This window comes from Soehngenia saccharolytica DSM 12858 (genome assembly GCF_059568515.1).
The window spans coordinates 1-57,671 of record NZ_JCANTN010000003.1 but is presented as its reverse complement, the minus strand read 5'-3'; the positions used below and the strand labels follow the sequence as shown (position 1 = coordinate 57,671).

At 34.9% G+C, this 57,671-nt stretch carries 55 protein-coding genes, 2 tRNA genes and 1 pseudogene (1 of these 58 running past the window's edge); 43 read left to right on the top strand and 15 right to left on the bottom strand.

Annotation, left to right across the window (positions count from 1 at the left end; all coding sequences use genetic code 11):
- Positions 1-885: the 5' portion of a peptide ABC transporter substrate-binding protein gene (locus BO51_RS01615; RefSeq protein ID WP_496483323.1), read on the bottom strand. 780 nt of this gene lie to the left of the window's left edge; 885 of the gene's 1,665 nt are visible here — the first part of the coding sequence; its start codon is at positions 883-885; the stop codon falls past the left edge of the window.
- A gap of 322 nt (positions 886-1,207) precedes the next feature.
- On the opposite strand from BO51_RS01615, the gene BO51_RS01610 reads away from it, so the two are divergent.
- The 5 genes from BO51_RS01610 to BO51_RS01590 all read left to right on the top strand — a co-directional run bounded on the left by BO51_RS01610 (position 1,208) and on the right by BO51_RS01590 (position 5,057).
- Positions 1,208-2,449, top strand: coding sequence for a glutamate-5-semialdehyde dehydrogenase (locus BO51_RS01610; protein ID WP_496483321.1), 1,242 nt, complete (start codon positions 1,208-1,210; stop codon positions 2,447-2,449).
- A gap of 7 nt (positions 2,450-2,456) precedes the next feature.
- Complete coding sequence (gene proB, locus BO51_RS01605; protein ID WP_496483319.1) at positions 2,457-3,254, top strand: glutamate 5-kinase; 798 nt, start codon at positions 2,457-2,459, stop codon at positions 3,252-3,254.
- Between the two features lie 77 nt (positions 3,255-3,331).
- Complete coding sequence (locus BO51_RS01600; RefSeq protein WP_496483317.1) at positions 3,332-3,913, top strand: hypothetical protein; 582 nt, start codon at positions 3,332-3,334, stop codon at positions 3,911-3,913.
- Between the two features lie 117 nt (positions 3,914-4,030).
- Complete coding sequence (locus BO51_RS01595; protein ID WP_496483315.1) at positions 4,031-4,609, top strand: sigma-70 family RNA polymerase sigma factor; 579 nt, start codon at positions 4,031-4,033, stop codon at positions 4,607-4,609.
- Complete coding sequence (locus BO51_RS01590) at positions 4,587-5,057, top strand: peptidoglycan recognition protein family protein (RefSeq protein WP_496483313.1); 471 nt, start codon at positions 4,587-4,589, stop codon at positions 5,055-5,057. Before BO51_RS01595 ends, BO51_RS01590 begins: the two co-directional genes overlap by 23 nt.
- Position 5,058: 1 nt before the next feature.
- On the opposite strand, the gene BO51_RS01585 is transcribed toward BO51_RS01590, so the two are convergent.
- The 3 genes from BO51_RS01585 to BO51_RS01575 all read right to left on the bottom strand — a co-directional run bounded on the left by BO51_RS01585 (position 5,059) and on the right by BO51_RS01575 (position 7,762).
- Complete coding sequence (locus BO51_RS01585) at positions 5,059-5,703, bottom strand: hypothetical protein (protein WP_496483311.1); 645 nt, start codon at positions 5,701-5,703, stop codon at positions 5,059-5,061.
- A gap of 79 nt (positions 5,704-5,782) precedes the next feature.
- A complete protein-coding gene (nhaC, locus tag BO51_RS01580; protein ID WP_496483309.1) occupies positions 5,783-7,186 on the bottom strand; it encodes a Na+/H+ antiporter NhaC in 1,404 nt (467 codons plus the stop codon).
- A gap of 156 nt (positions 7,187-7,342) precedes the next feature.
- The gene (locus tag BO51_RS01575; protein WP_496483307.1) at positions 7,343-7,762 is read right to left on the bottom strand and encodes a universal stress protein; all 420 of its coding nucleotides are present in this window, start codon (positions 7,760-7,762) and stop codon (positions 7,343-7,345) included.
- A gap of 204 nt (positions 7,763-7,966) precedes the next feature.
- On the opposite strand from BO51_RS01575, the gene BO51_RS01570 reads away from it, so the two are divergent.
- Together BO51_RS01570 and BO51_RS01565 are read left to right on the top strand one after the other, a co-directional pair.
- Positions 7,967-9,799, top strand: a complete 1,833-nt coding sequence (locus BO51_RS01570; protein WP_496483305.1) for an NAD(P)-binding protein — start codon at positions 7,967-7,969, stop codon at positions 9,797-9,799.
- Entirely contained in the window at positions 9,793-11,538 is a 1,746-nt protein-coding gene (locus tag BO51_RS01565) for an NADH-dependent [FeFe] hydrogenase, group A6 (RefSeq protein ID WP_496483303.1), read from the top strand. Before BO51_RS01570 ends, BO51_RS01565 begins: the two co-directional genes overlap by 7 nt.
- Positions 11,539-11,572: 34 nt before the next feature.
- Here the strand turns inward: BO51_RS01565 and BO51_RS01560 are convergent, their stop codons facing one another.
- Positions 11,573-11,986, bottom strand: coding sequence for a universal stress protein (locus BO51_RS01560; RefSeq protein WP_496483301.1), 414 nt, complete (start codon positions 11,984-11,986; stop codon positions 11,573-11,575).
- Positions 11,987-12,145: 159 nt separating this feature from the next.
- Between BO51_RS01560 and deoD the strand changes: the two genes are divergently transcribed.
- The 6 genes from deoD (at position 12,146) to BO51_RS01530 (ending at position 20,768) form a co-directional block, all read left to right on the top strand.
- The gene (gene deoD / locus BO51_RS01555; RefSeq protein ID WP_496483299.1) at positions 12,146-12,847 is read left to right on the top strand and encodes a purine-nucleoside phosphorylase; all 702 of its coding nucleotides are present in this window, start codon (positions 12,146-12,148) and stop codon (positions 12,845-12,847) included.
- A 49-nt stretch (positions 12,848-12,896) separates the two neighbouring features.
- Positions 12,897-13,844 (top strand): nucleoside hydrolase, encoded by a 948-nt coding sequence (locus BO51_RS01550; RefSeq protein WP_496483297.1) that lies wholly within the window; start codon positions 12,897-12,899, stop codon positions 13,842-13,844.
- Between the two features lie 295 nt (positions 13,845-14,139).
- Positions 14,140-16,272, top strand: coding sequence for an adenosylcobalamin-dependent ribonucleoside-diphosphate reductase (locus BO51_RS01545; protein WP_496483295.1), 2,133 nt, complete (start codon positions 14,140-14,142; stop codon positions 16,270-16,272).
- A gap of 227 nt (positions 16,273-16,499) precedes the next feature.
- Positions 16,500-17,669 carry an MFS transporter gene (locus tag BO51_RS01540; protein WP_496483293.1) on the top strand — a complete coding sequence of 390 codons (1,170 nt, stop codon included), beginning with the start codon at positions 16,500-16,502 and terminating at the stop codon, positions 17,667-17,669.
- Positions 17,670-18,251, top strand: a complete 582-nt coding sequence (locus BO51_RS01535) for an SOS response-associated peptidase (protein ID WP_496483291.1) — start codon at positions 17,670-17,672, stop codon at positions 18,249-18,251. It abuts the gene before it with no gap.
- Between the two features lie 159 nt (positions 18,252-18,410).
- On the top strand, positions 18,411-20,768 hold the full coding sequence (locus BO51_RS01530; RefSeq protein WP_496483289.1) for a Lon protease family protein: 2,358 nt from the start codon (positions 18,411-18,413) through the stop codon (positions 20,766-20,768).
- Positions 20,769-20,793: 25 nt separating this feature from the next.
- Here the strand turns inward: BO51_RS01530 and BO51_RS01525 are convergent, their stop codons facing one another.
- Positions 20,794-21,387, bottom strand: a complete 594-nt coding sequence (locus BO51_RS01525; protein ID WP_496483287.1) for an S-layer homology domain-containing protein — start codon at positions 21,385-21,387, stop codon at positions 20,794-20,796.
- A 137-nt stretch (positions 21,388-21,524) separates the two neighbouring features.
- On the opposite strand from BO51_RS01525, the gene pyrG reads away from it, so the two are divergent.
- Positions 21,525-23,147, top strand: coding sequence for a CTP synthase (gene pyrG, locus BO51_RS01520; protein ID WP_496483285.1), 1,623 nt, complete (start codon positions 21,525-21,527; stop codon positions 23,145-23,147).
- 7 nt (positions 23,148-23,154) lie between these two features.
- Here the strand turns inward: pyrG and BO51_RS01515 are convergent, their stop codons facing one another.
- From BO51_RS01515 to BO51_RS01505, 3 genes are read right to left on the bottom strand one after another with little or no spacing between them, the layout of a single operon-like run.
- Positions 23,155-24,462, bottom strand: a complete 1,308-nt coding sequence (locus BO51_RS01515; protein WP_496483284.1) for an ABC transporter permease — start codon at positions 24,460-24,462, stop codon at positions 23,155-23,157.
- Positions 24,455-26,509: a COG1361 S-layer family protein gene (locus BO51_RS01510; protein WP_496483282.1), complete on the bottom strand. Its 2,055-nt coding sequence runs from the start codon at positions 26,507-26,509 to the stop codon at positions 24,455-24,457. The genes BO51_RS01515 and BO51_RS01510 overlap by 8 nt, the downstream gene beginning before the upstream one ends.
- Positions 26,506-27,171, bottom strand: coding sequence for an ABC transporter ATP-binding protein (locus tag BO51_RS01505; RefSeq protein ID WP_496483280.1), 666 nt, complete (start codon positions 27,169-27,171; stop codon positions 26,506-26,508). The genes BO51_RS01510 and BO51_RS01505 overlap by 4 nt, the downstream gene beginning before the upstream one ends.
- Before the next feature lie 210 nt (positions 27,172-27,381).
- On the opposite strand from BO51_RS01505, the gene kal reads away from it, so the two are divergent.
- The 19 genes from kal (at position 27,382) to BO51_RS01410 (ending at position 43,439) form a co-directional block, all read left to right on the top strand.
- The gene (gene kal / locus BO51_RS01500) at positions 27,382-27,765 is read left to right on the top strand and encodes a 3-aminobutyryl-CoA ammonia lyase (RefSeq protein ID WP_496483278.1); all 384 of its coding nucleotides are present in this window, start codon (positions 27,382-27,384) and stop codon (positions 27,763-27,765) included.
- A gap of 12 nt (positions 27,766-27,777) precedes the next feature.
- On the top strand, positions 27,778-28,602 hold the full coding sequence (kce, locus tag BO51_RS01495) for a 3-keto-5-aminohexanoate cleavage enzyme (RefSeq protein WP_496483277.1): 825 nt from the start codon (positions 27,778-27,780) through the stop codon (positions 28,600-28,602).
- A 168-nt stretch (positions 28,603-28,770) separates the two neighbouring features.
- Positions 28,771-29,418: a fructose-6-phosphate aldolase gene (gene fsa, locus BO51_RS01490; protein ID WP_496483276.1), complete on the top strand. Its 648-nt coding sequence runs from the start codon at positions 28,771-28,773 to the stop codon at positions 29,416-29,418.
- A gap of 11 nt (positions 29,419-29,429) precedes the next feature.
- Positions 29,430-30,398 carry a class II fructose-bisphosphatase gene (glpX, locus tag BO51_RS01485; protein WP_496483274.1) on the top strand — a complete coding sequence of 323 codons (969 nt, stop codon included), beginning with the start codon at positions 29,430-29,432 and terminating at the stop codon, positions 30,396-30,398.
- Positions 30,399-30,416: 18 nt separating this feature from the next.
- Positions 30,417-31,817, top strand: coding sequence for a transcription termination factor Rho (rho, locus tag BO51_RS01480; RefSeq protein WP_496483272.1), 1,401 nt, complete (start codon positions 30,417-30,419; stop codon positions 31,815-31,817).
- A gap of 86 nt (positions 31,818-31,903) precedes the next feature.
- Positions 31,904-32,104: a 50S ribosomal protein L31 gene (gene rpmE / locus BO51_RS01475; RefSeq protein ID WP_496483270.1), complete on the top strand. Its 201-nt coding sequence runs from the start codon at positions 31,904-31,906 to the stop codon at positions 32,102-32,104.
- A gap of 64 nt (positions 32,105-32,168) precedes the next feature.
- Complete coding sequence (locus BO51_RS01470) at positions 32,169-33,134, top strand: DUF1385 domain-containing protein (RefSeq protein WP_496483268.1); 966 nt, start codon at positions 32,169-32,171, stop codon at positions 33,132-33,134.
- Positions 33,125-33,982 (top strand): peptide chain release factor N(5)-glutamine methyltransferase, encoded by an 858-nt coding sequence (gene prmC / locus BO51_RS01465; protein WP_496483266.1) that lies wholly within the window; start codon positions 33,125-33,127, stop codon positions 33,980-33,982. The genes BO51_RS01470 and prmC overlap by 10 nt, the downstream gene beginning before the upstream one ends.
- Positions 33,983-33,992: 10 nt before the next feature.
- Positions 33,993-34,514, top strand: coding sequence for a chromate transporter (locus tag BO51_RS01460; RefSeq protein ID WP_496483264.1), 522 nt, complete (start codon positions 33,993-33,995; stop codon positions 34,512-34,514).
- Positions 34,515-34,526: 12 nt separating this feature from the next.
- The gene (locus BO51_RS01455; protein WP_496483262.1) at positions 34,527-35,063 is read left to right on the top strand and encodes a chromate transporter; all 537 of its coding nucleotides are present in this window, start codon (positions 34,527-34,529) and stop codon (positions 35,061-35,063) included.
- A 92-nt stretch (positions 35,064-35,155) separates the two neighbouring features.
- Positions 35,156-36,226 carry a peptide chain release factor 1 gene (gene prfA / locus BO51_RS01450; RefSeq protein WP_496483260.1) on the top strand — a complete coding sequence of 357 codons (1,071 nt, stop codon included), beginning with the start codon at positions 35,156-35,158 and terminating at the stop codon, positions 36,224-36,226.
- Between the two features lie 43 nt (positions 36,227-36,269).
- Positions 36,270-37,310 (top strand): L-threonylcarbamoyladenylate synthase, encoded by a 1,041-nt coding sequence (locus BO51_RS01445; RefSeq protein ID WP_496483258.1) that lies wholly within the window; start codon positions 36,270-36,272, stop codon positions 37,308-37,310.
- Between the two features lie 16 nt (positions 37,311-37,326).
- Positions 37,327-37,779: a low molecular weight protein arginine phosphatase gene (locus BO51_RS01440; protein WP_496483256.1), complete on the top strand. Its 453-nt coding sequence runs from the start codon at positions 37,327-37,329 to the stop codon at positions 37,777-37,779.
- Positions 37,776-38,222, top strand: coding sequence for a ribose 5-phosphate isomerase B (rpiB, locus tag BO51_RS01435; protein WP_496483254.1), 447 nt, complete (start codon positions 37,776-37,778; stop codon positions 38,220-38,222). The genes BO51_RS01440 and rpiB overlap by 4 nt, the downstream gene beginning before the upstream one ends.
- A gap of 31 nt (positions 38,223-38,253) precedes the next feature.
- On the top strand, positions 38,254-38,883 hold the full coding sequence (gene upp / locus BO51_RS01430; RefSeq protein WP_496483253.1) for a uracil phosphoribosyltransferase: 630 nt from the start codon (positions 38,254-38,256) through the stop codon (positions 38,881-38,883).
- 21 nt (positions 38,884-38,904) lie between these two features.
- Positions 38,905-39,951: a glycosyltransferase family 4 protein gene (locus BO51_RS01425; protein ID WP_496483251.1), complete on the top strand. Its 1,047-nt coding sequence runs from the start codon at positions 38,905-38,907 to the stop codon at positions 39,949-39,951.
- Entirely contained in the window at positions 39,948-41,057 is a 1,110-nt protein-coding gene (wecB, locus tag BO51_RS01420) for a non-hydrolyzing UDP-N-acetylglucosamine 2-epimerase (protein ID WP_496483249.1), read from the top strand. Before BO51_RS01425 ends, wecB begins: the two co-directional genes overlap by 4 nt.
- 80 nt (positions 41,058-41,137) lie before the next feature.
- Positions 41,138-42,394 carry a UDP-N-acetylglucosamine 1-carboxyvinyltransferase gene (murA, locus tag BO51_RS01415; RefSeq protein WP_496483247.1) on the top strand — a complete coding sequence of 419 codons (1,257 nt, stop codon included), beginning with the start codon at positions 41,138-41,140 and terminating at the stop codon, positions 42,392-42,394.
- A 19-nt stretch (positions 42,395-42,413) separates the two neighbouring features.
- Complete coding sequence (locus BO51_RS01410; RefSeq protein ID WP_496483245.1) at positions 42,414-43,439, top strand: rod shape-determining protein; 1,026 nt, start codon at positions 42,414-42,416, stop codon at positions 43,437-43,439.
- Between the two features lie 25 nt (positions 43,440-43,464).
- Here the strand turns inward: BO51_RS01410 and BO51_RS01405 are convergent, their stop codons facing one another.
- The 4 genes from BO51_RS01405 to BO51_RS01390 all read right to left on the bottom strand — a co-directional run bounded on the left by BO51_RS01405 (position 43,465) and on the right by BO51_RS01390 (position 47,163).
- Positions 43,465-46,293, bottom strand: coding sequence for a phosphodiester glycosidase family protein (locus BO51_RS01405; protein ID WP_496483243.1), 2,829 nt, complete (start codon positions 46,291-46,293; stop codon positions 43,465-43,467).
- Between the two features lie 133 nt (positions 46,294-46,426).
- Positions 46,427-46,503 (bottom strand) — tRNA-Pro (locus BO51_RS01400).
- Between the two features lie 62 nt (positions 46,504-46,565).
- Complete coding sequence (locus tag BO51_RS01395; RefSeq protein WP_496483241.1) at positions 46,566-47,054, bottom strand: pyridoxamine 5'-phosphate oxidase family protein; 489 nt, start codon at positions 47,052-47,054, stop codon at positions 46,566-46,568.
- 22 nt (positions 47,055-47,076) lie between these two features.
- Positions 47,077-47,163 (bottom strand) — tRNA-Leu (locus tag BO51_RS01390).
- Positions 47,164-47,275: 112 nt separating this feature from the next.
- On the opposite strand from BO51_RS01390, the gene BO51_RS01385 reads away from it, so the two are divergent.
- The 7 genes from BO51_RS01385 (at position 47,276) to BO51_RS01355 (ending at position 54,695) form a co-directional block, all read left to right on the top strand.
- Positions 47,276-47,776 carry a type 1 glutamine amidotransferase domain-containing protein gene (locus tag BO51_RS01385; protein ID WP_496483239.1) on the top strand — a complete coding sequence of 167 codons (501 nt, stop codon included), beginning with the start codon at positions 47,276-47,278 and terminating at the stop codon, positions 47,774-47,776.
- A gap of 285 nt (positions 47,777-48,061) precedes the next feature.
- A complete protein-coding gene (locus BO51_RS01380) occupies positions 48,062-49,375 on the top strand; it encodes an aspartate kinase (RefSeq protein WP_496483379.1) in 1,314 nt (437 codons plus the stop codon).
- Positions 49,376-49,388: 13 nt separating this feature from the next.
- Entirely contained in the window at positions 49,389-50,372 is a 984-nt protein-coding gene (locus BO51_RS01375) for an aspartate-semialdehyde dehydrogenase (RefSeq protein ID WP_496483237.1), read from the top strand.
- Complete coding sequence (locus BO51_RS01370) at positions 50,369-51,565, top strand: homoserine dehydrogenase (RefSeq protein WP_496483235.1); 1,197 nt, start codon at positions 50,369-50,371, stop codon at positions 51,563-51,565. The genes BO51_RS01375 and BO51_RS01370 overlap by 4 nt, the downstream gene beginning before the upstream one ends.
- A 10-nt stretch (positions 51,566-51,575) precedes the next feature.
- Complete coding sequence (thrC, locus tag BO51_RS01365) at positions 51,576-53,024, top strand: threonine synthase (RefSeq protein ID WP_496483233.1); 1,449 nt, start codon at positions 51,576-51,578, stop codon at positions 53,022-53,024.
- Positions 53,025-53,033: 9 nt separating this feature from the next.
- The gene (thrB, locus tag BO51_RS01360) at positions 53,034-53,888 is read left to right on the top strand and encodes a homoserine kinase (RefSeq protein WP_496483231.1); all 855 of its coding nucleotides are present in this window, start codon (positions 53,034-53,036) and stop codon (positions 53,886-53,888) included.
- Positions 53,889-53,945: 57 nt separating this feature from the next.
- Positions 53,946-54,695: a VOC family protein gene (locus tag BO51_RS01355; RefSeq protein ID WP_496483229.1), complete on the top strand. Its 750-nt coding sequence runs from the start codon at positions 53,946-53,948 to the stop codon at positions 54,693-54,695.
- 121 nt (positions 54,696-54,816) lie between these two features.
- Here BO51_RS01355 and BO51_RS01350 read toward each other — a convergent pair whose 3' ends face one another.
- The gene (locus BO51_RS01350; protein ID WP_496483227.1) at positions 54,817-55,401 is read right to left on the bottom strand and encodes a GerMN domain-containing protein; all 585 of its coding nucleotides are present in this window, start codon (positions 55,399-55,401) and stop codon (positions 54,817-54,819) included.
- Between the two features lie 201 nt (positions 55,402-55,602).
- Between BO51_RS01350 and BO51_RS01345 the strand changes: the two genes are divergently transcribed.
- The 3 genes from BO51_RS01345 to BO51_RS01335 all read left to right on the top strand — a co-directional run bounded on the left by BO51_RS01345 (position 55,603) and on the right by BO51_RS01335 (position 57,218).
- Positions 55,603-56,109 carry a dihydrofolate reductase gene (locus BO51_RS01345; protein WP_496483225.1) on the top strand — a complete coding sequence of 169 codons (507 nt, stop codon included), beginning with the start codon at positions 55,603-55,605 and terminating at the stop codon, positions 56,107-56,109.
- Position 56,110: 1 nt separating this feature from the next.
- A complete protein-coding gene (locus BO51_RS01340) occupies positions 56,111-56,455 on the top strand; it encodes a tRNA-binding protein (protein WP_496483223.1) in 345 nt (114 codons plus the stop codon).
- Positions 56,456-56,516: 61 nt separating this feature from the next.
- On the top strand, positions 56,517-57,218 hold the full coding sequence (locus tag BO51_RS01335) for an FAD-dependent oxidoreductase (protein WP_496483221.1): 702 nt from the start codon (positions 56,517-56,519) through the stop codon (positions 57,216-57,218).
- Between the two features lie 305 nt (positions 57,219-57,523).
- On the opposite strand, the pseudogene BO51_RS01330 reads toward BO51_RS01335, so the two are convergent.
- Positions 57,524-57,671: pseudogene (locus tag BO51_RS01330) on the bottom strand (IS110 family transposase); the annotation flags it as partial.

The following is a 57,671-nucleotide window of genomic DNA, read 5'->3' as shown; positions in this document are numbered from 1 at the left end:
TTCTGGGTTGTTTTCAGCTTTAAGCTGAGCTACAACTGCTTGTGGAAGAGGTAGCAATATGTCATACTCTCCACCTTCATATTTTTGCCATGCTGTATTTTCATCTTCAATTATATCAAAATCAATACCGTCTAATTTTATACTGTCTTTGTCGTAGTAGTTTTCGTTTTTAGCTAATGTGATTTTTGCATTATGTTCCCATGTTTTTAATGTGAATGGTCCATTTGAAACATAAGTTGATGGGTCTTTTGCCCAATCTGGATTAGCTTCTGCTACTGCTTTATTTACTGGGTAGTATGTGTAGAATGCACATAGGTCTAGGAAATATGCAGTAGGTGACTCAAGAGTTACTTCAAGAGTCTTGTCGTCAAGAGCCTTTACAGCTACATCATCTACTGTACCTTCTCCGGAGTTGTATGCTTCTGCTCCTTTGATGTAGTACAACTGATATGCATAGTCTGCTGCCAATTCAGGATCAAGAGCTCTTTTCCATGCAAATTCGAAATCTTGTGCAGTTACAGGATCGCCGTTTGACCATTTAATGTCATCTCTAAGAGTGAATGTGTAAGTCAAATTGTCCTCTGACAAAGTGTATTCTTTTGCCATTCCCGGTATAATTTGTCCTGTTGAATCGTGCTTCATGAGACCTTCGAACAGATTGTTAAGTATCCATGATTCATGGGTACCTTGTGCAAGTGCTGGGTCTAATGAACCGGGTTCACTTGAGTTGTTTGTACGAAGTATTTTTTCACCTGTTTGCTCTTCGCCTGTTGTAGGTTCTTCTGGTTCGGTTGTTGGAGTTTCCTCCTTTGGACTACAAGCTGATACGAACACAGAAACAACTAAAAGCAAACTTAGTAAAATCAATAGTTTTTTGCTCTTCATAAGTTTTCCCCCTTTATTTAAATTGCTCTACGACAACTTTAGTTTAACATTATTTTAATATTTTGACAAGAGATAATATAGCCCATAATTTTGCCAATTTCTTATCAATAAAAATATTGAGATAATTTAAAAAAATCGCAATATCATTAAACTGTAATGTTAATAATTTGCGATAATGCTATAACATATGAAACTAATATACATAAATGCAGAAATAAAAAATAATACTATCAAAATATGAAAAATTCAGTATTATCACATAATTATTCACAAAATGTTCTAATTCTGCTATAATATACGAAAACATTTAGGTGGGGAGATTATGGTAGATATAAAAACTATGGCGCTTGAATTGAAGAAAGCACAAAGAGACCTTGAAATGTCTAGCTTGGAGGAGAGAAATGAAGCATTATTAAAAGTTTCGGATAAGTTATGGGATAAAAGGCAGGAAATTTTAAATATGAATGAGTTGGATGTATTGAATGCAAATAGCAAAGGGATGAAAAAAGGGCTAATTGATAGACTTTATTTAGACGAAGAAAGACTAGCTGGCATAGTCGACAATATTCATTCGATAGTTAAACTTGACGATCCTATTTGGAATTCAGATAAAGTCTGGACTAGGCCAAATGGAATGACAATTGCGAGAATGAGTGTTCCTATAGGAGTAATTGGAATAATATATGAATCAAGGCCAAATGTTACGGTAGATGCATTTAGTCTGGCAATAAAATCTGGAAATTCAATTCTATTAAAGGGGAGCTCATCCTCATTAAATACCAATATTGCTATCATAAAAGCTATTAAAGAGGGGCTTAGAAGCTCAAATATATCAGAGAATGTAGTTTTCTTCATAGAGGACGAAAGAAGAGAAGTAGCTGATGAGATGATGAATTTAACAGGGGAATTAGATCTTTTAATTCCTAGGGGAGGGAAAGATTTAATCAACTATGTAGTTGAAAACTCAAAAGTTCCCACTTTAAAAACAGGAGAAGGGAATTGCCACATATTTGTTGATGAATCTGCTGACTTTAAAATGGCAATCGATATAATTAAGAATGCAAAACTTCAAAGAGTAGGGGTTTGCAACGCGTGTGAAACTGTTCTGATTCACAAAGATATAAAAGACATTTTTTTGCCATTACTATATGAAGAGATTCACGATAAAGTAGAACTAAGAGGGTGCGAGAAAACTAAAGAAATAATTGATGTGTATCCAGCGGATGAAAGCGACTGGTATGAGGAATACTTGGATTATATACTGGCGGTGAAAGTTGTAGATGATTTAAATGATGCAATAGATCATATAAATAAATATGGGACCAAGCATTCTGAGGCAATAATTACTAATGACTTAAAGAACGCATGTATTTTCGAAAAAAGGGTCGATTCTTCTTGCGTTTATGTAAATGCCTCTACTCGATTCTCTGATGGCACAGAATTCGGTTTTGGATCGGAAATGGGGATAAGTACTCAAAAGCTCCACGCTAGAGGGCCGGTAGGACTTGAGCAATTGGTAACATATAAATATGTTGTTATTGGCAATGGTCAGATAAGAAAGTAGGTGTAAAATGGATAGAGAAGCTTTACAATCTGCAAAAAAGATAGTCATTAAGATAGGATCTAGCACACTGACTGATGAGTCGGGAAAGATCGACAAAGAATTTATTAAAGAACTCTCAAATGAAATCAAAGAAATTGTAGACAGCGGAAAGAAAGTGGTAATTGTTTCTTCTGGAGCGAGGATTGCAGGGGTATCTACAATCGGCAAATGGTCTAGGAAAGAAGATATTCATTATAAGCAAGCACTGTGTGCAATCGGGCAAGTAGAACTCATGGATTCATATAGGAAAATATTCTGGGAGAAAAATTTACATGTAGCTCAAATACTCTTGACGAAAGACGATTTTGAATCTAAGAGCCGAACATTGAATATTAGAAACACGCTGTTTACATTGATTGACGAGGGTGTAATACCCATAATCAACGAAAATGATACTGTGAGTGTCGATGAGATTAAAATAGGTGATAACGACATGCTTGCAGCATATTCAAGCGTGCTGTGGGGAGCTGATTTGCTTATTTTGATGAGCGATATAGAAGGCATATACGATAAGAACCCAAAAGATTACGACGATGCAGAAATCATTCATGAGATAAACGATGTGGAGAGCATCAAAAAAGATATAGATATTGGTGAAAAAAGTTCTTTTGGCACAGGCGGAGTAAGCACAAAACTAAAGGCTGCTGAATATGTGAATAAATTTAAAATACCTTTGGTTGTAGTAAATGGCAAAACTGAAGGCATTGTTCTAAGGATTTTAAAAGGAGAAACAGTAGGCACTTTGATCTATGGAGGAGATAAATAGTTATTGACATCGAACACATGTTCTGATATATTCATCTCATAATCTATCGTGAGAATGAATGTTGAGGAGGTGGAACGATGCGAAATGATGATGGGATTTATAGCGATAAGCTTTTAGCGTTAATTCCTTGCTATGACGAAAAAATAGGAAATGCTACAAAGCTTGTTTATGAAGATAGAGAAGTCCTGTTAGGAAAAACCATAAAAACTGTGATAAAAAATTTATGCATGCATTATCAATTCGACTTAAAAGCATCAAACAACTATTATCGTCAGATATTGACCAGCAAAGCGGCTATTCCTGTCGCAATATCTACAAGTCTTATTTATATACAGCTAAAGGTGAGAGAACCTATTGGCAAAGACGATGGAGCCATGGGGTATTTTAAATTGAATTGTGTGGAGAAAATATATACAACTGGAGGAGATACATATATTCGGTTAAAAAATACGGCCGAGTTTAGACTTTTATGTAATTTAAATACTGGTTTAAAACAACTTAAGAACGGAGAATTGGTTGAAAAATTACATAAAGAAGTTGAAAAAGACAAAGTAAAGGAGGCACTTATTTACTATCAAAATGAGGATTCTCCAGCTATGAAGTCTGACATAGCGAGGCTTTTTATGAAAATTGACGACATTTTAGAAAAAATTAAGTAGACTTTAAAAAAGTAGAGTTCTTTATATTCGAACTCTACTTTTTATTTTTTTGCAGATCTATATTAAGCTTATCTCACCTAGGAATAAAAAAAGAGCGCTCTTTGAATGGAGCAAATGATGGAGGAGATTGAAAGGTTATATGAAGATTCAATTAGAGGAGATGATAATGCTAAATATGAATTAGTAGAGAGATTTTACCCATTGATCATTTCTTCAATAAAGAAATACTATAATAGTTATTTTGAATTTGAAGATTTAGTAGAAGACGGCAAAGTTATAGTTTTAGAATGCATAAGAGATTTTGACAAAGGAAAAAATGTGCACTTTAGCGGATTTGTAAAAACAAGGCTAAAGTTTTTCTATTTGAATAAGCTTAATTCAAAAAAAGAGATGCTGTCATTGAATCAGAAAAATGAGGAGGATACTGAATTGATAGATTTATTGGAAAGCGAAGTGAATTTGGAAGAAGAAGTGATAAACAGAGATTTTTCTAATCAAATACAAGAACTATTTAAAAGTCTTTCATTAAAAGAAAGGGAGACAATAATTGAGTTTTACTATCTTGGACTGGACATTAATGAAATAAGTAAATTGCATAATATAAGCTATAGGACTGTGCTCGAGCTAAAGAGGAGAGCACACAAGAAATTAAAAGAAAAAATGGAGGTATTTTATGATAGAAAAAATGTTGATTAAAAATAATTTTGGATCTAGAAAGGGCGTAAAAATAAGCTATATAGTCATACATGATACTGGAAACACAAATAAAACCGCAAATGCGATAAACCATTTCAAGTACTTTAACAAGCCAAATATCAATGCATCAAGTCATTATGTGATTGACGAAGATCACGTAATTCAGTTGGTGGAAGATAAAAATTCAAGTTATCATTGTGGCGACGGCAAGGGGAGATTTGGGATAACAAATAGCAACTCAATCGGCATTGAACTATGCGTAAACGAAGGGAATGACTGGTATAAGACCAAAGAAAAAGCAATACTCTTAATAAGAACATTGCTTTATCAATACAATCTAGAAAAGAAAAATGTGGTTAGGCACTTTGATGCGTCTCTAAAAATTTGCCCTAAGAGTATGAGTGGATTTGGCTGGAGAGAGTGGGTTTATTTCTTCGATTCAATATAGATTAATTGCCATTTACTAAAGCCATTCCCTTATTGATTAAATTATTCTTTTTCGTTGATTTGACGCTCTCGTAGTATTTAGCTATTTCATCTTTTAGAGAAAGATCTATGGAGTTTTCCTTTAGTTCTTTCTCTAATTCTTTTAAAAGGGAATAGAATTTTGCATCAGACTCTTTTTCTATTTTGTAGCCTTTATCCAAATAAAATCTTGCCAATTGATATTTTGTGTAATTGCCTGAATTGTAATCTGACAATGCATCTGAAATCAATTTATCAAGGGATGAGTTGAATTCATCCTCTAAAGCTTTAAATTTTGGATTATAAATATTTATGATTTCATCAAAAGATTTATTATTTGGTGTAGTGATTGTTTGAGGATTTTTATTTTGCACATTATTTTTTCCTATGCTGCCATTACTTTGTGTATCGCTGGGCTCTATATTGTTTGCATCGGTATTTTGTGTTGAATTTGATTCTACTTCTATGTATTTATCGAGTGGATTTATCGGTGTTTCTTCACTATCGTTTTTAGGAGAGGTTAATTTAGATGTAGCAATAGAACTTAAGAACTTTATCTCATTTCTAAAGTACAACAAAGGCAATGCCAATATAGCTAATATGATGATAAATATGTACCTTTTTTTCATTCACACACCCTCTTTCAAGAAGAGCATACTATATAATAGCTTTTTAATCAATATAAAAAGGCAGCCTTGGCTGCCTTTTTTATTTAACCTTATTCTTTTTTGGTTTTTTAGGATCGTTTATAGTTATTCCAGTAAATCCATAGAAGATTGCAACTAGTGGGTTAATCAAGTTTAAGAATGCATATGGAAGATATGCAAGAGGACTTACTAATAGAACACTATACATATACGCTCCGCATGTGTTCCAAGGGACAAGAGGCGATGTAAGCGTACCGGCATCTTCAAGTGTTCTAGACAATAGTCTTGGTTCAAGACCCATCTCGTCATAAGCATCTTTGTACATTCTACCAGGTATAACTATTGACAGATATTGATCTGCTGCTAGTATGTTTATTGCTATTGAAGAGAGTATTGTAGCCAAAACAAGTGATCCAGTAGAATTTGCAACAGAAAGTATCTTCTGAGCTAATGCGCCCAACATTCCGCTCTTTTCCATAATTCCTCCAAATGTCATGGCCAAGAGTATCAAAGATATGGTCCACATCATGGAATCTAGACCGCCTCTGTTTAGCAATTCATTGATTATTTGAGTGTCGCTTTCAATTGAAAAGCCATAGTGTATAGTATCTACGATTTGACCTAAACTAGATTTTTGGAATATTGCTGCAAATAATGCACCTAAACCAGTTCCTGCTAACAAACCTGGTAGAGCAGGGGCTTTAAATGCAACCATTAATATTACTACTAATGGTGGTATCAACAAAACAGGTGATATATAGAAGTTTGCTGATAAACCATTTAATATTAAATCTATGTTTGAAGTATCTAATGTTTGACCTGCATATCTAGATCCTATTATAGCGTACAGTATTAAAGCGATAATTAAACTAGGTACAGTTGTGTAAAGCATGTATCTAATATGTTCGAATAAAGTTGATCCGGCCATAGCAGGTGCTAAATTGGTAGTATCGGAAAGAGGAGATATTTTATCTCCGAAATATGCACCTGAAACAATTGCTCCTGCAACTATTTCAACTGGGATCCCTAATCCTCTACCTACTCCAATAAGAGCCACACCTACAGTACCTGCAGTGGTCCATGAACTACCAGTTGCTAGTGAAACTACGCAACATATCAATGTTGTAGCTACAAGGAAGATTCCTGGAGAAAGTATTTTAAGACCATAATAAATCATTGCTGGAACTGTACCGCTTAATATCCAAGAACCTACTACAGTACCAATTACCATTAAAATAAGTATTGCTTGCATAGACATTTGAATTGTCTCTATGGCACCTTTCTCAATTTCTGCCCAAGAGAAGTTCAACATAAGAACAGACACCAACGAAGCTACTACAATTGCTACTAGTAGTGGTATGTGAGGGTCTGCGCCGAGTACTATTATTCCGTAAGAAAGGCAAATAATAAGAACGACTATAGGAATAAGAGCATGAAAAATTGTAGCCTGTTTCTTTTCCTTCATAAATAAACACCTCCAATTATTGAGTTGCTATAAGCAACTATTTATATTAGCTTACAACATAAATAAAAATATTTCAATATATTCTAAAAATTAAAGTAATTGAAACATAAAAGAATATCAGAGGCAATAAGGAAATATCAATATCTGATTTAGTTATTAAGGTTTTTTAACAATTAATACATTAGTTTTAGCCACTTGGGACACTTTTTGGCTTACACTGCCGAGAATTGCTCTAGAGAATCTTCCCATACCTCGAGAACCGATAACTATCAAGTCAAAATCGCCTTCCTCTGAAAAATTGACTATTTCTTCAGCGACATCGCCTGTTTTGTAGAGTGTGTTTATGTCTTTTCCTAGATCCTCAAAGAATTTTTCTGCAAATTTTAGAAGCTCTTTTGCATACTCTATGTCTTTCTGAACTGCATTGTACCTGTACTCCATATCAAGGTATTTTATACTGTCCACAACTGTAATCACAGTGATGGAGCTATCAAATGCAATTGCAAGATCTTTTGCTTTTTGCATGGCAAGTTGAGAACACTTCGAGCCATCAATTGGCACCAATATTTTGTTCATAATAACACCCTCCTTTTGTAATAGTTATACCCAGTATAATAAAAAGATAGCAAAGAAGTATAATATTCTCTGAATTGTATGACAAATAATTGTCAATGATAACCATTACATTCAATATTGCAAACATTTAGAAAAATTTTCTTTATTTTATTGACATAATGCTATATAATTTTGTTAGATTAATAACAAAAGGGGGAAATTTTGATGAGTAGGCTTAGTATTATTACAAAAGACAAAGCTCAAGCCACTGTCGAAGAGATGTATAAAGATCTCGAAAGACGTATTATAGCTTCACCTCCTGGCTTGTGTCCAATTGACTTAACATTGTCCTTTGTCAAGATGGCTCATGCCCAGACTTGTGGAAAATGCGTACCATGCAGAGTTGGATTGGGGCAGCTGGAAGCATTGCTAGGAGATGTTCTCGATGGAAGAGCTACACTTAATACAATTGATTTAATTGAAAAGACAGCAAGGAGCATTTATTTATCTGCTGACTGTGCAATTGGGTATGAGGCTGCAAATATGGTATTAAAGGGTATAGAAGGTTTTAGAGATGATTTTGAAGAACATATATTAAGGGATAGATGCAATTTTGGCATATATCAATCAGTGCCTTGCGTATCTTTATGCCCTGCAGGGGTAGATATACCTGGTTACATAGCGCTAATATCAGAAGGAAGATATGATGATGCAATAAAATTAATCAAAAAAGACAATCCGATGCCTGCCACATGTGCATACGTTTGCGAACATCCTTGTGAAACCAGGTGCAGGAGAAATATGATTGATAGCTCAATAAATATCAGAGGATTAAAGAGATTTGCTGTTGACAATGCAAGTGAGGTTGAAAATCCTGAAAGGATGCCTTTAACCGGCAAAAGGGTTGCTGTAATAGGCGCGGGACCTAGTGGACTAACATGTGCGTATTTCTTATCTATGATGGGACATCAGGTTGATATCTACGAGAGAAGGAATAAACTCGGCGGCATGCTAAGATATGGGATTCCAAGCTATAGATTGCCAAGGGAGATATTGGACAAAGAGATAGATACATTGCTTTCGTATGATGTAAATGTATTTACCAATGTCACTATAGGCAAAGATATTTCAGTGGTCGATTTAAAAGACAAGTACGACAGCGTATATATAGCAATCGGCGCTCAAATCCACAAGAGCATGGGTATAGAAGGGGAGGATGCAAAGGGAGTATATTCAGCTGTTGATATATTAAAGGACATTGGAGATGGAATATATCCTGATTTTAAAGACAAAAAAGTTGCTATAATTGGCGGTGGCAATGTTGCGATTGATGTCGCAAGATCTGCTATTAGATTAGGTGCTAAAAATGCAAATATAATTTATAGAAGAAGAAAAGATGATATGCCTGCGCTCAAAGAAGAGGTTGAAGCAGCGATTGCTGAAGGATGCGAAGTATATGAACTTTCGAACCCTATAAAGATAGAAGCAAATGAAGATGGAGAAGTAAAGGCGTTAATAGTACAGCCACAGATTGTTGGAAAGATGGAAAACGGAAGGCCAAAGACTCAAGATGCTAAAGAGAGACCTATAGAGATTGAATGCGATGTCGTTGTCATAGCTATAGGGCAAGGTATTGAATCTAAAGACTTTGAAAAAGATGGGATACCTGTAAGACGAGGCGTAATAGATGCACTTAGTTCAGCTGGTGTAAAGGACATACCTGGAGTATTTGCGGGAGGGGACTGCATATCAGGGCCTGCTACAGTTATTCAAGCTATTGCCGCTGGGAAAGTTGCTGCTGCAAATATAGACAACTACTTAGGATATCATCATGTGATTGAATCAGATGTTAATATTCCTCAACCTAGATTAGCAGATAGAGTTCCTTGTGGGAGAGTTAACATGAAAGAAAGACCTGTTGAAGATAGAATAGACGACTTCTTATTGGCTGAATGTCCAATGAGTTTAGAAGAGGCAAATCAAGAGTCAAAGAGATGCTTAAGATGCGACCACTTCGGATTTGGAGTATTTAAAGGAGGGAGGACTGAAAAGTGGTAAACTTAACTATAAACAATAAAAAAGTCACTGTCCCAGAGGGAACTACAATTCTTAAAGCCGCAGAACTGAATCATATTAAGATACCAAATTTATGTTATCTAGAAGGATTAAATGAAATCGGTGCATGTAGAGTATGCGTTGTAGAAATAGAAGGAATAAATAGACTTATACCTGCTTGCAACAATGTAGTAGAAGAAGGAATGGAAATTCACACTAATAGTCCAAAGGTAAGAGAAGTTAGAAGGACAAATGTTGAACTCATTCTTTCTCAACACGATGCTAGATGTGCTACTTGCGTAAGAAGCGGGAATTGCAGTTTACAAGAAATAGCTAATGATTTGGGAATATTGGATATACCTTATGAGTTGCAATTGCCTCATGCAAAATGGACTGAAGGATTTCCTTTAGTCAGAAATTATGAGAAATGTATAAAGTGCATGAGATGTATTGAAGTATGTGATAAGATACAAGGCTTAAACATTTGGGATATTGCAAATACTGGTTCGAGGACAAGAGTTGATGTATCTAAAAATAGGAGAATAGAAGAAGCTGACTGCGCCCTTTGCGGGCAATGCATCACCCACTGCCCGGTAGGAGCATTGAGGGAAAGAGACGATACAGAAAAAGTTTTTGAAGCGTTGTCTGATGAAGAAAAAATCACAGTGGTCCAGATTGCTCCTGCAGTAAGAGCCGCATGGGGAGAGTCCCTTGGACTTAAAAGAGAAGAGGCTACAGTGAATAGACTAGCCAGCGCTCTTAAAATGATGGGATTCGACTATGTATTCGACACAAACTTTGCTGCAGATTTGACTATAATGGAAGAAGGCAGTGAGTTTGTTGAAAAACTAAAAAACAGGGAAAATGAAAAATTCCCTATGTTCACCTCTTGCTGTCCTGGTTGGGTTAGGTTTATGAAGACTCAATATCCAGATATGGTTGATCAATTATCTTCTGCAAAATCGCCACAACAGATGTTTGGAGCTATTGCAAAGAGCTACTATGCCGAGATATTGGATGTCGACCCATCAAAGATATTTGTTGTATCCATAATGCCTTGCACAGCCAAGAAGTATGAAGCGGGAGTGAGCGTCTTAAACGACGCAGGCGCTGGGCAGGATGTAGATGTTGTTTTAACTACAAGAGAAGTGGATAGAATGATAAGGTCTGAACACATCGATGTGAGATTCTTAGAAGAGATTGAATTAGACAAACCTCTTGGAATAAGCACTGGTGCTGCAGTCATCTTTGGAGCAACAGGCGGAGTTATGGAAGCAGCTCTTAGAAGTGCATATTATTTAGTTGAAGGCAAAAATCCAGACCCTGATGCTTTTAAAGACGTCAGAGGAAATAGAGAGGGATGGAAAGAAGCAAAATTTACTATAGATGGAATAGAATTAAAAGTTGCAGTTGCTAGTGGACTGGGCAATACTAGAAGGCTTATTGAAGCTATCAGAAATGGCAAAGTTTCCTATGATTTTGTAGAAATCATGGCATGTCCAGGTGGTTGTGCTGGAGGCGGAGGCCAACCTATTTGGGACGGTAAGGAACTAGCTGAAGAAAGGGCAGAAGTTTTATACGGACTAGATAAAATAAATGATTTGAGATTTTCACATGAAAATCCCGCTGTGATAGAATGCTATGAAAAATATTTGCAAAAACCATTATCTCATACATCACATAAATTACTGCACACCAATCAAGAAGAATGGGAACTAAATCTTTTAAAAGACAATAAATAATAAAAATGGCATATCCACTGATATGCCATTTTTATTATTTAACTACTAAAACCGATCTATCTGCATGTGTGACTACTTTATGTGAGACACCGCCAAGGACTGCTCTTGAGAAAGCTCCTAAACCTCTAGTACCAATTACTATTAAATCGACATCTTCCTCATCAGCTACATTTATTATCTCATCTGGCACATCTCCAAACTTGTACATCGTTTTTACGCCAAATTGATAATCTTTGAGTTCATTTTCTACACTTTGCAGTAATTCTTTAGCATTTTGTTCTAAAATTCTAATGAGCTCGTCTTTATATTCAATGCTGAAAAATCTTCCATTGTCAATTACAGTCAGAATTATTAATTGTGCGTGATACAATTCGCCAAGTTCTCTAGCTCTTTTTAGAGCTCTTTTTGAGTTTTCTGATCCGTCGATAGGTACTAAGATTCTTTTCATTGCAACCTCCCCTTTTCTCAAGATATTATATAAATATCTGTATTAACATAATACCCAAATTTATAAAATTAAATAACATTTAGTAATTTTTTCTAATGCTTTTTATATATGGTTTGTGGTATTATAATAATTAATCAAAAAATACAAAGGAGTGATTAAATGCCTACACCTCATAACAGTGCAAAAAAAGGTGACATTGCTGAAACTGTTTTGCTTCCAGGAGATCCTCTTAGAGCAAAATTTATTGCTGATAATTTCTTAGAAAATCCTATACAATTTAATACAGTAAGAAATATGTTTGGATATACTGGAACTTACAAGGGAAAGAAAATTTCTGTAATGGGAACAGGTATGGGAATTCCGTCAATTGGAATATACTCATATGAACTAATACACTTTTATGGTGTAAAAAATTTAATAAGGATTGGTTCCTGCGGAGCAATACAAGACGATTTGAATTTATATGATGTAATCATAGGAATGGGAGCTTGTACAAACTCAAACTACGCACATCAATACAATCTTCCTGGAACATATTCAGCCATAGCGTCTTTTGAGCTGTTAGAAAAGGCAGTAAATATTGCTAAGGAGAAGAATATACCAGTTAGAGTAGGAAACATTCTATCAAGCGATACTTTCTATTCTGCAGATGAAACTGAAGTGGAAAGATGGCAAAGAATGAATATACTAGGCATTGAAATGGAAGCTTATGCACTCTACTGCAATGCAAACTTCGCAAAAGTAAATGCACTTACAATTTTGACTGTGAGCGATTCGATAGTAAAAAAAGAGGAAACCACAGCAGAAGAAAGAGAAAAAAGCTTCACAAAAATGATGGAAATAGCTTTAGAATTAGCTTAAACAGAGGATGCTACGCATCCTCTTAATTTTGTAGATGGAGGTAAGAACAATGAAAAAGACAAATGTATTGATAGACTGCGATCCGGGACATGATGATGTAATGGCTATACTTTTGGCTTTAGCAAATAGAGATAGATTAAATATACTAGGTGTAAGCACTGTCGCAGGCAATCAAACTTTAGACAAAGTTACATTAAATTTAAGAAAGCTCTATACATATCTTGGTATAAAGACGCCCATAGCAGTTGGTTCGGATCGTCCTATTATAAGAGAGCTGAAAACAGGGGATTTTGTGCATGGGGAAAGTGGTCTTGACGGTTTTGATTTTCCTAACCCAACAGTGGAAGTTGATTCAACAAATGCATTGCTCTTCATGAGAGACGCGCTGTTAAATTGCGATGAAAAGAGTGTTTTGATTGCGACGGGACCTTTGACAAATATAGGCTTGTTGCTGAGAGCTTTTCCTGAAGTAAAAGAAAAAATTGATTACATTTCTTTAATGGGAGGTTCCATATATAAAGGAAATGTAACTCCGTTTGCTGAATACAACATATACGCTGATCCAGAAGCAGCCCATATAGTGTTTAACAGTGGCATCCCAATAGTAATGAGTGGATTGGACGTGACTCATAAGGCATATATAACCAACGAAGATATAATGGAGTTGGAGAGATTCAATGGCAAAGTGACAGGAATGTGCGCTAAATTATTAAAATTTTTTACTAAGTTCCATACAAGCGAAGGATATAAGAACTTCCCACTGCATGATGTGTGTGCTGTGATGTATGTTTTGAATAAAGATATCTTTACAGGTCAAAATTTATTGGTTCAAATAGATACTTCAGACACATTGCACAGAGGAAGGACAGCGGCTGATTTAAGGGAATGGATAACCCATGATACTACAAATACTTTAGCGCTTTTGGATGTCGACAGGGATAAATTCATAGAGATTTTATTTGATGCATTTAAAAAATTAGATGCAGAACTCGCATAAACCTTGAATTTAAAGCTTTTATATCGGGATTTACTAAAATTATACCTATTCATAAATTTATGAATGATAAGAGTATGCTATTTATACAGTGGAAATAAAAACAGATTATTTCCACTTTGGTACTTTCCCACAAACTTTATCTATTTCAATGAAACAAATGAAAAAACATTAATAATTATCCTCTTGTTAAAGTTGTCTTTGAGTGCTATATTATACATATAGTATACAAATACAAACAATATACAATATATAGTATATAGTATATGATGATATTGAGGATAGAGGAGGATTTTGAATGGTTAGGGTCGAGAAGAGGAATGGCAAGATAGTTGATTTTGAAGGCGAAAAGATTGAAATAGCTGTAAAAAAAGCTATGGAGGAAACCGAAAAGGGCATAGACGAAGCTCTGGCAAAGGAGATCAGCCAAAAGGCATATGAAACTTTCAAAGACTTGGATGTGGTAAATATTGAACAAATACAAGACTTTGTAGAAGTTGAGCTTATGAAATCAAGACCAGAGGTTGCTAGGAAGTATATAATTTACCGTGAAGAAAGGGCAAAGCTAAGAGAACAAGGTTGGAGCATGTCTGATCTTCAAAGAGATATATACGAAAAAAAATACAGATATGATGCTGAATCCTTTGAAGATTTTCTTGAAAGAGTAAGCGGTGGAAACGGCCCTATAAAAAAAGCAATCAAAGACAAAAAATTCATGCCAGCTGGGAGAATTTTAGCAGGTAGAGGCTTGAACAAATTAGGCAGAAAAGTAACTTTGAGCAATTGCTATGTAATGCCAAAAGTCGAGGACAATATTGAATCTATATTTGACACTGCAAAATACATGGCTAAGACATATTCTTACGGTGGCGGAGTTGGACTTAGCATATCAAAACTAAGACCAAAAGGTGCTAAAGTCAACAATGCTGCCAGCACAACTACTGGGGCAGTTAGCTTTATGGATCTGTTCTCAATGGTAACCGGCCTTATTGGTATGAGAGGCAGACGTGGAGCTCTTATGCTTAATATGGATATAAACCATCCTGACATTGAAGATTTTATAGATGTTAAAAATGACTTATCCAAAGTGACTTACGCGAATATTTCAGTAAATATCACAGATGAATTCATGAAAGCTGTGAAAGAGGATAAGGATTTTAAATTGTATTTTAAAGTGGATGCGACGGGCGAAGAGATAGAGAAAATAGTGAGAGCTAGGGATATATTTAGAAAAATTGCATATAACAATTGGAACATGGCAGAGCCGGGGGTTTTATTTGTAGATAGAATTAATTCATGGCATTTATTGAGCGAAGATGATGAATTTGAATTTGCTGGTGTAAACCCTTGCGCAGAAGAAACATTACCAGCTTTTGGAAGCTGCAACCTATCTTCTATAAATTTGAGTGAGTTTGTAAAACACCCATTTACTAAGTATGCAAGATTTGAATTTGAGAGATTTGGCGAAATGGTAAGAAATGGAGTAATCTATCTCAATGAAGTATTAGATGAGAACATGAACTTGCATGCTCTCAAAGAACAAAGGGAAATGTCTAAAGCGTATAGACAAATAGGATTGGGAATAATGGGGCTTGCCGACATGTTTATAAAGATGGGTATAAGATACGGCAGCAGCGAATCTATATCACTCATTCACCAAATAGGTAGGATAATGATAAATGAAGCGCTAAGACAATCGGCTCTGCTTGCTTCTAAATATGGACCTTATCCAAAATATAGAAGAGACGCGGTGTTAGCTTCGCCATTTTTAATTTCCAATGCTGATGACGATGTACTAGAACTCATTAAAGAACATGGTTTAAGAAATAGCCAACTTTTAACTATACCTCCAACTGGAAGCATATCTACTCTTATAGGCTGCAGCAATGGTGTAGAGCCGATATTTCAGGTAGCGTATACAAGAAAATCTGAATCGCTTCACTCTGAAGACACTTATTACAAAGTATTCACACCAATTGTCAAGGAATATATGGATAAAAACAATATTTCCTATGAGGAGGAATTGCCAGATTTCATAGTTACTACATCCAATTTGAATTACAGAGAGAGGATTGAAGTACAAGCTGCATGGCAGCAATACATTGATGCAAGCATTTCTTCCACTGTAAATGTTCCAAATGAATTTAGTGTTGAAGAAGTTGAAGATCTGTATATGTATGCTTGGGAAAGAGGACTTAAGGGAGCAACTATATACAGAGATGGTTGCGCAAGAAGCGGAATTTTGATAACAGATAAAAAGAAAAAGACAAATTTGGAAAAGATAGATGAATTAAAAGAAGAGATAAATAAATTAGCTGAAGAAGAACTAAAGAAAGACCCTGACACATGTCCAATGTGCGGTGGGAAAATGAACCACTCTGGTGGTTGTGAAGAATGTCAAGACTGTGGATATAGCCCTTGTGCTGTATGATAAATAATTAAGTTAAAATAGCCTCTGTCGAATAAAAAGACAGAGGTTGTTTTTTTCAGACTATTGAGGGACTACAAGAGCAGATATTTAAAAATTGGAGAAATAGATCCAAATGCAAAGATTTTCTATGAAGAGGATTAATAAAAAATAGAGGGAAACCTCTATTTTTTTATACAACTATTTTTTATATATGATATAATTTATAAAAACATTTATGGGAGAATCATATGAGTTTTAAAAAGTTGATGATATTTGCAGGGTTTATGTGGGCATTGATGAATTTTCATCATCCAGTAAATCCAGCTTTTTTTGAGGAATTAGATTTGCCAAGCCATGTGTTTGGTACATCGTATGCGATGATGGTGTTTTTTTCGTTTTTATCATCTCCATTTTGGGGAGCGATAGGAGATAAATACAGCAGGAAGAAGACTTTAGTAGTCTCTACTTTTTTTTATGGACTAGCGCAATTCCTATATGGATTTTCAAATAATCTTTGGCAAATACTGGCACTCAGAGCTATGGCAGGGTGGTTTACCGGTGGAATGGTTGTTGGACTTATGGCAATGATAGTAGAGATAGATAGTTCTGATAATCTATCAAAGAATATGGCGACATATTCAGCAGTACTTAGTATTTTTACTTCGATTGGTTTTTTGATTGGTGGACTTTTAGGGTATCTTCCTATTAGATATGTTTTTTATATACAAGGTTTAGGAATGATTTTAGTCAGCATATCTTTTATGATTTTCACAGAAGATATCCCTAAAAAGAGTTTACTAGATGGAGCAAACGTAAGTTATAAATTGGTAGATACGAAAAAAATTAAAAGCATAAAATCACCTTGGACGATCATTTTTTTGATTGTAACATTTCTGATTTTTTTAGCTTTTTCTTCGACCAACAATGCCTTCAACTACTATTTGAGAGACGAACTTAAGTTTATGCCAATTATAAATGGAGTTTTTAAAGCTTTGACAGGGATATTGGGACTGGTCAGCAACTTAACTATAAACGTGTATTTGATAAAACATTTTGATTTAAAGAAGGCTCTTAGATATTCGATTTTTATTTCAACAGTCATTTCAATGCTCATATATATAGAAAGCAACAATATAATATTTTTACTGTCAAGCTTGATTTACTTTACTTTAAATACAATTCAATTACCTATATTGCAGAGCTTTGCAGTTGAGAAAAATAAAGACAATCCCGGTCTATTATCAGGGATATTCAATGCTTCAAAATCTTTAGGAGAAATGCTTGGAGCGCTAGTTGCAGGTTTTATTTATGCTATTAACAACAGATTTCCATTTTTAGTATCTATATTCGCATTGGGTTTGTCTTATATAATTTTAGCAGGATATATGGCATATCAAAAAAGGCTAGGGGAGATTTAAATGTGTGGAAGATATTCTCTTGACAAAGATATGGAAGATTTGATTATAAGGTATAAAGCTGTGAACAAAGCAGGTGAGTATAGCCCTAAAAGCGAAATATTTCCCGCTGAAAAAGCTTTAGCTGTTTTGGAATTTAATGAAAGGGAGATAAGAGGTCTAAAATGGGGATTTCCAACTAATTTTTCAAAAAGACCTCTGATCAATGCAAGAAGTGAAACGATAGATAAAAAAGACACATTCAAAGATGCTTTTTTTAACAGAAGGTGTATAATACCAGTAGATAGTTATTATGAATGGCAAGAGGTGAATGGAAAGAAAATCAAAAGAAGAATTAGCCTAGGGGACACCTCTATATTTTCATTAGCTGGTATATACAATATTTACACTTTAGGCCAAGAAAAATACCTGTCATTTGTAATTATAACTACAGCTTCAAATGAGAAAATTGCAAATATACACGATAGAATGCCTTCAATTTTAGAGAAAGAAGCAGAGGATATTTGGCTTAACCCAAAAGAGGAAAATATAAATATATTAAAGGATATTTTAAAATCTTTCAATGGTGATTTTATAGTAAGTTAGGGGTGAGTAAATGTTAAACAACAAATTAATATCTCGTATTTTAGTGGTGATTTTAGCTTTGGCTATGATACTACCTATATTTATAAATGCACTTATGTATTAAGTGCATTTATAATTTATTTGGGTATATAATACATATTCATAGGGGGTGGGTTATAAATGGTTAAAGAATATAGGCTGAATCCTGAAGACTTAAAGAGCAATTGTTCTTTAGATAAGTTTGATTTTATAACTACAAAAGACTTAGAACCTCTAAGAGGGATAATAGGTCAAGAAAGAGGAACAAAAGCTCTACAATTTGGTCTTATGATGGAGAAAAAAGGTTACAACATATATGTTTCTGGCATGAGTGGAACTGGAAGGAGCAGCTTTGCATACTCTATTGCAGAAGAGTTTGCGAACAAAAGACCTGTCCCAAAGGATTGGGTTTATGTGTTTAATTTCTCAAATCCAGATAGTCCTCAAGCTCTGTCATTTGAAGCAGGCATGGGCAAAGAATTTAAAAAAGATTTAGAGGGAGCAGTTAATGATTTAAGAAAAGAGATTCCTGAAAAATTTCAAGGCATTGAATATGAAACTAGAATGAATGATATTTTCAAAGTTATAAACCAAAAGAAAGCGGATATTGTCAAAAAATTAAATGAGAAGTCAATGAAATATGGCTTTGTGTATACGCCAAGCGAAACAGGACTAGTCTCTATTCCTGTTAGAAATGGAAGGCCAATGAGTGAAGAAGAATATGCGAACCTTTCCATTGAAGAGAGAGAAAAGTTGATAACCTCTTATGAGGAGCTAAGAAGTGCCACAGTTGAAGAGTTTGATGCTTTAAGATTGTTAGATGAAGAATTAGAAAAAAGCCTTATACAGCTTGATAAGACTTTAGCTAGTGAAGTGGTTACTTTTCAAATCAATAAATTGATAAATAAATACGATGGTTCTGATAAAACTAAAAATTTCTTTGAAAGACTTGAAGCAGATATCATGGAGAACATCAATAGATTTAAAAAGAAACTCACGCCCATGAATTATGGATTTCCATTTTATGAAAACATGGAGGAAAGTTTTTTCACAAGATACACAGTCAATTTGTTTGTCGATAATTCTGATTTAGAGCATGCACCTATCATAAATGAGACAAACCCAGTGTATATAAATCTAATGGGAAATGTAGAATACAAGAGCTTAATGGGAGTTTTGACGACGGATTTCACTCAAATAAAGCCTGGCTCATTACACCAAGCAAATGGCGGATATATTATTTTTCAGATGAGAGAGATATTAAACAATCCTATATCTTGGGAAATGCTAAAGAGAGCATTAAAGACTGAGGAAATAAATATTGAAAACTACAATAGACTTATTGGGCTTGCGATCACAGATTCATTAAAGCCTGAGCCAATACCGCTAGATGTCAAAGTCATAATAATTGGAGATATATACACATATGATTTACTGTACACATATGATGATGATTTTAGGAAATTATTTAAAGTAATGGCTGATTTTGACGTGGAAATGAACAAGGATTCACAAAACTTAGCAAACATGGGATACTTTATTGCAAATCAGTGTAAGACAAATGGGCTTAGACATTTAGATAAAAAAGCAGTAGAGAGAATTATTGAATATAGTTCAAGAATTGCTGAGCATAAAGATAAATTAAGCACAAATTTTAATCAAATAATTGAAATCCTATATGAAGCTGATTTTTGGGCAAATGAAGAAAAAGCTGATTTAGTAAATGAGAGCCATGTATTACGTGCCATTGATGAGAAAATCTCCAGAGTAAATAAATATGAAGAAAAGATAAACGAGATGTTTAAAGAAGGCACTTTAATACTTGACATAGACGGAGTGAGAGTTGGAGAAATAAATGGACTTGCTGTAATTGGCACAGGTGAATATTCTTTTGGAAAGCCAAATAAGATAACCGCAACTGTTTACAGTGGAAGAGATGGGATACTAAATATAGAGAGAGAGACAAAACAAAGTGGGCCAATCCACACTAAAGGAGTATTGACATTAAACGGTTATATTGGTGAGAGATATGCTAAAGAAAAACCTCTTGGAGTTACCATAGGTCTAGGTTTTGAACAAAGCTATTCCTATATAGAAGGAGACAGTGCTTCCTGTGCTGAGCTTTACGCTATTCTTTCAGCTTTATCAGGGTATCCTATAAAACAGTCCATTGCCATAACCGGGTCTATGAATCAAAAAGGCAGGGTACAGCCAATTGGGGGAGTTAACGAAAAAATTGAAGGGTTTTTTAGATTGTGCAAAGAAATAGGTTTTACAGGGGAACAAGGCGTTATAATTCCAAAGAGCAATGTGAAAAATTTAATTTTGAAAGATGAAGTTGTAGAAAAAGTGAGAGAAGGGAAATTTAATATTTACGCTATCGAAGATGTAAAAGATGGTGTAAAGATAATGTTTGATAAAACAATGGAAGAATTAGATGAAGCAATTTTTGCAAATTTAAAAAAGATAAATGAAGACAAGAATAAAGAAGAAAAATAATATAAAGTGGAGATTAATCTCCACTTTATAAATCTACTTTCAATATCTCGGATAATTTTAAAGGACTTCCTTTTGCTCTGATGTTCAAAGCGTTGTAAATCATGACAGCCATGTCGCCTCTTGTCAAATTGTCTTTATAAGATAAGCCGCTGACACCTTCCATTAGCCCGATTTTTTTAGCTATATCAGGTATTGAATCACTTAATTTAGCTTCTTCAGTATAGCCTAATGCTCTCAACAACACGGTTTGAAATTGTATTACAGTAACGGCATCATCAAATCCAAATTTATTATTTCCTACACCTTCTATGAGTTTTTTATTTACTGCCCAGCTTATATAGCTGTGATAAAATGAATTATCTTGAGTAAAATCATCAAATTTATTTACTACAGGATATGACTTAGCGGTATTTTCTTCTTTGTGAAGTCTGCTAATTATTACAACCATATCTTGCCTTTTCAAATTGTCATCTAAATTTAAATTTCCGTTTCCATCACCAGTTAATATCCCAAGCTTATTTAATTGTTCAGCTATCTTTACATTGTCTGCGTATCCAACATTAAATGGTATGTACAAAAATAAAGAAAATACTATAAACAATGCCACTAATTTTTTCATATTACCCCTTCCTTTTATCTAATTATACTATAAATTTACTTGTTTTATATTAAATTAATATTACAGTTAATTAAGACTTGTCTTATCCATTAAAAAAGCATATTATCTTTAATAGAATATTTGATGAGGAGGTTTTTATGAATACGAAATATATATTTGTAACAGGAGGAGTTGTTTCTTCACTTGGAAAGGGCATAACAGCAGCTAGTCTAGGGCAATTGTTAAAAAGCAGAGGATTAAAAGTGACAATTCAGAAATTTGACCCTTATATAAATGTAGACCCTGGGACTATGAGCCCATATCAACATGGAGAGGTTTTTGTAACAGAAGATGGCGCAGAAACAGATCTTGATCTAGGACATTACGAGAGGTTTATTGATGAAAACTTAACTAAAAATAGCAGTGTCACAACGGGAAAGGTTTATTGGTCAGTATTAAATAAAGAGAGAAATGGAGAATACGGCGGCAGAACTGTCCAAGTAATACCACATATAACTAATGAAATAAAAGAAAGAATAATCAGAGCATCAAAAGATAGAGATGTAGATGTTGTTATTACAGAAGTTGGTGGCACAGTAGGTGACATTGAGTCATTGCCATTTTTAGAAGCTATAAGACAAATCAAATACGATGTAGGAAAAGAAAATGTCATGTATATTCATGTAACATTGGTTCCCTACTTAAGCAAAGCTGGCGAATTAAAGACTAAACCAACACAACACAGCGTGAAAGAACTTAGAAGTATTGGAATTCAGCCAGATGCACTTATTTGCAGAACTGAAAAACCGCTAGGAGAAGAACTTAAAGCAAAGATAGCACTTTTTTGTGATTTAGATAAAGATGAAGTAATTGAAAATGGTGATGTTCAGAGTATTTATGAAATCCCTCAAATGCTAGAAAACCAAGGGCTAGGAGAATTGGTGGTTAAACACCTCAATCTAGATTGTCAAAAACTAGATTTAACTGAGTGGAACAAAGTCGTAGAGAGAGTTAAAAGCTTAAATAAACTAGTAAAAATTGCATTAGTTGGGAAATATGTGGAACTTAAAGATGCATATCTTTCTGTAATAGAAGCTCTAAACCATGGTGGTATTTACAATGACGCAGAAGTTTTCATTGACATGATATCTTCCGAAGAGATAAATGATAAAAACGTTGACGCTATATTAGGCGGATATGATGGAATAATTGTTCCTGGTGGTTTTGGAGACAGAGGTATAGAGGGGATGATAAATTCTATAAGATACGCAAGGGAAAATAAAGTGCCTTATTTTGGCATATGCTTAGGTATGCAGCTTGCGACGATAGAATTTGCGAGAAACGTATTGGGATTAGAGAATGCAAATAGTACAGAGATTGATAAAGATACTAAATACCCAATCATAGATCTAATGCCTGATCAAAAAGACATTGATAAAATAGGCGGCACTTTGCGATTGGGTGTGTATCCTTGTAGATTGATGGAAAACACAAAAGCGAGAGATATATACAATGAAGAAATAATATATGAAAGACACAGACATAGATATGAATTCAACAATGAATTTAGAAAACCAATGCAAGATGAGGGAATGGTTTTTTCAGGACTTTCTCCAGACGGCAGATTAGTAGAAATGGTAGAAATTGCTGATCACCCATGGTTTATCGGCTCTCAATTTCATCCAGAATTTAAATCAAGGCCAACTAGAAGTCACCCTTTGTTTAAAGACTTTATTAGGGCGAGTTTAGAGTATAGAGAAAAAAATAAGTCGGATCATTAGATCCGACTTATTCAGTTCTAATAGCATCTATTGCAGATATATTCATAGCTCTTCTTGCTGGGTAATATCCGGATATAACACCAATCAGTGCTGAAAAAGCAAGACTTGCGAATACTAACCATATCGGTATGATTGAAATTTTGCTATTCATGCCTGTACCCATAAAGTTTCCAAAATTTCCTCCGAATTTATTTATTAGGAAAGACAATAAATAGCTTACTCCTATTCCGAGTATCCCTCCTAATAAACCAATCATGGCTGATTCAAACAAAAACAATCTTTTTATGTCATTTATTGAGGCTCCAATTACTTTCATTATCCCTATTTCTTTTGTCCTTTCATATATGCTCATTACCATTGTGTTGGTTATTCCAATTGCAGCAACTAATAGCGATATAGCTCCAATGCCACCTAATGCGAGCTGTATAGACCTTGCAGTTTGCTTCATGGAATCCAATTGCTCATTTAAACTGTATGCTTCGTATCCTAGCGCTTTTATTTGGTCTTGAACATCTTTGACATTGTCCATATCGTCAACTTTAACAGTTATATTTTGATATTCATCTTTGCTTTTGTTAGCACTGGGCTTTGCATTTTCAGCCTTTTCTTTTTCTTTAATCATCTTTTTTACATCAGCCATTGGCATGTAAACTGCGTAACTGTACTCGTAATTGTCCTCGGTCAATATTCCTGCGACTTTGATTTTATATGACTTGTAATTGACTGTTTCCTGATTAGGGTCAGACCATCCATAATTAGGGTTTAATGTGATGACTAATTTGTCTTTCATTAAATCCACTTTCGGTTCTCTCCAAACTCTCGCTTTGGGATCGTAAAAGCTCATTGCAACTTGGCCTCCAAGGACTGCTGTCATTTCATCAGATTCCTCTAGTAACCTGCCATCAGCTATTTTAAACCCAAAGTCTTCCATTATGCTCGGATCAATTCCTCGAATTGGAAGATTTGAAATGTATTTGCCATCTATCACTGTTCCATATGTTTCAACAATAGGGTTCACAGCGACAACATGAGATATCGATTTAAAGCTTGTGACTGCCTCATCGTTTAGATACACTTGAGTATTTCCCGTAGTTGGCATGCTTGGATCTGACCATTTCGGATATACATTTATAGTGGTTAAGCTTCCCCATTGGGATAATTGATCTTCAAAAGCTTGGCTTAATCCAAAGCCAATGCTTAGCATTACAATGATAGATGAAGCACCTATTATTACTCCTAGAACAGTAAGAAATGTCCTTAATTTCCTTCTCCACAGGTTTTTAATTCCCATATAAATGAGATCTATGCTATTCATTTATTTCTATATCCTCTATTTCTTTTTTGGATTTTCTTTTCTTATGGACAATCACTCCGATTACAATTAGAGCTGCAGCACCCAGTCCAATCCAAACCCACTTATTTATTCCGCCATTGTTATTTTCGATAGGTGGCTCTTCGGGAAACTCTGGTTGAGGTGCCATCTCCATGACATTAAGAGTAAATTCCTTTCTCATCTCTTGCATTTGACCTGTGGAGTCTTCAAATGAAAAGACTAATGCTCCTTTTAATTCACCAGCTTGGTTTGGTATTACATAACCTTCAAAGTATTCGCTACTTCCTGATTCAAAATTTCCGACAAAATATTGGCCATTTTCTGTTTGAAAATCTCCTTCGAGCTTTACCATCATATTGTACAATGTGACCTTGCCTGTGTTGAAAAATTCGACAGATATTGGTGTTGATTGACCCACATAAGCTTCAGGTACATATCCCAATTCCCCTATTTCAAGCTTTGACTCTTGTACAACAGGGACGCCAATCAATTCAGTTGCTGTGTATTCATTTCCATTTGCATCTTCGTATTCAAAATTCGCTGTCAACGTATAAGTCTTTGCCTGTGCATCTGGGACGGTGTACATGACAATGTTCTTTTGGATTTTACCTTTAGGACCTATGCTATCGATATAAAATGTATTTGAACTATCGACAGGAGTAAATACACTTCCGCCAGAAGATTGAGTGTTCGGATTTGTAACAGTATCTGCAGTCAAGAATATTTTTATATTTTTGACTGTCTTTGTGCTATTTGTATTGAAGAATGACAAACTCATTGTAAAATTTTGACCAGCTTTTGCTAATTTAGGCTCAAAGCTGTATTTATCTATGATCAATTTAGGCTTTCCCTTTGGAGTATCATCTTCGCCTGGTTTGCTTGCAACATATGCATTCAATCCTACATATTGTTCAAATGTATATTTTTCTGCTCCGCTGTACATATCTTGATATTCTACAGTTATCTTTATTGGATAATTTCTAGTTATTGCATCTTGTGTCGGAGAGAATAAAAATCTAATATTTTTGCTTTCTCCAGATTTTAAACTATCTATTTTTATTATTGAAGTGCTTTTAGGAACTACTTGAGGATCTTGGCTTTCTGCTTTTATTATTATATTTGACGCCGATATTGGACCTGAATTCAATAGATTAAAGCTGACTTGGAAATTGTCATTAGGCGTTATTTGCTTAGTGTCAAATACCATGTCTTTTATAACTACATTTGAGGATTGCGTAGAGGACTGGCTTATAGTCACATAAACTTTTTGAGTTTCCTCTATTCCATTGTATTTAAAAGTTATCTCCAATTCATAAGTTCCACTTGCTACTGTAGATGCTGCTTTTAAGTTATAAGTGATATATCCATTGCCATTAGCTTTTATGCTTTTGATAAATCCTGCATCAGAGCCTGACTCTAAAAATATAGTATCTTTGCTTAGCCCCGACAATTTTGTGGAAATATTTGTTATGTCTGCATCTCCAATATTTTGGAAGAATATGCTCGCTTGAAAGCTTTGCCCTTTTGCTATGAATTGTGGATTTGTAGTAAGTTTTGTAACTAAGATTTTTGGTTGAACCGCTGCACTGCTTATCTTTACATACACAGTTATATCTCTGCTGTCGCTTCCATACTCTTCAATAGTACCATTATCTGTAGATATTCTTGTTACATAATCATATTGAAAATTCAATTTTAAAGGGTATATTCCCGCTGCTGTATTTGGTAGAACGTTTAATTTCAATTCAAAAGGTTGATAAGGGTTTGATATAGCAATACTTTCAGTTATATTGCTTGGCAAAAAAGGTGTGCCTTTTCCAAGTTCAGGTGTACAAACAATATTAAATACTGAGCTTGCATTTTCAAGCTGGAGTTTTATAGTATTCACTTTTCCTGCTTGCAGTTCAGGCATATCTTGATTTTTTATCGTGATGTTTGGCTCTGGAAAGGTTGCTGATGCATATGATAAATCAGAAAGTGGAATTAAAATAAAAATTAAGACAAGTGTTAAGCTGATTATTCTTTTCAATTGACAACATCTCCTTTAAGTGGTAGTTCTTCTACCTTCTCGATTTTTCCGTCTCTCATGTGAAATATTCTGTTTGCATAGCTTGAGATCTCGTCATCATGAGTGACTATAATTAAAGTCTGATTTAACTCCTTTGCCATGGAGGTCACTAAATCCATGATCTCAAAGGAGGTCTTAGTATCTAAGTTTCCCGTGGGTTCATCTGCAAAGACGATCTTTGGGTTTCCTACGAAAGCCCTGGCAATGCTCACTCTTTGCTGCTGACCTCCACTCATTTCAGATGGTTTGTGATGTAACCTTTTACCTAATCCAACATCTTTTAACATTTCTGTTGCCTTTTTTTCTCGAACTTTTCTCGGGACTCCTCTAAAGGTAAGGACTAAGCTTACATTTTCTAATGCGGTAAGAGTTGGTATAAGATTGTAGGATTGGAACACAAATCCAATGTTTTTCTGTCTAAATTTAGTCAATTGTTTTTCGTTCATTTTTTCTAAATGCATATTATTGACAATTATTTCACCCTTTGTTGGTTTTTCAAGCCCTGCCATCATATTTAACAACGTACTTTTTCCAGAACCTGAAGCGCCAATTATACAGACAATTTCTTTCCTATAAATCTCGAGATTAACATCATTTAAGGCAATTATCTTTTCATCGCCCATTTTATATACTTTTCTTAAGTTTTTGGTTATTATTATTTCATCCAGAATAAAACACCTCCTGATCTTTTAATTAGTTTATCATACTTAGAGCTGTAAGTAGTTACAAAATGTTTACGAAAATTCTAAATATCAGTAAATTTTATTCATCTAGAAGAAACGTTTTCTATATGTTATAATTAAGACAAAGATCAAATAATAGGAGGAATTATTATGGAAAAAGCTATGATAAGAATGAGAATGAGCGCACATGACGCACACTATGGCGGGAATTTAGTCGATGGAGCAAGAATGCTAGGCCTCTTTGGAGATGTAGCTACTGAACTACTAATAAGACAAGATGGCGATGAAGGATTATTTGTGGCATACGATAAAGTAGAATTCAAAGCTCCTGTGTTCGCAGGGGATTATATAGAAGCATACGGAGAGATAGTAAGTGTTGGAAACACTTCAAGAAAGATGAAATTTGAAGCTAGAAAAGTAATTCAAGCTAGACCTGACATAAATGATTCGGCATGCGATGTATTGGAAGAGCCTATTGTTGTATGCATAGCAGAAGGAACTTGCGTTGTGCCAAAAGATAAAAAAAGAAAATAAGAGGTGATTATAATGGATAAACTTATAATAACTGCTGCAATTTGTGGAGCTGAAGTAACAAAGGAAAACAATCCAAGTGTTCCTTACACAGTAGAGGAAATAGCCAGAGAAGCAGAAAGTGCATACAAAGCTGGAGCAAGCATCATTCACCTACATGTCAGAGAAGATGATGGCACTCCAACTCAAAGAAAAGAAAGATTTAAGGAATGCATGGACGCAATAAGAGCAAAATGCCCTGATGTAATTATACAACCATCTACTGGTGGCGCAGTTGGCATGACTGATGAAGAAAGGCTTCAACCAACTGAATTGTATCCTGAAATGGCAACTCTTGACTGTGGAACATTGAACTTCGGCGGAGACGAAATATTTGTAAACACTGAAAATACAATAAAGAATTTTGCCAGAATCATGAATGAAAGAAATATAAAACCTGAAATTGAAGTTTTTGACAAAGGAATGGTAGATTATGCCATAAAATACAATAAACAAGGTTTTATAAAGGCGCCAATGCATTTTGATTTTGTTTTGGGTGTTCAAATGACAGCAACAGCAAGAGACTTAGCATTCCTTGTCGATTCAATACCAGAAGGATCTACTTGGACAGTTGCAGGCATTGGCAAGAATCAATTCCCTATGGCAGCATTAGCTATCGTAATGGGTGGACATGTAAGAGTAGGGTTTGAAGACAATATTTATATTTCAAAGGGAGTATTGGCAAAATCCAATGGAGAATTAGTGGAAAAAGTAGTAAGACTTGCTAAAGAATTAGGAAGAGAAATTGCTACTCCAAATGAAGCTAGAGAAATATTAGGTTTAAAACCATTAAACGCTTAAACATTTTAAATAGATGTGATATAATTGATACTAAGAATTCTTAGTATCAATTATCTTTTCTATAGGCTTGTATATACGGCACTCTATTTTTTCACATTTTTTCCTTTTTATATGCAGGTCGTTTTGAATTAAATTGCTCTATTAATATCCATTGAAAGGAGAATAATTATGAAGCTATTTATTGACACAGCAAACATTGATGAGATTAAAGAAGTCAATAGTTGGGGAGTGCTAAGCGGTGTAACGACCAATCCGAGTTTGATTGCGAAGGAAGGAAGGGTTTTTGAGGAAGTTGTTGAAGAAATAACTAAGATTGTAGATGGACCAATAAGCGCGGAGGTAATTTCACTAGAAGCGGAAGGCATGGTAGAAGAGGCAAGGAAGCTTTCGAAAATCCACAAGAATATCACAATTAAAGTACCAATGACTAAAGAGGGATTGAAAGCAGTAAGTGTTTTATCAAAAGAGGGCATAAAGACTAATGTAACCCTTGTATTTACTCCTAATCAAGCTCTTTTGGCTGCAAAAGCTGGAGCTAGTTTCGTAAGCCCATTTATCGGAAGGCTTGACGACATAAGTACAGAAGGAATACCACTTATCAAAGATATAGTTCAAATATTTAACAACTATTCAATTCAAACGGAGGTAATTGCTGCAAGCATAAGGCATCCGATGCATGTAATAGAATCAGCTAAAGCTGGAGCACATATTGCTACGATACCTTATAAAGTATTCTTGCAAATGTTAAACCATCCTTTGACTGATAGTGGTATTGAAAGGTTCTTAAAGGACTGGGAAGGAGTTAAAACTAAATAAGGGGGAGAAAAATGGATAGAAGTCTTGCAATTAATTTAGCCAGAGTAACTGAGGCTGCTGCACTTTCAAGTGCAAAACTCATGGGTAGAGGAGATAAAAATGAGGCAGATCAGTTAGCGGTCGATGCGATGAGAAGAATGTTTGACACAATAAACATCGACGGAGTTGTAGTAATAGGAGAAGGGGAAATGGATGAGGCTCCTATGCTATATATCGGTGAGCAAATAGGTCACTCAACTGAAGGCTGCATGAAGGTAGATATTGCAGTCGATCCACTGGACGGCACACAATCTGTGGCAAATGGGTATCCGAATGCTATATCTGTTGTAGCAGTCGCACCAAGAGGGTGTTTACTCAACGCCCCAGACATGTACATGGACAAAATCGCTGTTGGCCCAAAGGCTAAAGGGGTAATTGACATCAAGGCTTCTGTTAAAGAGAACATATTAAATGTCTCGAAAGCTCTCAACAAAGATGTTTCAGAGGTCACTGTTTGTGTCCTTGATAGAGAAAGACACAAAAATTTAGTTAAAGAGATAAGAGAAGCTGGAGCTAGAATAAAATTCATAACTGATGGTGATGTCTTGGGTGCTATGAACACTTGCTTTGAGGAGGCCAATGTAGATATTCTATTGGGCAGCGGTGGGGCTCCAGAAGGAGTATTAGCGGCATGCGCACTCAAATGCTTAGGAGGAGAAATTCAAGGCGTGTTGCTTCCAGAAGATGAAGCACAAATAGAAAGATGTAAAAAAATGGGTGTAGATTTAGATAAAGTCTACACGACAGATGATTTAGTAAAAGGAAACGAAGTCGCATTTTCTGCAACTGGAGTTACTTATGGTGAGCTCTTAGCAGGAGTTAAATATTTAGACAACAATAAAGCGACTACTGAAACTTTAGTATTAAGAGCAGAAACAGGTACTGTTAGATTTATAAAGTCGATACATCAACTCGATAAAAAACCTGGATATGCAAAATAATAGTTAAGAGGTGTGATCTTGGATCAGGATATTTTATACAGTAAGAAATTACAAGAATTAAGAGAAATTGCAAAAGCATACAATATACCAGGCTACTATAAATACAAGAAAGATGAACTCATAAATTTAATAATGGGAAAAGAACCTTATGAAGATTCTAACGAGGACTTGGATATATATGAAGAAATTGATGCTGGAATATTAGAAAATGAAGAAGACAAAGAGGATATCAAAATTGACATTAAAGACATGGATATAGAAGACTTATCTGAAAATGCCAGCGTTGAAATGGAGCAATTAGAAGATATTGACTTAGCAGAAGGAATATTAGAACTTCACACAGATGGATATGGTTTTTTAAGGCGTCAAAACTATATGCCGGGAGATGATGATATATACATCTCCCCTTCCCAAATAAGAAGATTTCATCTTCAGACAGGAGATAAAATAACAGGGATAACCAGACCTCCTAAGCAGGGAGAAAAATTTAGCGCTTTACTATATGTAAAAGCGGTTAATGACATGCCCCCCGCTACAGCAATCAATCGACCTGACTTTGAAAGCTTAACCCCAATTTACCCAAATGAGAGATTAAGACTTGAAACGAGCCCTACAGAATACGCTACACGAATAATAGACTTGGTAGCCCCAATTGGAAAAGGTCAAAGAGGAATGATAGTATCCCCTCCTAAAGCTGGTAAGACAACTCTCTTAAAGATGATAGCAAATGGGATTGCAAAAAATCATCCTGAAGTGGAGATGATAATTTTGCTAATCGATGAAAGACCTGAAGAAGTTACCGACATGAAAAGATCTGTAAAAGGAGAAGTTGTCTACTCCACTTTTGATGAACTCCCTAAAAACCACACAAGAGTAGCTGAAATGGTTTTGGAAAGAGCAAAGAGATTAGTAGAGCATGGGAAAGACGTCGTGATACTTTTAGATAGCATAACAAGACTTGCAAGAGCTTATAATTTAAGTATTCCTCCTACTGGCAGGACTCTATCTGGAGGACTTGATCCAGGAGCACTTCACAAACCTAAGAGATTTTTCGGTGCAGCTAGAAATTTAGAAGAAGGTGGGAGTCTTACTATTCTCGCTACCGCTTTAGTTGAGACAGGCAGCAGAATGGACGATGTTATCTTTGAAGAATTCAAAGGCACAGGAAATATGGAAATTCACTTGGATAGAAAGTTATCAGAAAAGAGAATATTCCCTGCAATTGACATATATAAATCAGGTACTAGAAAAGAAGAGCTTTTAATGAGCCAGAAAGAGTTAGAAACAGTGTGGGCTATGAGAAAAGCTTTTGGAAATGCATCTACTCAGGAAGTAACTGAGTTTTTAATAAATAAAATAGTATCAACAAAGACCAATGAAGAATTTATTGAAGAAATGAGAAATAAAATTTGGTTATAGTTGAAATATATAAAAATTTGTGATACAATAATTGAGCTGATGTTTAGAGTTAAACGTACGAAACTCTTCGAAGAGAGGTGAAAAGAATGAAACCAAATATTCATCCAGAATACAAACAAGCGACAGTTACTTGCGCTTGTGGAAATACTTTTACAACAGGCTCAACTAAAGAAGAGCTAAGAGTAGAAATTTGTTCAGAATGCCACCCATTCTTTACAGGCAAACAAAAGCTTGTAGAAAGAGGTGGACGTGTAGAGAAATTTAAGAAGAAATACAATATCGACTAATTTCTCAAAGACTAGGTTAGCTGCGTGTGCATCTAACCTTATTTTTTTAGAGGGGAAGAATAAAATGGCTGAAAATATAAAAGTGATATCTAAACCAATTCATAAGACTTCGATAGGTGGACAAGCCCTGATTGAGGGTATCCTCATGAGAGGCCCTGAAAAAGTTTCAATTGCAGTTAGAAAACCTGATGGAGATATTGACTTAAAAGTAGAGAAATCTTTGCCGCTCAACAAGAAAAATAAAATTGCTTCATTGCCAATAATAAGGGGAATGTTGGGCTTAGTAGATTCACTAAAAGTTGGAATGAGCGCTTTGATGTATTCTGCTGAATTTTTTGATGAGAATCCAAATGATACAAAAGTAGAAGAAAAAGAGAGCCTTTTCAATAGAATATTCAAAGAAAAGTCAGATGATGTCGCAATGGGATTGACAGTATTTTTGTCTATTGCTATTGCTGTCGTTGTCTTTATGATTCTTCCGAACTTTTTGACGAACTTCTTCACTAAGAGAGTAGAAAGTTCAGTTTTATTAAATCTAATCGAAGGTTTGATAAGGATTTTCATTTTCTTCATATATGTGGTCTGGGTTTCAAAGCTGGAAGATGTAAGAAGAGTCTTTGAGTACCATGGTGCAGAACATAAAAGCATACATGCATACGAAAACGGAGAGGAGCTCACTGTCGAAAATGTTAAGAAATATTCAATATTGCATCCAAGATGCGGAACGAGTTTTCTTTTTATGGTAATGATTGTTAGCATAGTGGTATTGTCATTTTTCGGTTGGCCAAATCCAATCATGAGAATTGTCACGAGGATTATTATGTTGCCAGTGATAGCAGGCATTTCCTACGAGATAAATAGATTTATTGGCAAGAGCAATTCTAAATTTTGCTATTATCTCTCTTATCCTGGATTATTAATACAAAAATACGCGACAGTAAAAGAACCAGACGATTCACAAATTGAAGTTGCCATAAAAGCATTGGAGGCAGTTATTCCTGAGAATAAGGAGGAAGACTTGTGGCAATAAAAGAGTTGCTGAAAAAGGGAACGGAATTGTTAAAACAAAATCCAAACTCAAATCCTCGTTTAGAATCACAAGTCATATTGTCAAAATTATTGAACGTCGACAAATCATTTCTCTATGCTCATGGAGATCTACAAGTAGAAGAAAGTTTGCAAGATGAATATTTTTTATTAATAGATAAGAGGAAAAACGGCTATCCTCTGCAGTATCTGCTAGGAGAAGTGGAGTTCTTCGGCTACAACTTTAAAGTGAGAGAAGGAGTGCTCATTCCTCGTGCTGACACTGAAATATTAGTTTCATATATCATAGATTACATCAATGACAATAATTTAATGAATTATAAACTCTTAGAGATAGGAGTCGGAAGCGGTGCTATAATTCTTTCGATCGCTAAAAATTGTCCAAATGGTGAATTAATTGGAGTGGATATATCAGAAGAAGCTTTGAAAATTGCAAAAGAAAATCAAGATAATTTAAACGTTTCAAATGTTACTTTGCTTAAAAGTGACTTATTCGAAGTTTTTTTAAACAAACCCAACAAAGAGGAATTTGACATAATAGTTTCAAATCCTCCATATATCGATAGAGAGGAAATGAAGGAATTGCAAAAAGAAGTTCAATATGAACCACAAATTGCGTTGTTTGGCGGAGATGACGGACTTGAGTACTATAAGAGCATCTCTGCTGATGCAAGGTATTTTCTTAAAACTGGAGGTTTACTCGCATTTGAGATAGGTTTAAAGCAAGGAGAGAGTGTTAGAAATATACTTGATGATTTAGGTTATAGAGATATCTCAATTATTAAAGATTTAGAAAAAAGAGACAGAGTAGTTGTGGCGCATAAAGATTAGAGGTGGGGTTATGCCTATATTGTTGGATTTATTTATATCTTTTTTTAAGATTGGCGCATTTAGCTTTGGGGGAGGATATGCTATGCTTCCCTTTATTGAGGATGTAGTGATATATGAGCATAATTGGCTGAGTGCGAAAGAATATATAGATATACTAGCTATATCTGAAATGACTCCAGGGCCTATAGCTATAAATTCTGCAACATTTATTGGCTATAAAATCGCAGGAGTTTTGGGTTCTTTAGTTTCCACAATGGGAGTTGTGCTGCCTTCTTTTATAGTCATAAGCCTTATATTTTATGTGCTTTCAAAATTTGAAAACAATAAAGTTGTAGAATGGATTTTTCAAGGGATAAGGCCTTTAGTAGCAGGACTGATATTGGCTGCTTTCATAAGCGTATTTAACAATACGATTGCTGATATTAAAGCAGTCTTCATTTCCATATTGGTTTTCATATTAGTGTATATAAAAAAAATCAATCCTATTTTGTGCATATTAATTGCTGGACTACTCGGGATAATTCTCTACTAAGGAGGAAAAGACTTGAAAATAATATTAAATTTATTCATCACTTTCTTTAAAATAGGAGCTTTTACTTTTGGCGGAGGGTATGCAATGATACCTATCATGGAGAGAGAGATTGTAGAAAATAAAAAATTAATCGACGATGAAGAATTCACTGATATGCTTGCTTTAGCCCAAGCTTCTCCCGGCCCTGTAGCGGTAAATACAAGCATATTCATAGGATACAAAATAAAAGGATTAATAGGTGCTTTAAGTTGCCTTTTGGGAACTGTATTGCCTTCTTTTTTGATCATTCTAATCATAGCAATATTTTTCAATGATTTTAAGAATTTATCCATTGTGGATCAGATTTTTTCTGGAATAAGACCTGCCGTTGCAGCACTTATTTTATCTAGTGTTATTGGAATGCTAAGAAAAGGAGACAATTTAAGCAAAAGAATAGTCATAGCTGTAATAGTAGCTGTGTTAGTAGGGTTTTTAGATATAAGTCCTGTAATAATAATCATAGCTGGCGGGACGATTTCTGTAGTCATGAACTGTTTTAAAATTAAGTAAACCTTTAATATTGAAAAAAAGTAAAATTTAAAATATAATATTATCATGGATAATTGTGTGTATAATTTTTGTTAAGATAAGAGGGATGTAAATTGTTAGAAAAGCTAGATTTTTTAGAGTCTAAGTATAGAGAATTAAATAAAAAAGCTATGGATCCTAATCTCATAAATGAAGATAGAGAAGAATGGCAAAGAGTTATGAAAGAACAGGCTGATTTAGAGCCAGTTGTTAATAAATATGAAGAATACAGAAAAACAAAAGAAGATTTAGAAACGGCAAAAGAAATGCTCTATGAAAAGATCGATGAGGAGACTCGAGACTTTTTAAAGGAAGAGATAAAAGAATTAGAGAGCAAAGTTGAGTCTTTAGAAGAAGAACTAAAGATACTTCTTCTGCCAAAAGATCCAAATGATCATAAAAATGTAATTGTTGAAATTAGAGCAGGTGCGGGAGGAGACGAAGCTGCACTATTTGCTGGCGACTTATTCAGAATGTATGTGAGATATGCCGAAAGAAACAACTGGAAAGTAGAGCTTATGAGCTCAAATGAAATAGGCATAGGCGGTTTTAAAGAAGTAATATTTATGATCAGTGGTAAAGGCGCATATTCAAGATTGAAATATGAATCTGGAGTTCACAGAGTTCAAAGAGTGCCAGAGACAGAATCAAGCGGCAGAATACACACATCTACTGCGACTGTCGCAGTGCTTCCAGAAGCAGAAGACATAGATATAGAAATAAATCAATCAGATTTGAGGATTGATGTGTTTAGATCGTCTGGTAATGGTGGGCAATCTGTAAATACAACAGATTCAGCAGTAAGGGTTACGCACATACCAACAGGTATAGTGATATCTTGTCAAGATGAAAAAAGCCAATTAAAAAACAAAGAAAAGGCATTGAAAATATTAAAATCTAGGCTCTATGAAATGAAGCTTAGAGAGCAAAATGAAGAAATGGCTCAGATGAAAAGAGGGCAAGTTGGCACAGGAGATAGATCTGAAAGGATCAGGACATACAATTTCCCTCAAGGCAGAGTTACAGATCACAGGATAAATTTAACCCTATACAAGTTGAACAACTTTATTGATGGTGATCTTGACGAGATGATAGATGCTCTTATTACCACAGATCAAGCAGAAAGATTGAAAAACATCAGCTAAAAGGGGACTTCCCCTTTTTTTTATGTAAAAATGGAGGACTATTATGGAAACAAAAATTATAAAAATCGATCCTCAAAATCCAGAGGAAGATCTGATAGACGAAGCGGTTGAAGTGTTGAGAAACAATGACTTAGTAGCTTTTCCAACCGAGACAGTATATGGACTAGGCGCCGCTGGTCTTAATAAAGACGCCGTGGAGAAGATTTTCAAAGCTAAAAACAGACCTCAAGACAACCCTTTAATACTTCATGTATGTTCTGTAGAAATGGTTGAGGAAATTGCGGAAAATATTTCGCCAGACGCAAAAAAGCTAATGGATGCGTTTTGGCCAGGACCACTTACAATAATATTTAAAAGAAAGCCTAATGTTCCTGATGTCATAACAGCTGGCTTAGACACAGTAGCTATAAGAATGCCAGACAATAAAATAGCTCTAAAGCTCATTGAAAAACTAGGCATGCCAATAGCAGCACCATCTGCAAATACATCTGGAAAGCCAAGTCCTACATGTGCTAAAGATGTATATGAAGACATGTATGGGAAAATTCCATTGATAATCGACGGAGGAGATGCTAGAGTAGGATTAGAGTCGACAGTTGTAGACTTATCAAATGATAAAGCTATGATACTAAGACCTGGTGGGATAACTATTGATGATTTAGAAAGATATTTCAAAGAAGTTGAACTTGATCCAGCGTTGAAAGAAGGAAAAGATATTGTAAAACCAAGAGCGCCTGGGCAAAAGTACAGGCATTACGCGCCAAAAGCTCAGCTTGTTTTATTTTTATATAGTAATGACATGACACAAAGAGTAAATGAAATGTATGATAAACTTACTAAGGAAAATAAAAAAGTGGGCATTCTTACCGTAGATGAAAATTTAGATAAATACAATGCAGATATCATATTGAGCTTAGGTACAATAAAGGATTTAGAGACAATAGCTCACAATTTATTTAAATATATAAGGCAGATAGATAATTTAGGCGTAGATGTGATATTATGTGAAGGAGTGAAAGAGGAAGGCATAGGTCTTGCTATAATGAACAGATTGAGAAAATCAAGCGGGGGGAATATAGCTTAAAATTTGGAGGATAAATATGAATGTATTATTTGTTTGTACAGGAAATACATGTCGCAGCCCTATGGCAGAAGGCATTTTAAAGAGCAAGGCGAAGAGACTCAATAAAAACATTGAGGTAAAATCAAGAGGAATATACGCAATAGACAATGACTTGCCAAGCAAAAATGCATTGCTTGCCATGAAAGGGATAGCAGACATATCAAAACACAGAGCTAAGAAAATAAGCGCAGATGATTTAGCTTGGGCTGATTTAGTTTTAGTTATGACAAAGTCTCAAAAAAATCAGTTGTCTGTAAACTACCCTATGTTTTCTAATAAGATTAAACTATTGAGCGAAGTTGCAACTGGCAAAGAAAGAGACATAAAAGATCCATTTGGAGAATCCCTATCGGGCTATAAGAGAACTATGGAAGAACTAGAATATCATATTGATAAATTTATTGAGAAATTACAGGAGGAGAGAGAATGAAAATAGGTATAGGATCAGATCATGGTGGATATGAATTGAAAGAAGAATTAAAAAAATACATGCTTGAACAGGGGATTGAAGTTGTAGATTATGGGACAAATGACTTGACAAAAGTTGACTACCCTGACTATGGAAAAATAGTAGCTGAGGCAGTTGTAAACAAAGAAGTTGAAAGAGGAGTTGTAATATGTGGCACTGGTATAGGCATTTCAATTGCCGCAAATAAAGTTAAGGGGATAAGATGTGCCCTTTGTTCAGACACATATTCTGCAAGGATGAGCATGGAACACAATAACGCAAACATGATAGCATTAGGTGGTAGAGTTTTGGGGGTAGACTTGGCAAAGGAAATCTTGAATGCTTATTTAAATTCCACTTTTCAAGGGGGCAGGCATTTGAGAAGGATAGAAAAGATTAGTGAAATAGAAGAATCTATGTTATAATACTTTAAGTAAATTTTGAAAGGAGAATGTTATGTCAAGAGTAATTTTATTAGATCATCCATTGATAAAACACAAGATAACAATAATTAGAGATAAAAATACAGGATCCAAGGAATTTAGAGAACTGGTCAAAGAAATATCAACACTCATGGCTTATGAAGTTACTAGAGATTTTCCGCTTGAAAACATAGAGATAGAAACACCTATCACAAAGATGATGTCGCCAGTCATTTCTGGCAAAAAGGTAGGATTGGTACCGATACTAAGAGCTGGGCTAGGAATGGTAGATGGCATGCTTGATTTAATACCAGCAGCTAAAGTAGGCCATATAGGAGTATACAGGGACCCGGAAACATTAAAACCGGTTGAATACTATTGTAAACTACCTCAAGATGTAAGTGAAAGAGATTTGATATTATTAGATCCAATGCTTGCGACAGGAGGTTCTGCATCTGCAGCAATTGAAATTTTGAAAAACAGCGGCGCAACAAGTATAAAATTAGTTTGCTTGATAGCTGCTCCTGAAGGAATAGAAGTAGTTCAAAAAGCCGCACCAGATGTAGATATATATTTAGCAGCTATTGATGAGAGATTGAATGAGCACGCATATATTGTACCAGGTCTAGGTGATGCTGGGGATAGGCTTTTTGGAACAAAATAAGTTTTATTAGGAGAAAAGAAAATGAACATAGCGATAATAGCTTTCTTTACTGCATTTATAATTTCACTTTTGTTAACTCCAGTTATGATTAAAGTTGCACCTAAAATAGGAGCTTTAGATATTCCTAAAGACAACCGAAGAATGCACAAGAAACCGATGCCGTTGATGGGAGGGGTATCTTTATACATCGCTGTCACAGTAGGAATAATACTGTTTGTTCCACTGTCGATAGAGATGAAAGCTATTATAGTAGGCGCTTCAGTCATGTTTTTAGCTGGAATCAAAGACGACTTAAGAGGGACTACCGCTAAAGAAAAGCTATTGTACCAGATAATTGCAGCTTCAATAGTGATAAAATTCGGTGTGAGAATAGAATTTTTGACAAATCCTTTTTCAGCTAGTGGCAGTATATTATATCTAGGGTGGTTGAGCATTCCACTGACGTTTTTTTGGATCGTTGGGATTACAAATACGTTGAATTTGATTGATGGATTAGATGGACTTGCAGCTGGAGTTTCGTTTATATCAAGTCTTTCTTTCATAGTTGTCGCAGCGCTTTATGGTCATTTTGGCACAGCTACTTTAGCAAGTCTTATTGCTGGTGCAACTCTAGGGTTTTTGCCATATAATTTCAACCCGGCGAAGATATTCATGGGAGATACTGGTGCATTGTTTTTAGGGTTTATGCTTTCTATTATATCTATTGAGGGTGTAATGAAGAGTGTGGCCACAATATCATTTGTCGTTCCAATAATTGTGTTGGGACTCCCTATTTTTGATACAACTTTTGCGATTTTGAGAAGATTGATAAATGGGCAGTCCATAATGGAAGCAGATAAAAAGCATCTTCACCATAGACTATTGGAACATGGATATTCTCATAAAAAAACAGTTTTGATTCTCTATTTGATTTCGGCAATATTTAGCTTCTTCGCAATATTGGTCTCTAGAATCAATTCGAAAGTTGCTCTTTTTGTAGCTGCTGGTGTATTAATATGCGCTGTCCTATTAGCATCTAGGATAGGCTTATTTTCAACAGGTACAGATAAAAAGGAGGAAGACAAATGAAAGTGATGACGGTGTTTGGGACAAGACCAGAAGCTATAAAAATGGCGCCCATCATTAAAGAATTGGAGAGAAGAAAAGTAGACCAAGTCATTTGTGTGACTGCACAACACAGACAAATGCTAGATCAGGTAATTAATTTATTTGGCATTGAACCGGACTATGACCTTAATATATTTAAAGCAGGCCAAACTCTCACAGATATAACAATAAATGCTTTAAAGGGATTGGAAGATGTTGTAAAAAAAGAATCACCTGACATAATGCTCATACAAGGAGATACAACTACAGTTTTTGCAGGAGCGTTAGCAGCATTTTATCAAAAGATTAAAATTGGACATGTAGAGGCGGGATTAAGAAGCCACAATCTTTATTCACCTTATCCTGAGGAAGCAAATAGAAAATTGACTGGAGTGCTTACTAATTTTCATTTTGCACCGACGGCTTCAAATAGAGATAATTTATTGAGAGAAGGCTATGACGAAAAGAACATATTCATAACAGGGAATACAGTTATCGATGCACTAAAGTACACCGTTAAAGAAAACTATGAATTTAAAGATGAAGTATTAAGCCAAATTGATTTTGATAATAAGAAAGTGATACTATTAACTAGTCATAGAAGAGAGAACATCGGAGAAAAGATGGAGAACATATTTAAAGGCATTAAGAGAGCAGTAGACGAAGTGGAAGGTGCTGTTGTTGTATTTCCAGTGCATTTAAATCCAAAGGTAAGAGAAATTGCCAACAGAGTTTTTAGAGAGGATGACGACATATATCTAATAGAACCATTAGAATATGAGCCTTTTACAAATTTAATGGCAAGGAGTTTTATTGTCGTTACAGATTCAGGAGGACTTCAAGAGGAAGCTCCAGCACTTGGGAAACCAGTACTTGTAATAAGAGATGAAACAGAAAGGCCTGAAGGCATAATCGCTGGTACGGCGAAACTTGTGGGGACAGAAGAGGAAAATGTATTTGTAAATTTAAAGAAACTACTGACCGATGATGAAGAATACACAAAGATGGCAAAAGCTGTAAACCCATATGGAGATGGAAAAGCTAGTGAGAGAATTGTCGACATATTATTGGATAAATTATCTAAATAGAGCGACAATTGATAAGTGATATAATATACATAATTACAAATTTGAAAATAACGATTTATATATATTTGGAGGAGATTTGCTTGGAGAAAATTGTTGTTGAGAAAAGCCCGCCATTGCATGGAAAAGTAAGAGTAAGTGGTGCAAAGAATGCTGCACTTCCTATTTTAGCAGCTTCATTGTTGGGAACTGAAGATATTGTATTGGAAGATGTACCAAATTTAAAAGATGTTGAAATAATGTGTGAAGTACTAAAGTCTTTAGGGAGTGAAGTTGTCTATTTAGATACAAATACAATAAAGATAAATTCGAAGAATTTAAATAACTTCGAAACAAAATACGAGCTCATGAACAAGATGAGGGCTTCGTTTTTGGTCATGGGGCCACTACTAACTCGACTGGGTAAAACCAAAAACTCTCTTCCTGGAGGCTGTGCTATAGGAGCAAGACCAATTGACTTGCATTTAAAGGGTTTTAGAGCTTTAGGCGCTGAAGTAGTTCAAAATGAGGATAATGTATTTGCGCATACTGAAAAACTGATTGGAGACATGGTTTACCTCGATTTCCCATCGGTTGGGGCAACTGAAAACATAATGATGGCTGCGACTATGGCACAAGGAGAAACTATCATAGACAATGCCGCAATGGAGCCTGAAATCGTCGATCTATCTAATTTTTTAAATAAATTAGGTGCAGACATAAGAGGAGCAGGTACTTCAACAATAAAAATCAGAGGAGTACAACATCTAGGTGGTGCAAGGCATTCAATCATTCCTGATAGGATTGAAGCGGGTACTTTAATGTTAGGGGCAGCAATAAGCAAAGGAGATGTAATAATAGAAAATGTCATCACAAGCCATATGAAACCGGTATCTGCGAAATTGAGAGAATGTGGATGCACTGTGGAAGAAGATGTTGACTCTATTAGAGTAATAGGAAACGATCATTTGAAAGCTATCGATATAAAAACTATGCCTTATCCTGGGTTTCCAACGGATATGCAGGCTCAATTCATGGCGCTTATGACAGTTTTAGAGGGAACAAGCACAGTGATTGAAACAGTATTTGAAAACAGGTTTATGCATGTAGAAGAACTAAAGAAAATGGGAGCAGACATAACAGTAATTGAAAGAGCTGCCACTATAGAAGGAAAAGACAAACTTTTTGGAGCAGAGGTAAAAGCTACTGATTTAAGAGCCGGGGCAGCATTGGTATTGGCAGGAATAGTAGCAGAAGGCAAGACTATAATTGATGAAATATATCATATTGACAGAGGTTATGATAGAATTGAAGAAAAGTTTAGAAAGCTAGGAGCAAATATTTACAGACAAGAATTTTGAATGAATGGAGATGATATTGATGAGCGCACTAAGAGCTGACGTTGGCATCGATTTAGGTACTGCTTCCATTTTAGTATATATTAAGGGAAAGGGCATAGTGTTGAGAGAACCTTCCGTAGTTGCTATTGACCAGTATACTAATAAGTTTTTAGCAGTTGGCGAAGAAGCTAGGAGAATGATTGGCAGGACTCCCGGGAATATCGTAGCTATCAGGCCGCTTAAAGATGGAGTTATATCTGATTATGACATAACACAGAGAATGCTTAAGTTTTTCATTGAAAAAGCTATTGGGAAGATGATTTTAAAGCCTAGAATAATCATATGCGTTCCAAGTGGTGTAACAGAAGTTGAAAAAAGGGCAGTCATGGAAGCGAGCGCTGAAGCAGGCGCTAGCAAGACTTATTTAATAGAGGAGCCTGTTGCAGCGGCTATTGGAGCAGGACTTGACATAACTCAACCCAGTGGAAATATGATAGTAGATATTGGGGGAGGAACTACAGATGTAGCAGTAATCTCTCTTGGGGGCATTGTTGAAAGCAAATCTATAAAGATAGCGGGAGACGAATGCGATGAAGCAATTGTTAAGTATATCAGAAAGAAATACAATATGATGATTGGAGATATGACTGCCGAGAATTTAAAAAAAGAAATAGGTTGTGCTTATCCATATGAGAAGGAGAAGTTTGCAGAAGTCAAGGGTAGGAATTTATTAAATGGACTTCCTCTGACAATTAATATTTCATCAAATGATATGCTAGAAGCTTTGAACGAGCCAGTTAGAGAAATAGTTGATGCTGTCCACTATGTGCTTGAGAGGACTCCACCAGAATTAGCAGCTGACATAAGCAGTTTTGGCATTTATTTAACTGGAGGTGGAGCTTTACTTTATGGGCTAGATAAGCTCATTGAAGAGGAAACTGGAATTAAGACTAGAATTGCAGACAATCCAATAGAATGTGTAGCTATTGGCACAGGGAAGTCTTTAGAGTCATTGAATTTGTTGGATAAAAGTTTACAACAAAATGACAGTAGCAGATACAGATAAAAATAAGAGATGCTCTAAGCATCTCTTATTTAAATGGGAAAACTAATTGGTAATTAATTGTAGAGCCGTTAAATACAAAATCCACATATGAGTAATTTTTTAAACCTTCAGGAGTTGATATACTTGAATCATTGATAGTTATATACCTCACTCCATCTTTTAATTCAGCTTTGCTAGTGTTTCCAACTTGAACGAGAAATATCCTTTTACCTGTTTTATTTGCTGCTTCACTTAATTTCTCATGTAAGAGTTCTGATTCCAACTTATCAGTAAAACTTGTATAAACAGCAGGGAGTGTGATTATTATATTATTCTCTGCCCTATCGTTTAGATCTTTCATCAATTTTGTCCATTGACTGCTGTCAAATGCTCTTATTCCTTCTTTTGTAGATCTCAATGTGATGAAGTAAACATCGCCATTTTTAGAACTTCCATAGGATTTTGTTCCATCTATGATAGCACTGTGATTAATGCCATTTTTAAAGCCTGAACTCATTGTCCCCATTCTTATACCAATATTTGATGTTGAAAGTGAATTTTTTAGCCCCTTCAATCTACTTGTGTCTATTATCTTTGCCATGAGCGTGTTTCCTGATATCTTTGGCTCTGTATATACTGAGATTTTCTTGCTGCCGCTGGTTGCATCTACTTTCTTTTCTAATGGGTCAGAAACTATTGTCGAATTAGGATACCCATTAGTCATATAAGGAGATTGCGTATAGGATGTCAGTGCATCAATTAGAATGGTTCCTGAAGGTTTATTTGCTGAATTTGTTTCAGCTACATAAATTCTTTGCAAATTTATTGGATAACTTACTCCACTTGGAATACTTGCCTCTAAGTATTTCCAATCGCTAAAATCAATTGATTTAGCAAAGTCTATCACATATGATTTGCCAGCTTTGTCTATTATTGTACCTCTCAGCCAAGTGTTTGAATTGTCTCCTTTTACCCAAATGCCTATCTTGGGTGGATTTCCACTTAACGGGTACCCATTTTTAGTATGTGTAAAATTTAGATATGCAACTCTAGTTCCTGTGCCTTTTGACATGTCGTATTTTAAAGCTATGCTCTTGCTGCCATCTTTAGCTTGTCCTGATAAAGACACACTTCCTGTCACATCGTTGGGATAGCCAGCGAATTTTATATTTGTTTCTTTTTCAAAAGAATTTACAATATTAGGAGTTGAGCCAACAGAAACTAATATGCTTGCAACCGCATTTTGACTTTTTACAACTATAGCACCAGAGCCATTTGTATTTGAAGCATAAAACACTCCGTCTTTTACCTCTCCAATGCCGCCTATCACTTCAAAACTTAAATTTGAAAGGCTTAAAGCTCCTGTTTTTCCTTGATCATCTTTTCCAACAAATGATCCAAGTGATTTTGAATTACCTGGAGAAATGTTGAATTTTTCAACAGATGGTATGATCTCTTTTATTTCACCTAAGACTTCGACATCTGCTGTGCCTTTAATTCCGTTATAATCACAAGTAATATTGACTAAACCCTTGCTGTTTGCTCTAAATACTAAATTTTCGACGTAAGAATCAGCAGTTGAAGTGGACCAGACAAGCTGTGACTTATCAATGTCAATTGGGTTGTAATACTGGTCAAAACCTTTTACAGTAAAACTTACTTCACCACCGGCAAACATCTTTGAAGATTTAGGAATAATTTGTATATATGCCAACTCGCCAATCGGAGCATCCGAATATACACCCAGACCATTGACAACTAGCCTTTGGCTGCCTTCACTTGGTATATTCACCAAATAAGGCTTTGAAGTTCCCTTTGGCTTAAGTGCCATAGTAGTGGACCCACCACCGTCTAAGTTAACCCCATTATACGCACCTAAATCTTTAAGGATTGCTCCTAACATGGGCTGCTCAATTCCTTTAAAAGAGCTATGCCTTCCGTCAACTGTCACAAGGTAAACGACATTGTTGTCTTTATTAATGCCTATTCCAGTTCTTGGGTGGACTCCTGTACTTTGGATGTTTGTCGATGTGACAACGCCATCTTTTAATACTATACTGCCTGCTCCCAATGCAGTTTTTATATTAAAGATATCAGGCTTAGTCACTATGCTTAATTCTATTTCATCTCCAACTTCTAGATCGTTTAACAAGTGATTTTTTACTGCTAAAACATATGAGTTATCTTCTTTTGGTATATTAAAGGGTTCTCCCCCTACTCTTTTTTCCGATACAATACCATTTAATACTAAAACTTCAACTAACTCTTTATTATATGTACCTCCTAAAGATTTTGGTCCCCAATTTCTGTCTAACAATGTCACAACTGTTTGATCAGTTGAAACTTTATTGTAAGTGCTTATATTTATAGTTTTCCCAGTCCGTAAATTTTTAGCAGACATTGTTTGGTCGATATAATCAATGAAAGCGTTGTTATTATAATCCATATAGAAAGTTGGAAGGCTGTATGGGCTTCTTATAGGTGATGATATCATAACACTGTCATTTATAAGAGTACCTAAAGAGTTTGGGACAGGATTATAATTGAAATAATCACCGTTTATTCCGGCAATAGCCCCAGTCTTGTCAACCATGTTAGATACTGTATCTCTTAGGCTTAAGCCTTCAGGATTATACATTCCTTTAACTTGAGTGTACTCATCTGTTAGATTTATTTTGATGACGTTTATTTGCATCCAACCAGATGTAGTAAATCTTTGAATCTTTTGATGAGTAGCACCTGATGAAAGAGGGGTTTCTTCCACTCTCTCGTAAATTGTAGTGGGCAATGTAGCGCTTGCAGCTATTGAAGGTAATGGCATTGCCGCCAAAATGATAACTAATAATAAAGCAAAACTAATGATTCTCTTTTTCATATCTTACTCCTTTCTGTTAACATGCTGTATATATTATATGGTAAATATATTATTAAAGAGTTACAATTATGTTACAACTTGATTACAAACAAAAAAATCGCAGTCATTTGACTGCGATTTATAATTAAAATAATGGTCGGGGTGAGAGGATTCGAACCCCCGGCCCCATGGTCCCAAACCACGTGCGCTACCAAACTGCGCTACACCCCGACATCTTACCGACTTTTATATTATATAATACAATAAAATAAAATGCAATAGTTTTTTTAAAATTATTTATTTTTTTCTCTCACTAATTCAATAGCTTCTTTTCCAGTCATATGTTCAATGTCTATAGCTACAATAAGAGCATTTTTACAATTGCTTATTTCTTTCTCTTTATCTTCAAAACTCTGATCACTAGAATATTTTTCGACAAGCGCCCTAAAGGCGTCTAAATGTTCATCGCCATCGACAATTCTAGCTTTTCCAAATGCTATCACACTTCTAAAATAAGTTGTGTATTCAGCGCTTACAATCCTATCTTCATCTACTATTGCGAATGAGACTTTAGGATTTTTCATGATTGCATCGACCTTGTGGCCACTTTTTGCTGAATGAAAGTATATTTTTTTATTGTGATATACATAACTTAATGGAACCGCATAAGGGTATTCATCATCACCAATACATGCGAGTATTCCGTTTGTGCATCTATTTAGGACATTTTCTATGTCGTCTTCATTTAGTGATTGTTTATTTCTTCTCATTTCTCTGAACATATTTATCTCCAAAAAATAAATTTGGTGCAGGTAACAGGAGTCGAACCTGCATGAAGTCGCCTTCACTAGAACCTGAATCTAGCGCGTCTGCCAATTCCGCCATACCTGCAACTAACTATAATTATATATAAAGCAAAATAAACATTCAACATAAATTTAAAGATTAGAAGAAAATTGTTTAGGGTAGATAATAAATGATCAAATTAACAGGAGGGATTTAAATGAAGAAAGTAGCAATTTTAGTAGAAAACATGTTTGACGAACAGGAATTAATATTCCCTTACCATAGGCTTAGAGAAGATTTTGAGGTTAGTCTAGTTGGAAGCGAAAAAGATAAAGTATACGAGAGCAAATCAGGATTTAAGATCAAAAGCACTCATGCTTCAGATGAAATAAATCCGGAAGAATATGCGGGATTAGTTATCCCAGGTGGATTTTCACCTGATTTCATGAGGAGAAATGAAAACACAAAGGGTTTGGTAAAGAAATTCAATGAACTTAACAAGCCCATTGCTGCTATATGCCATGGGCCATGGATGTTAGCGTCATGCTGTGACTTAAAGGGAAGAGAAGTAACATCTTTCTATAGCATTAAAGATGATTTAGTAAATGCAGGCGCTAAATGGGTAGATAAAGAGGTTGTTGTTGATGGAAATTTAATAACTTCTAGAAATCCTAACGACCTTCCAGCATTTATTAAAGAATTTATAAAGAAGATTTAAAAAATTCTTGACATACTTTCTTTAACACTATAAAATAATTAAAAACGATGAGGGTTGAAAGTAAGTTAGACAATGACTAAAAGAGAAGAAAGTTCACCGGCTGAAAGACTTTCGTAGTATAAGCTAACTGAAATACCGCTTCCCGAGTTCTCATTCTGAACTTAAGTAAGTTTGAGCGTAAACTAAACGTTATAGTGTTTTTTGTATTTAGGTGGATACGAGTGTGCGCTTGTCCTTTTTAGGATGAGCGCAATTTTAATGTGAGGGGTGGATAAAATGAACGACATTGTCATTTCAAAATTTGGGGGTAGCTCATTAGCCACTTCCACTCAATTTGAGAGAGTAAAAGAAATTGCATATAATAATCCAAACATGAAAGTCATAGTGCCATCTGCACCGGGTAAAAGAGATGATAAAGACCATAAAATCACAGATTTATTGTATATGTGTTATCAACTTTCCTCACATGGACTTAAATTCGATGACATCTTTCAGATGATAGCTGAAAGATTTTTTGAAATAAGAGATAAACTCTTCATCGATTTAGATCTTGAAAGCATATTAACTGATATAAAGGTTAATATCGAGAATAACGCAAGCAGAGATTATTGCGCAAGCAGAGGTGAATACCTCAATGGAATGCTGCTTGCAAAATATTTGGGATACGAGTTCATAGATGCTTGCGATGTCATTTTATTTAATGAGACTAATGAAATTGATGAATTAAATACAAATAGAGAACTGTTAAAGCACATTAAGCTTGATGAAGATATTAAGTACATAATACCTGGATTCTATGGCTCGTTTAGATCTGAGATCAGAACATTTTCTAGAGGTGGCTCGGATATTACCGGAGCAATAGTTGCAAATGCTTTGGATGCTAAACTTTATGAAAATTGGACAGATGTATCAGGATTTTTAGTGGCAGATCCCAAAATAGTGGATAATCCAAGAGAAATTGATTTAATAACATACAAAGAGCTTAGGGAATTATCCTATATGGGTGCTAAAGTGCTGCATGAGGAGGCAATATTCCCAGTAAAGAAAAAGGGAATACCTATTCATATTAAAAATACAAACAAACCAGAAGACAAAGGCACTTTAATAGTGCCAGAAACATGGGGATCCAGCAGGGATAATTTAATCACAGGCATTGCTGGGAGAAAAGATTTCACAGTAATTACTGTTGAGAAAACATTGATGAATAGCGATAAGAGCTTTTTAAGAAAGCTAGTATCTGTATTCGAGACAAACGACATAACAATTGAGCATATGCCATCTGGAATAGACTCCATATCTGTAATAGTTTCAGATGAAGAATTAAACGGAAAACTTTCAAAAATAAAAGAAGAAATACGTATTTATTTAAACCCAGACAATATAATCTCATCTTCAAATATGGCATTAGTTGCTGTGGTTGGAAGAGGAATGATTAGAACCAAGGGGATTTCGGCACGAGTGTTTTCTGCACTGTCTGATAATGGTGTAAATATAAGAATGATATCACAAGGTTCGAGTGAATTAAATATCATCATAGGCATTGAAAACAGTGATTTTGAGACGGCAATTAAATCGATTTATAGAGCATTCTACGAATAAGGAGGACTTTGTCATGTTAAACGTAGGCATAGTAGGAGCATCGGGGCTTGTTGGAAGAAATATTATAAGTATTTTGGAAGAAAGAAATTTTCATATGGATGAGTTGCGACTGTACGCTTCAAGAAAATCTAAAGATAAAGAGATATATTTCAATGATAAGACAACTAAGATTGAGGAGCTGAATGAAGGAATATTTGAAGATAGTTTAGACATGGTGTTTTTTGCTGCAGGTGGTGCTGTCAGTGAAAAATACATACCTCAATTGACAAAAAGAGGTGTAATATGCATCGACAATAGTTCGAGTTTTAGAATGAGAGAAGATGTCGGACTAGTAGTCCCCGAGGTAAACCCAGAAGATGTAAATATTAATAAAACCCTCATAGCTAATCCGAATTGTTCCACTATTCAAAGCGTAGTAGCACTTAAGCCATTATATGACAAATATGGGATAGAGAGGATAATATACTCAACTTATCAAGCTGTTTCAGGTTCTGGACAAAGGGGATTAAACGACTTAGACACTGGTAGAAATGATTTTTACCCTTATCCAATTAAGAACAACGTAATTCCGCATATTGATGCATTTTTAGATGACGGTTACACTAAGGAAGAGATGAAGATGATAAATGAAACGAAGAAAATACTTCACGATGAAAACTTGAAAATAACAGCAACTACGGTTAGGGTTCCAGTTAGATTTGGGCACAGCATATCCATCAATGTTGAATTGAAAACAGGATTTGACTTAGATGACGTAAGAGAGACATTAAGCCAATTTAACGGAATAATAGTAGTTGATGATGCGAAGAACAATAAATACCCCATGCCAATACATGCTCAGGGCAGAGATGAAGTTTTTGTGGGCAGGATTAGAAGAGATTACAGTGTGGAAAATGGCTTGAATTTATGGGTGGTTGCTGATAACATAAGAAAAGGTGCGGCAACAAACGCAGTACAGATTGGAGAACTTCTCATAAAGGAAGGAGTGCTTTCATGATTAATATAGGACTTTTAGGATTTGGAACTGTAGGTGCTGGAGTTTACAGCACATTTGAGGAAAGAAAAGATTATTTGGAATTGATTTTGCAGGAAGAGATTAATATTAAGAAGATCTTAGTAAAAAATACGAACAAGGATAGGAAAGTAAAAGTAAATCCCAATCTTTTGACTATTAATGAAGATGACATATTTTTAGACGAAGAAATTGGCATCATTATAGAGGTTACCCCAAGTGCTGAAGATGCCTATAGATATGCTAAAAAAGCTCTCCAATACAATAAACATTTCATAACTTCGAATAAAGCTTTAGTAAGTGCATACTACGAAGAGCTATCGACTTTATTTGAACAGAAAGACTTAAAATTTCTTTATGAAGCCAGTGTGGGTGGGGCAATTCCAATAATTCGAGAAATGAAAGAACAAATAAAACTAAATGAAATAGTAAATATTCGTGCAATTTTAAATGGGACGACAAACTATATACTCACAAATATATATGAAAAAAACATAAGCTTCTATGAGGCATTAACGAAAGCTCAAGATCTAGGCTATGCCGAACAAAATCCCAGCGATGACATTGACGGAATTGATTCAATGAGAAAGATTAGAATACTCTCTACTTTAGGATTTGGAACGAGTATAATAGAAGATGATATTTTAGTAAATGGCATAGGCAATGTATCTTCCTATGATATAGAGACACTTAAACAAAAGGGCTTAAAAGTAAAGTTAATTGCATCTGCAAATGTTCTAAATGGCAGATACGAAGTAAGTGTGCTGCCTACTGCAATAAGTGCAAAAAACTTGTTCTACAATATAGATTATAGGAAAAATATTGTAAGCTTTACGGGAGATAAGGTTGGAGAACTAAGCTTTATTGGAGAAGGGGCAGGAATGTATGAAACTGCAAATTCAGTACTATCGGATTTAATAGAAGCAATTTCAAATGAGGATTATTCAAGTCCATTGAGAGCCAGAGGTTTTCAAAATGGCATATCGGGCTTAAAGGGAAGCTTTTACATCAGAATTAGCAATAAGATGATTGATATCCCCGGAGATTATATCAAAGAGGGCATTTCTGAGGAAAACCCATTTGTCATTATCACAAATGAAATTGGTATTCTTGATATCATGGATAATTTAAGCGAGATAGGAAAAGAAGATTATTCCATAATTAAAATTGATGAGTAAGGTGAACAAAATGGATTATATAAGTACAAGAGATAAAAACAATACAGTAAATTCAGCGAAAGCCATAATTCAAGGCATAGCCAAAGATGGTGGACTTTTCGTTCCTAAAGAGTTCAAGCCATTAGACAATATAGTTTCATTTATAGGTATGCCATATAATGAACTGTGCAAACACATATTAAGTTGCTTTTTTGATGATTTAAAATATGGGTTAGATGAAGCTGTCAGTAGAGCTTACGATGAAAAATTCAAAGATGGGGTTGTTCGATTAAAAGATTTCGGGGATGTAAGTTTTTTAGAGCTTTACCATGGGGGTTCTCTTTCGTTTAAAGACATTGCATTGTCTTTACTTCCCCAACTATTGCAGTTATCTATTGTAAAAGAGAACATAAAAGAGAATTTTCTCATTTTGACGGCTACATCTGGAGATACAGGCAAAGCTGCATTGGAAGGATTTAAAAATCTAGATAGATTTAAAGTTGCTGTTTTTTTCCCAAATGATGGCGTGAGCTTTATTCAAGAAAGGCAAATGATCACGCAAGAAGGAAACAACACTTATGTCTTTAGGTTATTAGGGAATTTTGATGATGCTCAGAACGAGGTAAAGGATTTATTTTCCGACACCGAATTTCTCAAAGAACTTGAAAAAAGAGAATTAAAGCTTACTTCTGCAAATTCAATAAATATAGCTAGACTCCTGCCGCAGGTAGTATATTATGTTTATACTTACTTAGAAGCACTTAAAATGGGGAGAATATCTCTTGGAGACTGTATAAATTTTTGCGTTCCAACTGGAAACTTTGGCAATATTTTAGCAGCGTATTATGCGTATAAACTTGGAGTGCCAATCAATAAGCTTATAGTTGCTTCAAATGAAAACAATGTACTTACATATTTCTTTAAAACCAAGAGTTATAATTCCAATAGAAACCTTATAAGAACCTCATCGCCATCTATGGACATCTTAGTTTCAAGCAATTTGGAGAGGCTGTTGTTTGATTTAACAAAAGATGATGAATTGGTTAAAAACAAGATGAAGGAATTGAAAGAACAAGGCTATTACAATATAGATATTGGCACAGATTTATTTTATGCTGATTATATGAAACAAGAAGAAGTGGAAAGGAGCATTAAATTTGTATTTGACAAATACAACTATATAATTGACCCGCACACAGCGGTAGCATATGGGGTATACCAAAAGTATTTAACTGAAACCAAGGATCCCACTCACACTGTTATCGTATCAACTGCAAGTCCTTATAAATTTCCTAAAGAAATATTGAAAGCGTTTAATATAAGCACAACTGATGAATTAGATAGTGTAAATAAACTTTCAATTTTGTCAGGCACTGAAATTCCAACGCAGATATTGAATCTTTTTAAGCAAGACAAGACAAGAGAAATAGTTGTCGAAAAAGGCAAGATGAAAGAAAAACTATTAAACACTATAAAGTAGGTGGTTTAGATGTTTAAAATAAAAGTTCCTGCAACTAGCGCCAATCTAGGCGCGGGATTTGACTGTCTAGCTCTGGCAATAGACATGTATAATACATTTACATTCACAGATGCGCCAAAAGGGTTTAGAGGAGACAATTTAATCTATAGATCATATTATGCAGTATTTGAACATTTAGGGGTAGAGATAATTGACACAAGGATAGAAACAGATAGCAATATTCCGATTAGCAGAGGGCTTGGCTCTTCTGCAAGTTGTATAGTGGCAGGGGTATTAGGTGCAAATAAAATCTTAGATTTCCCACTAAGTGGCGAAGATGTACTCAATCTCGCAAATTCAATTGAAGGTCATCCTGACAATGTGTCTGCCGCACTATATGGGGGAATTACTATAAGCGCAGTTAAAAACAGTAAAGTGTTAACCAACAAGATAATTCCAAAAGAACTGGTCAAATTGGTTGCACTCGTACCAGAGTTCGAATTGTCGACTAAATCATCTAGAGAGGTTATACCAAGAGAGTTAACCTTAGATACGGCTGTATTTAATATTCAAAGGACTGCACTATTGATATCATCTCTAATAAATGGCAATCTTGATATGCTTAAATACGCTACGGAAGATAAAATTCACCAGCCATATAGAATGAATTTGATAGAAAATTCATATGAGATATTTGATATTGCATATGAATTGGGAGCATTAGCTGTGTTTTTAAGCGGAGCCGGGCCAACTATAATGTGCATTGTTAATAAAGACGACAACGAGTTTAAACAAAAATTAGACAGTTGGTTGGGGAAAAAATCGGGAAACTGGAAAACTTTTGAACATAGAATAGAAACTGAAGGCGCAAAAATAATAAATTAGTTTAAATATACATATACGGGGTATATTATTGTCACCAATATATAGAAGGTGGTCAATATGTCAAAATATCACGAATACCCATTGAGTTATCCAGCAAATCTGAAACTCAAAGTAATGGACTTGGATAGGAGTGTTAAGTTTTATACAGAAGTACTTGGACTTACAGTAATTGATTCAGGTAAAGAGTATACGTTATCAGCAGATTTAAAAAATCCACTTATAATTTTAGAGAGACCCATAAACCCAATAGCAAAGCCGCCGCACACAACAGGATTGTATCACTATGCAATTAAATTGCCTTCAAGACTAGATTTGGGAAAGTTCATAAACCATGTTAAAGACAAGGATGTAGAAATTGTTGGTGGAGCTAATCATGGAGTGAGTGAAGCTTTTTATTTCGAAGATAGTGAAGGCAATGGAATAGAGATTTATGCTGATACTGATGAGAAAAACTGGTTTGTTGATGGAAAGCTTAGGATGGTAACTGATCCACTAGACTACAGGGGACTGATGAGTTTAGCTGATGGAAATATATGGGATAAGATGCCCGAAGAGACTGTATTAGGGCATATGCATCTACATGTAGATGACCTTAATAAAAATGCTAAATTTTACGAACTTCTAGGCTTTGAGAAGACTCTGGAGTTACCGAATTCGGCGTATTTCTATTCACAGGGGAGGTATCATCATCACATTGGATTTAATATTTGGAATGGCAGAGGGATTCCAGCCCCACCTGAGAATGCGATTGGACTGGACTATTACACTATAAAAGTCTCCACGGAAGAAAAACTCTCAGATTTATAAAATAAGCTCAAAGCAAATGATTATTTAGTTGAAAAGAAACCAGAAGGGATATTCACAAAAGACCCTGCTGGGAACAAAGTCTTGTTAATAATATAAGACATAGCCTAGGCTATGTCTTATATTATTGTTCAAATGATTCAAATGGTTCTTCAATGCTGATATGACCCATTAAAGTTTCAGCAGGTTTACCGTCTATTAAAAATTGGACTCTATCAACGCTATCTATACCGACCAATGAATTAACTACTTGTGCTATTATATAACTCTCTTCCATGCTGCCTCCATATAGACCGTCTTGGGCAAAATTAACATAACAAGTCTTGTCTTTATCTACTGTTACATCTATTAATTTCACAGTACTAGGAAAACCTGTGCTCATATTTTCAGTGTCTACTGGACCTTTCATAAGTTCGCGCACAATAGCTTCTTCCAAAGTTGTCCCTTCGTAATTGATCTCTCTTTTTTCTTCTATTAGCCAATCGTATTCTTCATTTCCTGTTTCAACATAATCGTTGTTAGCAAAATACAGAGTAACTTCTTTTGTATAGTTTTCTACTGGCTCTGGTTCATTGCCATTATCAGGATTTTCAATAGGTGTTTCATCTATTGGATTATCGGGTTCATTCACTTCATCATTGTTATTTGAGCATGCAGCTAATGAAAAAATTAACAGCACAGATAAGCTCACTACTAAAAACTTTTTCATAATTATCTCCTTTCTTTCCCTTATACTTGTCTAAATCATATCACCTTTACAATAAACAATCAATTTACGATTGTGTTACAATGCAGGCAACGAATATAGTATAATGAATATAATACACTGATTGCTTATGATTGGCTGGTTTATATCAACAATGGGGAAAATATTATTATATAGAAGAAAACAACCAAGGAGTGATAAAACATGAATTTGATATTTGCAGTAGATGGAAATTGGAGGATAGGTGCAAATGGCAAAATGTTGGTTGCTATAGAAGAGGATTTGCATCGATTCAGAAGAATAACAGAAGGACATATAGTTATTATGGGCAGAAAAACTGTAGAAGCATTACCTGAAAAAAAACCTCTTGAAAACAGAATAAACATTGTCGTTACAAGAAGCACAGAATTTCACAAAGATGGATTCATTGTCTTAAATTCACTTGAAGATTTATTTCCTTTACTCAAAGAGATTAACCCGAATAAGGAAAAAGAAGTTTTTGTCGCTGGCGGAGGTACAATTGCAAGGCAATTGTTGCTTTTTTCAAATAAAGCATATATAACAAAAGTATTTATGGATTTTCCAGACGCCGATGCATTTATACCCAATCTAGATTTAGATCCTGACTGGAAAATTGTCAATGAATCTGAGGTATTTGAAGAAAATAAAATATATTATAGATATGTCGATTATGAAAGGATAAGGTGGTAATATGAACATAAAAGAAACCATAACTTTTGATGATTTTCAAAAATTGGACATTAGAGTTGGTGAAATAATAGATGCTGAAAATTTTGACAAAGCCAAGAAGGCAGCATATAAACTTACGATAGATTTCGGCGAAGGAATTGGAATTAAGAAATCAAGTGCACAAATTACATCCCATTATACTGAGAAAGATTTAATTGGCAAACAAATACTTGCAGTAGTAAATTTCCCAGAGAAGAACATCGCTGGCTTTAAATCTGAAGTTTTAGTGTTAGGGACTTACTCTGAAGGAGGAGTTGTTCTTGTTGTACCAGATAAGAGAGTAAAAAATGGCGATATTTTAGGATAAGCTAGATGAAATTAACAAATTATGGGTATACATATATGGAAAACGAAAGGGGCGATATGATATGGATAGTTTAAATAAGGAAATTGTGCTTAAGAGAATTGTAAAAGAAACTAGTGATATATACTCATTTGTATTTGAAAAACCAAATGATTATGTTTGGACTGCTGGGCAACACACAGTTTTTAAATTTAAAGAATTAAAAATCCCACTAGCTGAAGATGAAAAAGAGCATAGAATATTTAGTATAGCTTCTGTTAAAGAAGAAGATGAATTTATGTTTTCAACGAGAATTGTAGATACTTGCACTAATTTTAAGAAAAATTTACTAAAGCTCATACCAGGGGATGTAATGCTCATAGACAAACCTATGGGGAAATTTATATTGGAAGACTTAAAAAAACCTACTGTACTTATAGCTGGTGGAATAGGAGTTACCCCAATGAGAGCGTTTTTAAAAGACATAGAATTAAATAAGAAAGAAGTAAAACACATAAGACTACTTTACTCTGATGATAGAAATGAGTTTGCTTATGAGAAAGAATTGCTTCAAATTGGAGAAAATATTGAAGGAGTAGAAGTTTTGCTAATCTCAAATAGAGATCAATTCAATAAAGAAATAGAGGAGTTTGCAAAGCAATATAATAACAACGGGAATTATTACATCTCAGGTTCACCTGGAATGAATAATATGTTTACTGAGAAGTTGATAAACATGGGAATTGACAAACAAAACATAAAAACAGACTCATTTCAAGGATATTAGAATCCACATTCTGTGGGTTCTTTTTATTTGTAAAGAATTACTATAAAATGTTTTTATACAAAACAATTGGGTATTAAACATAATAATATCAGTAAGCATTAACTAAATGAATTAATTACAAAAATATAACAATTAAAAAAGACCAGCTAATTAAAGTCAATAGATTTTAGCAAAATAATATTAAATATTTTTTGAAAAATTAATAATAAAAAAATGCACACCTAATAAACCAATGATTATTGGTTTAAAAAACGAAGCTGTTATTTAAAATTGTTCTTTGAAAACTAAACATTAAATACAGATCATTAGGCTACTGAAGACCTAGTAAGAAGTAGTTCCTCATGCTCTTCTGGGGTTCTTAGCTCAAAAGGCTTTTTGTCTCTCATGACGGCGAATATAATATTTACTAATTTTCTCATTACAGCACCTAATGCAACCTTTTTGGGCTTGTTT

What these genes read in the sequence shown, in the direction of transcription:
- BO51_RS01600 (WP_496483317.1), top strand. Translation starts at nt 3,332, where the DNA reads ATGCGAAATGATGATGGGATTTATAGCGATAAGCTTTTAGCGTTAATT.
- BO51_RS01470 (WP_496483268.1), top strand. Translation starts at nt 32,169, where the DNA reads ATGGCTGAAAATATAAAAGTGATATCTAAACCAATTCATAAGACTTCG.
- kce (WP_496483277.1), top strand. Translation starts at nt 27,778, where the DNA reads ATGGATAAACTTATAATAACTGCTGCAATTTGTGGAGCTGAAGTAACA.
- BO51_RS01575 (WP_496483307.1), bottom strand. Translation starts at nt 7,762, where the DNA reads ATGAACAAAATATTGGTGCCAATTGATGGCTCGAAGTGTTCTCAACTT.
- upp (WP_496483253.1), top strand. Translation starts at nt 38,254, where the DNA reads ATGTCAAGAGTAATTTTATTAGATCATCCATTGATAAAACACAAGATA.
- BO51_RS01525 (WP_496483287.1), bottom strand. Translation starts at nt 21,387, where the DNA reads ATGAAAAAATTAGTGGCATTGTTTATAGTATTTTCTTTATTTTTGTAC.
- BO51_RS01560 (WP_496483301.1), bottom strand. Translation starts at nt 11,986, where the DNA reads ATGAAAAGAATCTTAGTACCTATCGACGGATCAGAAAACTCAAAAAGA.
- BO51_RS01375 (WP_496483237.1), top strand. Translation starts at nt 49,389, where the DNA reads ATGTTAAACGTAGGCATAGTAGGAGCATCGGGGCTTGTTGGAAGAAAT.
- BO51_RS01395 (WP_496483241.1), bottom strand. Translation starts at nt 47,054, where the DNA reads ATGTTCAGAGAAATGAGAAGAAATAAACAATCACTAAATGAAGACGAC.
- BO51_RS01440 (WP_496483256.1), top strand. Translation starts at nt 37,327, where the DNA reads ATGAATGTATTATTTGTTTGTACAGGAAATACATGTCGCAGCCCTATG.
- thrB (WP_496483231.1), top strand. Translation starts at nt 53,034, where the DNA reads ATGTTTAAAATAAAAGTTCCTGCAACTAGCGCCAATCTAGGCGCGGGA.
- BO51_RS01545 (WP_496483295.1), top strand. Translation starts at nt 14,140, where the DNA reads ATGGTTAGGGTCGAGAAGAGGAATGGCAAGATAGTTGATTTTGAAGGC.
- glpX (WP_496483274.1), top strand. Translation starts at nt 29,430, where the DNA reads ATGGATAGAAGTCTTGCAATTAATTTAGCCAGAGTAACTGAGGCTGCT.
- BO51_RS01425 (WP_496483251.1), top strand. Translation starts at nt 38,905, where the DNA reads ATGAACATAGCGATAATAGCTTTCTTTACTGCATTTATAATTTCACTT.
- BO51_RS01445 (WP_496483258.1), top strand. Translation starts at nt 36,270, where the DNA reads ATGGAAACAAAAATTATAAAAATCGATCCTCAAAATCCAGAGGAAGAT.
- BO51_RS01540 (WP_496483293.1), top strand. Translation starts at nt 16,500, where the DNA reads ATGAGTTTTAAAAAGTTGATGATATTTGCAGGGTTTATGTGGGCATTG.
- wecB (WP_496483249.1), top strand. Translation starts at nt 39,948, where the DNA reads ATGAAAGTGATGACGGTGTTTGGGACAAGACCAGAAGCTATAAAAATG.
- BO51_RS01355 (WP_496483229.1), top strand. Translation starts at nt 53,946, where the DNA reads ATGTCAAAATATCACGAATACCCATTGAGTTATCCAGCAAATCTGAAA.
- BO51_RS01350 (WP_496483227.1), bottom strand. Translation starts at nt 55,401, where the DNA reads ATGAAAAAGTTTTTAGTAGTGAGCTTATCTGTGCTGTTAATTTTTTCA.
- BO51_RS01460 (WP_496483264.1), top strand. Translation starts at nt 33,993, where the DNA reads ATGCCTATATTGTTGGATTTATTTATATCTTTTTTTAAGATTGGCGCA.
- BO51_RS01570 (WP_496483305.1), top strand. Translation starts at nt 7,967, where the DNA reads ATGAGTAGGCTTAGTATTATTACAAAAGACAAAGCTCAAGCCACTGTC.
- BO51_RS01340 (WP_496483223.1), top strand. Translation starts at nt 56,111, where the DNA reads ATGAACATAAAAGAAACCATAACTTTTGATGATTTTCAAAAATTGGAC.
- BO51_RS01610 (WP_496483321.1), top strand. Translation starts at nt 1,208, where the DNA reads ATGGTAGATATAAAAACTATGGCGCTTGAATTGAAGAAAGCACAAAGA.
- BO51_RS01410 (WP_496483245.1), top strand. Translation starts at nt 42,414, where the DNA reads ATGAGCGCACTAAGAGCTGACGTTGGCATCGATTTAGGTACTGCTTCC.
- BO51_RS01550 (WP_496483297.1), top strand. Translation starts at nt 12,897, where the DNA reads ATGAAAAAGACAAATGTATTGATAGACTGCGATCCGGGACATGATGAT.
- fsa (WP_496483276.1), top strand. Translation starts at nt 28,771, where the DNA reads ATGAAGCTATTTATTGACACAGCAAACATTGATGAGATTAAAGAAGTC.
- BO51_RS01585 (WP_496483311.1), bottom strand. Translation starts at nt 5,703, where the DNA reads ATGAAAAAAAGGTACATATTTATCATCATATTAGCTATATTGGCATTG.
- rpmE (WP_496483270.1), top strand. Translation starts at nt 31,904, where the DNA reads ATGAAACCAAATATTCATCCAGAATACAAACAAGCGACAGTTACTTGC.
- thrC (WP_496483233.1), top strand. Translation starts at nt 51,576, where the DNA reads ATGGATTATATAAGTACAAGAGATAAAAACAATACAGTAAATTCAGCG.
- nhaC (WP_496483309.1), bottom strand. Translation starts at nt 7,186, where the DNA reads ATGAAGGAAAAGAAACAGGCTACAATTTTTCATGCTCTTATTCCTATA.
- BO51_RS01370 (WP_496483235.1), top strand. Translation starts at nt 50,369, where the DNA reads ATGATTAATATAGGACTTTTAGGATTTGGAACTGTAGGTGCTGGAGTT.
- rpiB (WP_496483254.1), top strand. Translation starts at nt 37,776, where the DNA reads ATGAAAATAGGTATAGGATCAGATCATGGTGGATATGAATTGAAAGAA.
- BO51_RS01385 (WP_496483239.1), top strand. Translation starts at nt 47,276, where the DNA reads ATGAAGAAAGTAGCAATTTTAGTAGAAAACATGTTTGACGAACAGGAA.
- pyrG (WP_496483285.1), top strand. Translation starts at nt 21,525, where the DNA reads ATGAATACGAAATATATATTTGTAACAGGAGGAGTTGTTTCTTCACTT.
- proB (WP_496483319.1), top strand. Translation starts at nt 2,457, where the DNA reads ATGGATAGAGAAGCTTTACAATCTGCAAAAAAGATAGTCATTAAGATA.
- BO51_RS01590 (WP_496483313.1), top strand. Translation starts at nt 4,587, where the DNA reads ATGATAGAAAAAATGTTGATTAAAAATAATTTTGGATCTAGAAAGGGC.
- BO51_RS01595 (WP_496483315.1), top strand. Translation starts at nt 4,031, where the DNA reads ATGGAGGAGATTGAAAGGTTATATGAAGATTCAATTAGAGGAGATGAT.
- BO51_RS01335 (WP_496483221.1), top strand. Translation starts at nt 56,517, where the DNA reads ATGGATAGTTTAAATAAGGAAATTGTGCTTAAGAGAATTGTAAAAGAA.
- BO51_RS01405 (WP_496483243.1), bottom strand. Translation starts at nt 46,293, where the DNA reads ATGAAAAAGAGAATCATTAGTTTTGCTTTATTATTAGTTATCATTTTG.
- BO51_RS01515 (WP_496483284.1), bottom strand. Translation starts at nt 24,462, where the DNA reads ATGAATAGCATAGATCTCATTTATATGGGAATTAAAAACCTGTGGAGA.
- kal (WP_496483278.1), top strand. Translation starts at nt 27,382, where the DNA reads ATGGAAAAAGCTATGATAAGAATGAGAATGAGCGCACATGACGCACAC.
- BO51_RS01535 (WP_496483291.1), top strand. Translation starts at nt 17,670, where the DNA reads ATGTGTGGAAGATATTCTCTTGACAAAGATATGGAAGATTTGATTATA.
- BO51_RS01530 (WP_496483289.1), top strand. Translation starts at nt 18,411, where the DNA reads ATGGTTAAAGAATATAGGCTGAATCCTGAAGACTTAAAGAGCAATTGT.
- deoD (WP_496483299.1), top strand. Translation starts at nt 12,146, where the DNA reads ATGCCTACACCTCATAACAGTGCAAAAAAAGGTGACATTGCTGAAACT.
- BO51_RS01345 (WP_496483225.1), top strand. Translation starts at nt 55,603, where the DNA reads ATGAATTTGATATTTGCAGTAGATGGAAATTGGAGGATAGGTGCAAAT.
- BO51_RS01505 (WP_496483280.1), bottom strand. Translation starts at nt 27,171, where the DNA reads ATGGGCGATGAAAAGATAATTGCCTTAAATGATGTTAATCTCGAGATT.